Raw genomic sequence first — 55,592 nt, forward strand, 5'->3', positions numbered from 1 at the left:
CAACCGGGTGGCCGCCTACTTCGTCGCTTCGAGCGCCTGGCGCTGGAACGCGGCCAGGTCCTCGCAGCCCCCGACGGCGAGGTCGAGCAGCGCGTTCAGTTCCTTGCGGTCGAAGGGCTCGGCCTCGGCCGTGCCCTGGACCTCGACGAAGCGGCCGTCGCCGGTGCAGACGACGTTCATGTCGGTGTCGGCCTTGACGTCCTCCTCGTAGCGCAGGTCGAGGAGCGGTACGCCGCCGACGATGCCGACGGAGACGGCGGAGACCGTGTCGGTGAGGGGCTTGCGGCCGGCCTTGACGATCTTCTTGCCTTGCGCCCAGGCGACGGCGTCGGCCAGCGCCACGTACGCGCCGGTGATCGCGGCGGTGCGGGTGCCGCCGTCGGCCTGGAGGACGTCGCAGTCCAGGACGATGGTGTTCTCGCCGAGGGCCTTGTAGTCGATGACCGCGCGCAGCGATCGGCCGATCAGGCGGGAGATCTCGTGCGTGCGGCCACCGATCTTGCCGCGTACGGATTCGCGGTCGCCGCGGGTGTTGGTGGAGCGCGGCAGCATCGAGTACTCGGCGGTGACCCAGCCTTCGCCGCTGCCCTTGCGCCAGCGCGGGACGCCTTCGGTGAAGGAGGCGGTGCAGAAGACTTTGGTGTCACCGAAGGAGATGAGGACGGATCCCTCGGCGTGCTTGCTCCAGCCGCGGTCGATCGTGATCGGGCGGAGCTGTTCGGGGGTGCGGCCGTCGATGCGGGGCTGGGGCTGTGAGGACATGCGGGTGAGCCTATCCGTACCTGGGTGAGGCCCGTCCGCACATGGGTGAGGGGCCCTTCCCCGTTCGCGGGAAGGGCCCCTCACCGGTGAGCTCAGCGACTCACATCATGTCTTCGATGTCCGCGGCGATCGGGTCGGCGTCCGTGCCGATGACGACCTGGATCGCGGTGCCCATCTTGACGACCCCGTGCGCGCCCGCGGCCTTCAGCGCGGCGTCGTCGACCTTGCTCGGGTCGTGAACCTCGGTGCGGAGGCGGGTGATGCAGCCCTCGACCTCTTCGATGTTCTCGATGCCGCCGAGCCCGGCGACGATCTTCTCAGCCTTGCTGGCCATGGTGTTCTCCCTGTTCCTAAAGGACGCGGCCTCGCCACACCGTAGGTCGCTTTGTCACGTTAACGCACGGTTGGAGCATCTTCGCGGGCGGTTACGGCACTCGTACCCAATGATGACGATCAAGGTGCCATCCCTCATGCCATCCCTCGTGTCATGTCTGACGGGACGGCACCGCACCTGTTCCGCAACTGGTCTACACCAGTTTTCAACGACCGCCAAACCTGGCTTGTTCCGGAGGGGACGCCGATGAGTTCCGAAGCAGCAGCGGTGCCGCAGAAGAAGTGGTGGAACGGTCTTTTCCAGGGCCTCCAGAAGATGGGCCGCAGCCTCCAGCTGCCCATCGCCGTCCTGCCCGCGGCGGGCATCCTCAACCGCCTCGGCCAGCCGGACGTCTTCGGCGCCGACGGCCTCGGCTGGGACAACGTCGCCAAGGTCTTCGCGGCGGCGGGCGGCTCGCTCCTGGACTCCACCCTCGGCCTGCCCCTGCTGTTCTGCATCGGTGTCGCGATCGGCATGGCCAAGAAGTCGGACGGCTCCACGGCCCTCGCGGCGGTCGCGGGTTTCCTCGTCTACTACGCGGTGCTTCGCGCCTTCCCCGACGACTGCCCCGCGGACACCACCTTCGGCGCGGCGGGCATGTGGAGCGGCGTCTGCATCGCGCAGGACGGCACGCCCGCACAGGCGGCGTACCAGAACCCAGGGGTCTTCGGCGGCATCGTGATGGGCCTGCTCGCCGCGTGGTTCTGGCAGCGCTACCACCGCGTGAAGCTGGTCGACTGGCTCGGCTTCTTCAACGGCCGCCGTCTGGTGCCGATCATCATGGCCTTCGTCGGCCTGGTCTTCGCGGGTCTGTGCGTCTGGATCTGGCCGCCCATCGGTGACGCGCTCACCCACTTCTCCAAGTGGCTCGTGGACCTCGGGTGGCTCGGCTCCGGCATCTTCGGTGTGGCCAACCGCGCGCTGCTCACGATCGGCCTGCACCAGTTCCTGAACACGTTCGTCTGGTTCCAGTTCGGCGACTTCACCAAGCCGGACGGCACGATCGTCCACGGTGACATCAACCGCTTCCTGGCGGGCGACCCGACGGCGGGCCAGTTCACGTCGGGCTTCTTCCCGATCATGATGTTCGCGCTCCCGGCGGCGGCCCTGGCGATCACGCACGCGGCCCGTCCGGAGCGGCGCAAGGTGGTCGGCGGCATGATGCTCTCGGTCGGTCTGACGTCGTTCGTCACGGGCATCACCGAACCGATCGAGTACTCGTTCCTGTTCATCGCGCCCCTGCTGTACGCGATCCACGCGGTCCTCACGGGTGTGTCCATGGCGGTGACGTGGGGCCTGGGGGTCAAGGACGGCTTCAGCTTCTCGGCGGGTCTGATCGACTACGTCATCAACTGGAGCCTGGCGACCAAACCCTGGCTGATCATTCCGATCGGTCTTGTCTTCGCGGCGGTGTACTACGCCCTGTTCAGCTTTGTGATCCGCAAGTTCAACCTTCCGACGCCGGGGCGAGAACCGGAAGAGGAAGCGGAAGCGCAGGATGCGGAGCAGACGAAGGCATAGCCCTTGGCAGGGGGCGGATCGGCGCCTGGCGCGCGGCCTCCCGCGGAGCACATACGGAAGACCCTCGGCCCTACCGGGCCGGGGGTCTTTCTGCGTTCATTTCGCGTTATGGCCGACCCCACAAAACTCGTGGGTTCCTTACGTCACCTTCACCGTGCTACAACAGGTCTACACCACTAATTGGTGTAGACCACGCGGCTCTCGCCGCGGTCCCTGGAGACGCCGCCGTCCCCCTCTGCCTTGTCCTTGGCGGCGCCTTGCCCACTGGAGGAAGTTGTGTCCACGGCCAGTGCCGCCCCCGCGGCCGACAAGAAGAAGGGCGCAGGCGCGATGGCTGTCATGCAGCGCATCGGCCGCAGCCTCATGCTGCCGGTCGCCGTGCTGCCCGCAGGCGCCCTGCTCATCCGCCTCGGCCAGCCCGACATGCTCGGCCGCGATTCCTTCCCCGCGTTCATCACCAAGATCGCCACGTTCATGGCGGCCGGCGGCAGCGCGATCATCGACAACATGGCGCTGCTGTTCGCCGTGGGCATCGCGATCGGCTTCGCCAAGAAGTCGGACGGCTCGACGGCCCTCGCGGCCGTCACCGGCTACCTGGTCTTCCAGAAGGTGCTCGGCACCTTCACGGACAAGAACCTGCCGAAGATCGCCACCGCCGTCGACGGCAAGGTCGTCATGGTGGAAGCGCCGGTGGACGCCAAGGTCCTGGGCGGTGTGGTCATGGGCATAGTCGTGGCCCTGCTGTACCAGAAGTTCTACCGGACGAAGCTGCCCGACTGGGCGGGCTTCTTCGGTGGCCGCCGCCTGGTCCCGATCCTCTCCGCCTTCGCGGGTCTGTTCATCGGCATCATCTTCGGCTACATCTGGCCGGTCCTCGGCACGGGTCTGCACAACTTCGGTGAGTGGCTGGTCGGTTCGGGCGCGGTCGGCGCGGGCATCTTCGGTGTCGTCAACCGTGCGCTGATCCCCGTCGGCATGCACCACCTGCTGAACTCGTTCCCGTGGTTCCAGGCCGGTTCGTACGAGGGCAAGAGCGGCGACATCGCCCGCTTCCTCCAGGGTGACCCCTCCGCCGGACAGTTCATGACCGGCTTCTTCCCGATCATGATGTTCGCCCTCCCCGCGGCCTGCCTCGCGATCGTGCACTGTGCACGCCCCGAGCGCCGCAAGGTCGTCGGCGGCATGATGTTCTCGCTCGCGCTCACCGCGTTCGTCACCGGTGTGACCGAGCCGATCGAGTTCACCTTCATGTTCATCGCCCCGGTGCTCTACGCGATCCACGCGGTCCTCACCGGTGTCTCCATGGCGCTCACCTGGGCGCTCGGCATGAAGGACGGCTTCGGCTTCTCGGCCGGTGCGATCGACTTCTTCCTCAACCTGGGCATCGCGACCAAGCCCTGGATGCTCGTGCTCGTCGGCCTCTGCTTCGCGGCGGTCTACTACGCGATCTTCCGCTTCGCGATCACCAAGTGGAACCTCCCGACGCCGGGCCGCGAGTCCGACGAGGAGCTCGCCGAGCTCCAGAAGGCCGAGGGGAAGTAGCCCCCGGCCCCACCTCAGGACATAAGCCCCTCGCCATCGGTACCAACGGCGAGGGGCTTTGTCATGCTCTGCGGCTTACGGTCGAAGACATGACCAGCACCCCTCAAGCCCCCCAGGCCCCTCAGACCCCTCAGACCCCCCGCATCCTCGACCTGGACCGCGCCGGCCTCTCCGCCCTCCGAGGCCGCGCCCTGACCGCGTCGGTCGCCGCCGCCGAGGGGCGCACCATGGTCGGCGAGGTGTTCGCCGACCGGGCGGCGCTCGTGCCGATGCCCGGCATGCCGGGTGTGCACAATGCCGAGCTCGTCGCGGCCTTCGGCGCCGACATCGTCGTACTGAACCTGATCGAGCGGGCCTGGGACGGCGAGCGGCTCGACCTGCCGGGGCTCGGCACCTTCGCGTCCATCGGCGAGCTCGCCGACTTCATCGGCAGGCCCATCGGCATCAACCTGGAGCCCGGCGACGTCCCCGAGATCCGCCGCGCCAAGCCCGAGTACGCCAGGCGGCTCATCGACATGGGTGCGGCGATGCTCTGCCTGACGGCGAATCCCGGGACGGGCGGTTCGTACGAGGGACTCGCGCGGGTCACGGAGGAGCTACGGCAGGGCCTCGGTGACGACGTCGCGCTGTGGAGCGGCAAGATGCACCACGCCGGGCACCCGGAGCGGGTCACGGCCGCCCGGCTGACCTCGCTGGTGGACGCGGGCGCCGACGGGGTGGTCATGCCGCTGCCGGGGACGCTGCCCGGCGTCACCAAGGAGCTGGCGGCCGAGGCCGTGGCCGCGGTGCAGGACGCGGGGGCGGTCGTGATGGGGGCGATCGGCACCAGCCAGGAGGGCAGCCACGTCAACGTCGTGCCGCAGCTGGCCCTGAACGCGAAGGAAGTGGGCGTCGACGCGCACCACTTCGGGGACTCCTACCTGCCGGGCATGTGCGATCCGGAGGTCATGTACGCGTACTCGGTCGCGATCCGCGGCCGCCGCCACACCTGGAACAGGATGGCGCTCGGCGGCCGCGGAACCAGGCGCTAGAGCCAGCTGACAGACCGGGCTAGACCGAGTAGCTCCGGCCGGGTGTTGCCAGTTCGGCCGGTCCTTCGTACGCCGTCCGGGCGTCCGCCAGGTTCACCTGGGGGTCCGTCCACGGCGGGATGTGGGTGAGCAGGAGCCGCGCGGCGCTCGCGCGCTGGGCGGACTCGCCCGCCTCACGGCCGTTGAGGTGCAGGTCGGGGATGTTCTCCTTGCCGTCCGTGAAGGCAGCTTCGCAGAGGAACAGGTCGGTGTCGGCGGCCAGTTCGTCGAGCGCGCCGCACACGCCGGTGTCTCCCGAGTACGTGAGGGACCTGCCTCCGTGCTCGACGCGGATGGCGTACGCCTCGACGGGGTGGCGCATCTTCTCCGTGCGGACCGCGAAGGGGCCGATGTCGAACGAGGCCGGCTTGACGGTGTGGAAGTCGAATACCTCGCTCATCGAGGAGGCCGACGGGGTGTCGGCGTACGCGGTGGTCAGACGCTGCTCGGTGCCCTCTGGCCCGTAGACCGGGATGGGGGCGCAGCGGCCGCCTTCGTGCCGGTAGTAGCGCGCCACGAAGTAGGCGCACATGTCGATGCAGTGGTCGGCGTGCAGATGGCTGAGGAAGATCGCGTCGACGTCGTACAGACCGATGTGGCGCTGCAACTCGCCCAGGGCACCATTGCCCATGTCGAGAAGCAGCCGGAAGCCGTCGGCCTCGACGAGGTAGCTCGAGCAGGCCGAGTCCGCGGACGGAAACGACCCCGAGCAGCCGACGACGGTGAGCTTCATGGAGCGGAAACCTCCGGGGGCGAAACGGGGGTTGTGCGGGGGCCTTGCGGGGGCTCGCGAGGGCCTGCGGGAGGCCCTTCGAAGAGTTCTGCGATCCGTCGAGCGTAAGGCGCAAAAGGTCCGGTCGCTCCTCCGTCGTGGGCCGTTGTGGGAGAACTCACCTGCGGTGTCACCGGTTCGGGGGGCGCGCGGGGCGGGGTGCGCGCCGGTACCGTCTGCCGTATGGATACGTCGTGGTGGCTCGCGCTGGCCGCTGTTCTGGTGCTCGCGATGGTCGCCGCGGTGGTGGACGGCCGGGGCCGCAGCGACCGTGGACCCCGTGGCGGGACGACCCGCCCGCCGAGCCGCCCGCGCGGGCCGCGGCGCAGGCGGTCCGGGCCCCGACCGGCGGAGATCTGGTGGGCGAAGGTGCCCTACGAGGACGGGCCCGGCGAGAAGGACCGGCCCTGTCTCGTGCTTTCGGTGCGGGGCGGGAGCGCGGTCGTCGCGAAGATCACCAGCAAGTACCACGACGAGCGGGCCGGGGTGATCCCGCTGCCGCCGGGGTCGGTGGGTGACGCGCGGGGTCGGCCCAGCTTCCTGGAGACGGACGAGCTGCGGGACGTGCCGGTGGGGGAGTTCCGCAGGCGGGCGGGGATCGTGGATCCGGCGCTGTGGGATCAGGTGCGGTACTTGGCGGGGTAGACGTCAGAACGCCGGACGGGCTGGAGAGATCCAGCCCGTCCGGCGTTTGAGGACGAACACGGCGAAGCCGGTGACGAGCCCGCTCCGCGGGGGCGCCTAAGCCCACAGCTGGCCCTGCAGCGTCTCGATCGCCGCCTCGGTCGTCTCGGCGGTGTAGACGCCCGTCGAGAGGTACTTCCAGCCCCCGTCGGCCACCACGAACACGATGTCGGCGGACTCCCCCGCCGCCACCGCCTTCTTGCCCACGCCGATCGCCGCGTGCAGCGCGGCCCCGGTGGAGACCCCCGCGAAGATCCCCTCCTGTTGGAGGAGCTCGCGGGTGCGCGTGACCGCGTCGGCCGAGCCGACCGAGAAGCGGGTGGTCAGGACGGAGGCGTCGTACAGCTCGGGGACGAAGCCCTCGTCCAGGTTGCGCAGGCCGTACACGAGGTCGTCGTAGCGGGGCTCCGCGGCGACGACCTTGATGTCCGGCTTCTGCTCGCGCAGGAAGCGGCCCACGCCCATGAGCGTGCCCGTGGTGCCGAGCCCCGCCACGAAGTGGGTGACGGAGGGCAGGTCCGCGAGGATCTCCGGGCCGGTCGTCGCGTAGTGCGCGCCCGCGTTGTCCGGGTTGCCGTACTGGTAGAGCATCACCCAGTCCGGGTGCTCGGCCGCCAGCTCCTTGGCGACGCGTACCGCCGTGTTGGAGCCGCCGGCCGCCGGGGACGGGATGATCTCCGCGCCCCACATGGCGAGGAGCTCACGCCGCTCCTGCGAGGTGTTCTCCGGCATGACGCACACGATGCGGTAGCCCTTGAGCTTGGCCGCCATGGCCAGCGAGATGCCCGTGTTGCCGGACGTCGGCTCCAGGATCGTGCAGCCGGGCGTCAACCGCCCGTCCTTCTCCGCCTGTTCGACCATGTGCAGCGCCGGGCGGTCCTTGATGGAGCCGGTCGGGTTCCGGTCCTCCAGCTTCGCCCAGATGCGGACGTCGTCGGAGGGGGAGAGGCGCGGCAGGCGGACGAGGGGCGTGTTGCCCACGGCCGCCAGCGGGGAGTCGTAGCGAGGCATCCGCGATCAGACCATGCCGCCGGCCACGGCCGGGAGGATCGTGACGCTGTCGCCGTCCGTGAGCTTGGTGGTGATGCCGTCCAGGAAGCGGACGTCCTCGTCGTTCAGGTACACGTTCACGAAGCGGCGCAGTTTGTCGCCGTTCGCCGGGTCGATGAGCCGCTCGGCGATGCCCGCGTGCCGCGAGTCGAGGTCGGTGAAGAGCTCGGCGAGGGTGTCACCGCTGCCCTCGACGGCCTTGGCGCCGTCGGTGTAGGTGCGGAGGATGGTCGGGATGCGGACCTCGATGGCCATGGCGGGGAGCTCCTGTCGGGAGAAGTCACGTGGGTGGGCGCGCGGCGGCCCGGTGGTGCGGGTACGTAAGTTCGGGTGCGTGAGGCTCTGCTGCGCAGGGCGCTACGCGGGGTGGCGCCGCGGCTCACGGCCGTACGGCGGCGGCGGTCAGCGCGAACAGATCGCGCTGGAAAGCCTGCACAAATCGACGTGCAGACGCGCAACGAGCAGCATGCCCGGCATCTTGTCGCTCACGTCGTGGGGAACCATGCGGTCATCGTATCGATTCCCGGTCCGGGTTCTGGAATGTGATCTCGCATGGTGGACGGATTGCGTCCATCACCTGGATGGCGGGAGATACGTGACCGTCGGCGCCCCGGTCACGGGGTGCACCGAGACCTCCGCCGTGACCCCGTACACCTCGGCGAGGAGCTCGCTGGTCAGGACCTCCTTCGGCGGTCCCGACGCGACGAGGCGGCCCGCGTCGAGCACGTACAGACGATCGCAGTAGTACGCGGCCAGATTCAGGTCGTGCAGGGCCAGGAGATTCGTCGTGCCGAGGTCGCGGACCAGGGAGAGGATCTCCAGCTGGTAGCGGATGTCCAGGTGGTTGGTCGGTTCGTCCAGGACCAGGACCCCGGGCTCCTGCACCAGCGCCCTCGCCACCAGGGCGCGCTGGCGCTCGCCGCCGGAGAGCCCGGCGAAGGCGCGGTGGGCGAGATCGGCGGCCCCGACCCGCTCCAGGGCCTCGCCGACCAGGGCGGCGTCCCGCGCGGTGTCCGCCTCCCAGAAGCGCTTGTGCGGGGAGCGGCCCATGGCGACGATCTGCCGGACGGTGAGCTCGAAGCCGGTGTGCCCGTCCTGCGGGACGGTGGCGATGCGGCGGGCGCGGTCCTTGGCCGAGCGGGCCGCGAGGTCGTCGCCGTCCAGGAGCACGCGCCCGCCGGTGGGCGTGAGGGTGCCGTAGACGCAGCGCAGGAGGGTGGTCTTGCCGCTGCCGTTGGGGCCGACCAGGCCGACGGTCTCGCCTCGGGCGGCGTGCAGGGTGACGTCGTCGACGAGGGGCTTCCCACCTGTGCGGTAGGTGAGGGACTCGGCGGTCAGGGTCGCCGCGGGGTTGCTCACGCGGTCGCCTCCGTACGGTTCCTTCGCAGCATCCAGAGGAAGAACGGGCCGCCCGTCAGCGCCGTCAGGACGCCGACCGGGATGTCCTGCGGGGCCGCGACCGTGCGCGCGGCGAGGTCGGCCGCCACCAGGAACACCGCGCCCATCAGGGCCACCACCGGCAGGAGCGCCCGGTGGGCGGCGCCGACCAGCATCCGGGCCGCGTGCGGCACCATCAGGCCGACGAAGCCGATGGCTCCGCTGTAGGCGACGAGTACGCCGGTCAGGAGCGAGGCGAGGACGAAGACGGCGGCGCGGAAGCGGGCCGTGTCCAGGCCGAGGACGGTGGCGCCCTCCTCGCCGACCAGGAGCAGGTCCAGGGGGCGGGCCAGGGCGACGAGCAGCGCCGTGCCCACGATCAGGGCGGCGCCGGGCAGGGCGAGCATGTCCCAGCGGGCGCTGCCGAGTCCGCCGAGCGTCCAGTACAGGACTTCCTTCAGGTGGTCCGTGCTGTCGGCCATGATCAGGATCAGGCTGGTCAGGGCGGAGAGGATGTACGAGACGGCCACTCCGGCCAGGATCAGGCGCCCGGTGGCGAAGCCCCCGCCTCCCGACCTCGCCAGGGTGTAGACGACGAGCAGGGAGAGCAGGGCGCCCACGAAGGCGGCGGCCGGGATGGTGACGGTGGTGGCCAGGCCCGTGCCGATGCCGAAGGCGCTGCCGAGGACGATGACGGCGACGGCTCCGGCGGAGGCGCCGGAGGAGACACCGAGCAGGAACGGGTCGGCCAGGGGGTTCCTGACCAGGGCCTGGAGGACGGTGCCGATGACGGCGAGGCCCGCGCCTACGGCCGCGCCGAGCAGGACCCGGGGTAGGCGGACGTCCAGCACGATCGTGCGGAACGGGGAGGGCTCCGCGCGGCCGGTGAGGATCTCCAGGACGTCGGCCGGGGGTATCCGAACCGAGCCCAGGACCAGGCCTGCGACGACCGCCGCCGCGAGGGCTGTCAGCAGCCCGGCGACGACGGTGCCGTACCGCAGCCTTACCCTCGCCGCGGACCGGTTGCCGTCGATCACCGGCTCCGCCGAATTCGTCCTCAAACGCCGGACGGCCTGAGGATTCACAGCTGGTCCGCCAGCTTTTCCACCGCCCCCGGTGCCCTCACCCCCACCACCGTGTCCGACAGCGGAAGGACCGCGAAGCGCTTGTGCTTGATGGCGGGGACGTCCGCGAGGACCGGGTCGTCCAGGAGGCGCTTCTTCTTCTGGGCGACCGTCGTGCCGCCGTAGTCGAGGATCACGATCATCTCGGGCTTGCGGTCGACCACCGACTCCCAGGACGCGTCGCCGAAGGACTTGTCCAGGTCGGCGAAGACGTTGCGCCCGCCCGCCCGTTCGATGATGTCGTTGCCGATGCCACGGCCGCCCGCAGTGAACGCGGTCTTGTCCCCGCTGTCGTAGACGAAGACCGGGACCCGCTTCTTGGACTTCAGCTTCTTCGCCGTGGCGGACAGCCGGCGCTCGGCGTCGCCCACCCACTCGTCCGCCCGCTGCCGCACCCCGAACGTGCTGCCGACCTCGCGGACCTCCTTGTAGACGTCGTCCATCGACACGGGCCGCTTCGCGCAGCCCTCGACGTTGAGGCGGCTCTCGACGCCGGACTTGGCCAGGGCCTTGCGGCTGCGGCCATCGCCCGCCTGGAACGCGCTCGCGTAGCCGCCGTAGACGAAGTCGGGGTTCGCGGCCAGGAGCTTCTCGTACGAGGGGTACTCCTTGGCGATGACCGGGGTGTCCGCGTACGCCTTCGCGTACTTCGGCAGCACCTTGTCGTCCAGGTACGCCGTGCCCGCGAGGCGGTCCTTCAGGCCCAGCTCCAGCATCACTTCCGTCGCGTGCTGGTTCATCGTCACGGCGCGCTCGGGGGGTGCTTCGTACGTCGTCTTCACGCCGCAGTTCGTGACCGTGTAGGGGAAGCCGGGGGCCTTCGCGGCGGGCTTTTCCGAAGCGGGGTCCGCGGCGGACGAGCAGGCGGCGAGCGGGACGAGCAGGGCCGCGGCGGCGAGCAGGCGTATGGGGCGGGGCATGGCTGGGCTGCCTCCTCCAGGGGATTCCGCGTCCCCTGCGTCGTGGGAGAAGAAGGCGGCAGGTCAGTTCCTGACTGCCCCGCCCGCGAAGGGTGGGGTCACAGTGGCGGGACCGTGCCGGATTCGCACCGGCTTCCTGGGCCCTGCCGCCTCAAAGGTGAAGCTCAGTATGCCTGGACGATCTCGACCTTCTCCTCGGTGACCTCCGCGTCCACGATCCGGAAGGAGCGGAACTGGAACTCGCCCGCGTCGTCGGCGTCGGCCGTGGAGACCAGGACGTAGTGGGCGCCGGGCTCGTTGGCGTACGAGATGTCCGTGCGCGAGGGGTAGGCCTCGGTCGCCGTGTGCGAGTGGTAGACGATCACCGGCTCCTCGTCGCGGTCGTCCATCTCGCGGTAGAGCTTGAGGAGGTCGGTCGAGTCGAACTCGTAGAACGTGGGCGAGCGGGCCGCGTTCAGCATCGGGATGAAGCGCTCGGGGCGGCCGGTGCCCTCCGGGCCCGCGACCACACCGCAGGCCTCGTCGGGGTGGTCCTGGCGCGCGTGCGCGACGATCTGGTCGTGGAGGGCCTGGGTGAGGGTCAGCATGGCAGCCAGGATAAGCAGAAGGGCCGGTCCGTACCGAAGAGTGGTACGGACCGGCCCACATGCTGGGATCAGGCGTTACGGCGCTACTTCTGCACCGTGTCCTGCGGCTCGGCCTCGCCGCCGCCCGTGGACTGCGCGTTGCCGCGCTTCTGCATGACCAGGTAGCCGACGCCGAGGATCAGGGCCCACACCGGAGCCGCGTAGAGCGAGATCCGGGCGTCCTTGTCGATACCCATCATCACGATGACCATGGCGATGAAGGCGAGGGCGAACCAGCTCGTGTACGGCGCTCCCGGCGCCCGGAAGGTGGACTGCGGCAGCTCGCCGCGGTCGGCCTTGCGGCGGTACTTGATCTGGCAGACCAGGATCATGATCCAGGCCCACATGCCGGAGATGGTAGCGAAGGAGACGACGTAGTTGAACGCCTCGCCCGGCCACTGGTAGTTGATCCAGACGCCGACCAGCATCAGCGCGGCGGAGAAGGTGGTGCCGACCAGGGGCAGGCCGTTCTTCGTGAGCTTGGTGAAGAACTTCGGGCCCTGCCCGTTGAGCGCCAGGTCGCGCAGCATGCGGCCGGTGGAGTACATACCGGAGTTGCAGGAGGAGAGCGCGGCCGTCAGGACGACGAAGTTGACGATCGCGGCGCCGACGCCGAGGCCCATCTTGTCGAAGGCGGCGACGAACGGCGAGACGCCCGGCACGAACTCCGTCCACGGCACGACCGAGAGGATCATGATGAGCGCGCCGACGTAGAAGACGGCGATGCGCCACGGCACGGTGTTGATGGCCTTGGGCAGGACGGTCTTCGGGTCCTTGGACTCCCCCGCGGTGACGCCGACGAGCTCGACGGCGAGGAAGGCGAACATCACGATCTGGAGCGTCATCAGCGTCGAGCCGATGCCGTTGGGGAAGAAGCCGCCCTGGTCCCACAGGTGGGAGACGGAAGCGGTGTCACCGGCGTCGGAGAAGCCGATGGTGAGGATTCCGGCGCAGATCAGGATCATGCCGATGATCGCGGTGACCTTGACCATCGAGAACCAGAACTCGAGCTCGCCGAAGAGCTTCACGGAGATCAGGTTGGCGCCGTACAGGATGACCGTGAAGATCAGCGCGTAGGCCCATTGTGGAATGGAGTCGTGCGTCCAGTACTGCATGTACTGGGCCGCCGCCGTGACTTCCGTGATGCCGGTGACGACCCAGAAGAGCCAGTACGTCCAGCCGGTCACGTACCCGAAGAACGGGCCGATGAATTCACGTGCGTACTCCGAGAAGGAGCCCGACACGGCGCGGTACATGAGCAGCTCGCCCAGGGCACGCATGATGAAGAAGATGACGAGGCCGGCGATGGCGTAAGCCAGGATGAGGCTCGGACCGGCCTTGTGGATGGCCTTGCCCGCGCCGAGGAACAGGCCGGTGCCGATGGCACCGCCGATCGCGATCATCTGGATCTGCCGGGCACCGAGCCCGCGCTGATAACCCTCGCCTGACGAACCGGACGAACCGCCCGCTCCGCCGGCCTCATTGCCGTCGTGATGCTCTTCGACCTGCACTGAGGTCATGGTGACGCCTTTCTCCACGCTAGATCCGTGCCCGCAAGTCTGCGTATGGCAACGGATCAGGTCCTGATCCCCCCGGATATGGATGGAGTGCTACCGGCGGTCTGCCGGCCCGAGCGCCACCGGTGACATGGGTGGCGTCACCGAGTGGTCGTGAAGATTTATCACGGCGGCAATAGTGGCTGATGGGGCCGCATGTGGCCCATGCCACGAGAAGAACCGGACAAAATTCCCTCGCCGCATCAAAGGCGGGCATTGAAGTGACACGATCGTTATCCGGATTTGAGCGTCCGATGAGCGAACGGGAGGTAACCGCTGCTACATACAACGATTTTGTCGCCGCCCGGTGTGACCTCTAACCCATGAGGGTGCCGACCAGCGTCTCCTGGAGACCGCCCAGCCAGAGGTAGGCCATCACCATCGGCTTGCGGGGATCGGCGTCCGGCAGCTGGTAGAGCAGGTCGGTGTCGTCCTCGTCCGTCACTTCGAGGCGCGCGCCGATCGCCAGGCGGAGGTCGTTGAGCGAGCCGAGCCAGTGCCGCGACTCGTCGGTGGACAGCTTCAGTACGGCGCCGCCCTCGCCCTTGGACGTCATGGCGTCGAGGCTGCGGATCACCACCAGGGCGTCGTCCCGCTTCTTGGCCCGCAGGTCGTTCTCGGTGAAGCGCCTGAACTCCGAGGAGTACGCGCGCAGTTCGTCGGGATCGGCGGCGCCCTCCTCGCTGCCGGGTCCGCCGTACGCGTCAGGCAGCAGCCGCTGGAGGACCGGGTCGGTGGGCGGTTCGCTGGGGCCCTCGGCGAACAGCTCCGCGAGGGGGTCGTCCGAGGCGTCCTCGGCCGGTCCGGGGCCGATCAGCTCCAGGAGCTGCACGGTGAGGGAGCGGATGATCGAGATCTCGACCTCGTCGAGCGCGACGGCGGCGCCGCCCCCGGGGATGGCTTCGAATTGTCCTGGCATCAGATGCGTCGCTACTTCCGGTCCTGCTGGAGGGTGGCCCAGAGCCCATACCCGTGCATGGCCTGTACGTCGCGCTCCATCTCCTCGCGGGAGCCGGTGGAGACGACCGCGCGGCCCTTGTGATGCACGTCCATCATCAGCTTCGTGGCCTTCTCCTTCGAGTACCCGAAGTAGGACTGGAACACATAGGCCACGTAACTCATCAAATTGACCGGGTCGTTGTGGACGAGCGTGATCCATGGGACATCCGGCTCCGGAACGGCGAAGGTCTCTTCGGCCGATTCGGGGCGGGTGATCTCTGCGGGAGCCGTACTCACTTGTCCCATGCTGCCACCCGCAGGGGGCCCTCGCACAAATGGGCCCAGGAAATCGTCAGAGTGACGAGATGCGGGGTAGCATCCTTCGTATGAACACAGCGGACCTTGGGCTGCCGGTGGATGTTCCGTCGACAGCGCTCTTCACGGATCACTACGAGCTCACGATGCTGCAGGCCGCGCTGAAGGCCGGCACCGCCGATCGGCGCTCCGTCTTCGAGGTCTTCACGCGCAGACTGCCCGAGGGGCGCCGCTACGGAGTGGTGGCCGGAACCGGCCGGGTCCTGGACGCCGTCGAGAACTTCCGCTTCGACGCCGACGTCATCGGATTCCTGCGCGAGCGCCGCGTCGTCGACGAGACGACCCTCGAATGGCTCTCCTCGTACCGCTTCAGCGGTGACATCTGGGGCTATCCGGAGGGCGAGGTCTACTTCCCGGGCTCGCCGATCCTGCGCGTCGAGGGCTCCTTCGCGGAGTGCGTGCTCCTGGAGACGGTGATCCTCTCCATCCTCAACCACGACTCGGCGATCGCGGCCGCGGCCTCCCGGATGGCGTCGGCCGCCGGTGAGCGCCCGCTGATCGAGATGGGCGCACGGCGTACGCACGAGCTCGCGGCCGTCGCCGCCTCGCGCGCCGCGTACGTCGGCGGCTTCACCACCACCTCCGACCTGGCGGCGGGCTTCCGCTACGACATCCCCACGGTCGGCACGTCCGCCCACGCCTTCACCCTCCTGCACGACAACGAACGCGACGCCTTCCAGGCCCAGGTGGACTCCCTGGGCCCCGGCACCACGCTGCTCGTCGACACGTACGACGTGACCGAGGCCGTCCGCACCGCCGTCGAGGTCGCGGGGCCCGAGCTGGGCGCCGTGCGCATCGACTCCGGGGACCTGCTCCTGGTCGCGCACCGGGTGCGCCAGCAGCTCGACGAGCTGGGCGCCACGAAGACGAAGATCGTCGTGACCTCGGACCTGGACGAGTACGCCATCGCCTCCCTCGCGGCGGCGCCCGTGGACGCGTACGGCGTGGGCACGCAGCTCGTCATCGGGTCCGGGCACCCGACCTGCTCGATGGTCTACAAGCTGGTGGCTCGCGCCCACTCGGCGGACGCGAAGGCTCCGCTTGAGCCGGTGGCCAAGAAGTCGCTCGGCGCCAAGTCGTCCGTGGGCGGTCGCAAGTGGGCCGCGCGGCGGCCCGACGAGTACGGGGTGGCCGAGGCCGAGGTGATCGGCACGGGCGCCGTGCCGGTGGAGCTCGCCGACCACCAGCTCCTCGTCGAGCTGGTCAAGGGCGGCGAGGTCGTGGCGCGCGAGCCGCTCGACACCGTGCGCGAGCGGCACGCGGCGGCGCGGGAGCGGCTTCCGCTGTCGGCGACGCAGCTGTCCAAGGGCGAGGCGGTCATTCCGACGGAATACATCTGAATTGTGCGCCGGAGTGCGGAGCGGGGCGTTCGAACGCCCTCTCCCGCATCGCCGTGGAAGTCTCTACGCTCGGTTCATCCGGCCGAGTTCCCTCTCTCTTCCTCACTGCCTACGAGCCTTGCCGAGCCGAAGGACACCCGATGCGCCGCGCTCTGATCGTCGTCGATGTGCAGAACGACTTCTGCGAGGGCGGCAGCCTCGCGGTCGCGGGGGGATCGGACGTGGCCGCCGCGATCACCGAGCTGATCGGCCAGGCGCCCGCGGGCTACCGGCACGTGGTGGCCACCCGTGATCACCACATCGACCCGGGCGACCACTTCTCGGACCACCCGGACTACGTGCGTTCATGGCCCCCGCACTGCGTGGCGGGCACGGAGGGCACCGGGTTCCACCCGAACTTCGCGCCGGTCGTCGCCTCCGGGGCCATCGACACGGTGTTCGACAAGGGTGCCTATTCGGCCGCCTACAGCGGCTTCGAGGGGACCGACGAGAACGGCGTGTCCCTGGCGGACTGGCTGCGGGCCCGGAAGATCACCGACGTGGACGTGGTGGGCATCGCCACGGACCACTGCGTACGCGCCACCGCGCTCGACGCGGTACGGGAGGGCTTCGGCACGGCAGTCCTGCTCGACCTGACCGCAGGCGTCTCCGAGGAGACCACGGAGCGGGCCCTGGAGGACCTCAGAACGGCCGGAGTGGAACTGACGGGCAAGCCGGTGGTCTGAGCCCGGCAGGGGCGCGGGAGCGCCCCCTCACACACCCGAGGCGCTGGTCTCCGGCCGTCCGGGCCGTTGCCGCTTCAGGGCCCGGATGGGATGCCAGAGCTCAGCGGCGGCGTCCGGCGCCGTGCGCCATATCAACCCGTCCGGATGGTGCAGCACCGCCGTGATCTCGTCCGGCGTCGGCGGCTCCGCGTTGCCCCGCAGGTACACCGCGCGCATGCCCAGATTCCGCAGCCGCGTCAGCGCCCTCGCGCGGTTCACCGCGTGGACGATCATCCGGACGTTGCCGCCGCCCATGACAGGGCTCGGCAGGGTCAGGGCCACCACCACACTGCCGTTCGGCAGCTTGCTGAAACCTCCTGCGGACATGGCTGGTCACACCCCCGTGAGACGTCGCACGGGGCCCGAAACCGGAACAGCCGGACCCCGTGTCAATAAGAAATCCACAGGACGCACCTAAACACGATCGGCCGCCGCCCGCTAGAGGGCGACGGCCGATCATGGCTTGACCTGCGAAAACGCTAATTACTTCTTGGAGGGACCCACCTGGACCGTGATCGAGGAGCCATCCTTCGGCTGCTTGATGATCTTGATCTGGGTGTTGGTGTCAGTGACCTTGACACTTCCCGTGCCGTTCTCCTTGAACCAGTAGGTGCCCTTGTGGTCGTCGAAGACCGGAACACCCTTCTGGGACTTGATCTTCAGCGCGACGTCCGCGTTGTGGAGCGTGAACTTGTCCGTCGCGAACTTGCTGAAGGGCGCGTCGAACGGCTGGATCTTGTTGCGCAGCAGCGTGCCGTCCGCCCACTTGAGCGGCTTGGCGTGCGCGTCCACCGGAAGGATCAGACCCTCGCCGGGGTGCGCGCTGGTGTTGTTGTCCTTCTGCGAGGTGTCCCACTGCCAGACCATGAGGCCGGTCTGGTAGGGGTAGTGCTCGACCCAGTCCGGACGAGACTTCGAGAAGCCGAAGTTGTACGGGCCGTTCTTCAGGGTCTTGTCGTACGACACGTACTGCCGGTTCTCGGCGAGGTAGTACTGGTCGTACTTCTTGGTGAAGGACTCGCCGATGCGCGAAAAGCCCTTCGCCGTCCAGCCGTTGTCGTCGCCCTCGGCGCCGTCCTCGAAGACCTTGGCGCCGTCCGCGGTGATCGCGAGGGCGTCGGCCGCGAAGCCCTTGCCGCCCGCGCCGCCGTCCGTGGAGTACCGGAAACGGACGTCGATCTTCTTGCCGGCGTACGCGTCGAGCGGGAACGCGAGCTTCTTGTACGCACCCGAAGCACCGGTCAACGCGGGCTTGTCACCGGCGTCGCGCGGGATGGGCTTGCCGTCCGCGGTGCCGTCCACCGGCGTCCAGTTGGCGCCGCCGTCCGTCGATACCTCGGTGTAGAGGTAGTCGTAGTTGGCCTCGATGTCCCACCAACCGTCCAGGGAGAGCGCGGCCTTGGACTTGCCGGTCAGGTCGACCGAGCGCGTCAGGGTGTTCTTGAGGTCGTCGCCCTGGTCGCTCCACCACTGCTTGGAGCCCTCGGTCGGCTTGGTCACCGTGGTGGTGACGGCCTTCTTCGGGAGGTCGACGACGAGCGCCTGACGGTGGCGGGTGTTGTACTCGGAGACGCCCAGCTTGTGCTCGGACATCGTCGCGGCCTTGGCCTTGGCGTAGTCGAGCCAGCCCAGCTGGAACTTGTCCCAGGCCGTCATGTCGCCGGGCAGGTCACCGATGGCGTTCTTGCCGGTGCCGAGCCAGGACCCTGCCGACATCAGCGACCAGAAGCCGACCGAGTTCTCGCCCTTGCCCGAGGTGTCGTACAGGTCGGGCAGACCGAGGTCGTGGCCGTACTCGTGGGCGAAGACGCCGAGGCCGCCGTTCTCCGGCTGCATCGTGTAGTCGCCGACCCAGATGCCCGAGTCGCCGATCTGCGTGCCGCCCGCCTTGTTCTGGCCGGGACCGGTGTTGCCCGCGTCGTTGCCGTACGCGTACCAGCGGTGCGCCCACAGGGCGTTCTCGCCCTCGGCGCCGCCGCCGGCCGACTCGTCCTCGCCCGCGTGCACGAGCTGGAAGTGGTCGATGTAGCCGTCCGGCTCGTTGAAGTTGCCGTCGCCGTCGAAGTCGTAGCGGTCCCAGAGGTCGTACTTGGCGAGGTCCGCCTTGATCTGGGCGTCCGTGCGGCCCTGGGCCTTCTGGTCCTTGGTCCAGGCGGTGACGCCGTCCTTGACCGCGTCCCAGACGTTCGGGCAGTTGGTGTCGCCGCAGTAGTTGGAGCCGTACCGCGCTTCGTTGTAGTCGACCTTGACCCAGTCGGAGACCTCTCCGTCGACCGAGTAACGGCCGGACGAGGTCTTCTCGTAGTAGGTCTTCAGGGACTCCTTCTTCTTGCCCTTGGAGTCCTTGCCCTCACCGAAGTAGAGGTCCTGGAAGTGCTTCTGGTTGTAGTCCTTCTGCCAGGCCGTGCTGTTGTCCTTCGCACGGTCCGGCTTGGCTATCGTGTTGTGCGCGGGGCCCGCCTTGCCGCCGTACTTCTTGACCGGCGCCTCGGGGCCCTCGGGACCGTCGGGGTCGTACATGGTGGTGTCGTCCACCTTGTCCCCGAACTCCACCAGGATCGTGAAGATCTTGTCGGTCTTCTCCCGGCCCAGCTCGACGTACTTCTTGTCGTCGAGCTTCACGACCTGGGAGCCGCCGCGCTTCTGCACCTTGGCGTCGCCCGCGACGACCTGCTGAAGCGCCGCCTTGCGCTGCTGCGCCTGCTGCTTGCTGAAGGGCCCGTCGAGGTCGTGGTCGACCTGCGCCTTGGTCCTTCCCGGGTCCTGCCGGTCGATGGCGGGAGCTCCGGTCGCCCCGCCGTCCTCGGCGGATGCCGTGGCTGCCGAGAACGTGGCGGCTGCCGCGGCCATCGCCACGGCAGCCGCGGTGGCTCTGAACGTCCGTCTTCTGACTGTCACTTGATGCTGTCCTCCCCCGCGTCCGCGCGAAGGCGGGCCGAAGTCCCGGTCGGAGGAGGTCCGCGCGCGATACGCGTCACAAGTGACGACATTGGACCGGAGATACGGAAGAAAAGACAGACCTTGACTTGAACAGGCCAAGTACACTATGCAGACCCACGGATCCGCTATCCGGACGCGTGCGCCCGCTGCCGGCATGGTCAACGGGCGCGTCCCACCGTCCACTTGATGGACGTCATGAACCCGTGCGCCCCCTGTGCTGCCGCACCGTGGGTTAGGTCACGCTTACCGCCCGTTCCCGTCGGGCATGCAGCGGATTAGAGTCAATCGACGGTGCGCTCCAGCGCGAGGCGGCATTTCTCAAGTCGCCGTAGCCGGGCACCCTTTGATTCGTATACAGCTTCACATTGGGCACGACCACCCCCGCATCCGCTGTCCCGAGGACGGATTACGCCATGCCTCGTCCCATGCCGCTGCCTCGTCCCACCCCCGCCCAGATCACGTACGGCACGCTGACCGTCGTCTGTTCGACGCTCGCCATGCTGCTGCTCTCCCAGACGAGCTCGGGTATCGGTGTCGCGGTGATAGCCGCCGCCGCGCTCGGCCTCGGGTTACTCGTGGCGATGACGGTTCCGCAGCCACAACCCGCGGCCTCACCGGCCGCACGGGTCACTCCGGCCGCCCGGACCGCGGACGAGCGCGTTCCGGCCCAGCGTGCCGCCGGTCCTGTCCTGGCCGACTCCGTACGCGAGCCGGCGGGCCCGTAACGATCACGGGCCCGCCGGTTACGCCACTGCCGTTGCCGCCGCCGCGGCGGTCTCCCGTCGTCAGCCGGTGCTGACCACGACGGTCTTGGCCGCCTTGTCGTGCAGGCCCTGCTTGTAGGGCTTGTCGAAGAAGCTCCAGCCGCCACAGATCGCTGTCCAGATGCAGGCGCAGCAGAAGGCGAACGGAAGCCAGAGGACGGCCGCGCGGACGAGCGCGGTCTGCAGGGTGGGGGTCGCCCCGTCGTTGAGGTTCGCGACCCGAAGACCCAGCCACTTCTTGCCCAGGGTCTGGCCCGTCCTGGAGATCATGAAGGTGTCGTACGCGATGTAGAGCACGGCGGCGAGCAGGGACTGCCCGAAGCTCTTGCCGTACTGCACCTCGTCGGGGTCGACGTCGAACTCGTTCGTGCCGAAGGCCCAGGAGAGCAGCCAGACGACCACGCCGACGAGGATCATGTCGATGATGCGGGCGAGCACGCGCTTGCCGCTCTCCGCCAGGGGCGGCATCCCGGCAAGCGGGTCACCGGCACCGCCGTAGGGATCTCCGCCTCCACCAGCGCCGCCGCCGTAGGGGTCACCGCCGTACGGCGGGGGCTGCTGCTTCCTGAAGGGGTCGTTGTCGTCGGGGGGCGGCGGGTATTGCGGCGGTTCGGTACTCATGCTGCGAGTCGACCGCGAGTGCGCCGGGGGCGCATCCGGCGAGCGGCTGTCCGGGTTAAGGGCTGAAAATTCAGCCCCTCCGGCGATTGAGGAGCGGGGTCTGGGGCGGAGCCCCAGGTGGGCCCCCGCGCCGAGCGGGTTTTCGGGAAGGGGCGGGGTCGGGGAAAGGGATCTAGCCCGCCACAAACGTTCCGGCAGCCTTGTCGTGCCAGCACTGGCGCCACGGCCGGTCGAACACGCACCACAGGACGCCGACGACCCCGATCACCAGGACCCCGGGAACGACGTAGACCAGCCACCGCTTCAACGCCACCCCGAACGTCGGCGTCTCGTGCTCCTCCATGTCCCGCACCTGGAGCCCGAGGACCTTCTTGCCCAGCGTCCGCCCCCACTTGGCCGTGGGCAGCACCTCGTAAAGGACGCCGAAGAGCAGCAGGACGCCCAGGACCATCCCCAGGTACCCCGCCGTGGTGCCGTCCAGCAGCCACACGGTGACCTTCTCGCCGGACATCTTCGCCGCGTCGATCTTGCTGTCGATGTGGTCGGCGGCCTTCGTGCCCAGCGGGAGCGCGGCGGCCCCCGTCACGGCCACCAGGAGGACGGTGTCGATGAGCCGCGCGGCGAACCGCTTGCCGAGTCCGGCGGGCCGCCCCGCCGCCTGGTTCTGCGCCATCGCGAGGAAGGGGTCACTGGCCACCGGCTTCCACGGCACGACGGGCTGCTGCTGGCCGTCCCCCTCGGCGAGCTGGTGCACCTGCTGCGCCCACGAGGGCGAGCCGCCACCGGGCCCCGAGGTCACGGGCGACGCCGCACCACCCGGCGCACCGCCCTGATGCGGGACGGTCGGCTGTACGGGGGCGGGCGCGGGCGCCGGTGCGGGCGCCGGGGCGGGGGTGGACGCAGGGGCGGGCGCGGCGGCCTGGGGAGGCACGGCGGCCTGCGCGGGCGCCGGGCTCTGCGCCGCCGTACCGGCCGACTTCGGGCGCAGCGCCCGGATCGCCATGGTGCCTTCGGTGGCGGGCGTGGCCGCGGTGGGCCGCACCGGGCCCGCGGGCCTGCGGAACGTCACCGTGCCCTCGGTCGTCGGGGGCTGCTGGTCCTTCGACGGCGGCTTGACCGCTCGGATCTGCACCGTGCCGGGCCCGTTGGTCTCCCCAGGAGCAGAGGGAGAAGCAGCGGGAGAGGGAGAGGGAGAAGCAGCGGCGGCAGGCGCCTCCGCGGGGGCCGGTCCGCCCGCCACTCGCGGGTCCCTCGGGTCCCGCGGATCCCCGCCCCACGAGACCCGGTGGTCCTGCTCGCCGCCGAGCCCCGCCTGCCGGGCCGAGTCCGCCTGCCACGCGGAGGCGGGTTCGGGCCTGGCCCCGTGCTGCGAGGGGATGTCGGCGGCACCCGCACCCGCACCGGCTGCCGACTCGGGCGCCGGCATGGGCTCCTCGTCGAAGAAGTGCGGCCCGGTCTCCTCGGCGGCCGCGGGTGCGGGCGCCGCCGCCCCCGGAGGCGCGGGGAGCGATTCGCCGTCGGTCGGGGCGGGACGACTGGTCCCGGGCACCCAGGCCGCACCGTTCCAGTACCGGACATATCCGGGAATGGACGGATCGGGGTAGTAGCCTTCGCGGGGCCTGTCGTCGCCTGGGGCCGGAGTTGGGGCGCTCATGTCCGTCGTCCCGTATCTGCTCGGGGGTCTTTTAGATGTTCCACATCTATCAGACCTCCGCGTCCCCCTGGGCGTCTCCTGCCCTACAGACCACTTTCCGGGCACAGTTCAACCAGGGCAACGAGCCTCTTCAACTTCGTACGGAAAAAGTTTCCGGAACCCGCGTAACGCTCGGCGCCCATCGCGCTCTCTCCTTGCACGGGCCCGCTCCAGGGCCCCGCACGAGGAAGGAACGCACCGACATGCACACCGTGGTGGAACGCGAGCTTGAGCTCAAACTCGTCCTCTCGCCGGAACGCGCGATCCCCGTCCCGGCCCGCCTCACCTACCGCACCGACGATCCCTACGCCGTCCACATCGCCTTCCACATCGGCTCCGAGCACCCCGTGAACTGGACGTTCGCCCGCGAACTGCTGGTCGAGGGGGTGTTCAGGCCCTGCGGGCACGGCGATGTCCGGGTCTGGCCGACCAAGGTCGACGGTCGCAGCGTCGTCCTGATGGCGCTGAGTTCACCCGACGGTGACGCCCTCCTTGAGGCGCCGTCGCCCGCCGTGTCCGCCTGGCTCGAGCGCACGCTGCGGGTGGTCCCTCCGGGCTCTGAGGCTGAGCGGCTCGGCATCGACGACGGCCTCGCCGAGCTGCTCACGCCGACCACGGGCCGTGTCGACGACCTCTGGCTGCGTGACCCGTGGCCCTCGGACGAGTCCAAGGACGGTGAGTGAGCTCCGACGCCACGGGGGCGAGAGCGGAGACACACGCACCGAAGGCTCAGAACAGTTTGCCGGGATTCAGGAGGGAGAGCGGGTCGAAGGCCGCCTTGATGGCGCGCTGCATCTCCACGCCCACCGGGCCGATCTCGCGCGCCAGCCACTCCTTCTTCAGGACGCCCACGCCGTGCTCGCCGGTGATCGTGCCGCCGAGTTCGAGACCGAGGGCCATGATCTCGTCGAAGGACTCGCGGGCGCGGCGGCCCTCGTCGAGGTCGGCGGCGTCGAAGCAGACGGTGGGGTGGGTGTTGCCGTCGCCCGCGTGCGCGCAGACCCCGATCGTGAGGCCGTACTTCTCGGCGATACGGTCGACGCCTTCGAGCATGTCGGAGAGCTTCGAGCGCGGCACGCACACGTCGTCGATCATCGTGGTGCCCTTGACGGCTTCGAGCGCGGTGAGCGACAACCGCCGTGCCTGGAGCAGCAGTTCGGACTCGGCCGCGTCCTCGGCCGGGACGACCTGGGTGGCGCCCGCGGCCTCGCAGAGCGCGCCGACGGCCGCGAGGTCCGCGGCGGGGTCCGGGGTGTCGAAGGCGGCGAGGAGCAGCGCTTCGGTGGTCTCCGGGAGGCCCATGTGGGCCAGCGCGTTGACGGCCCTGATGGTCGTGCGGTCCATCAGTTCCAGGAGTGAGGGGACGTGCCCCCCTTCCATGATCTTGCATACGGCGTCGCAGGCGGCCTTGGCCGAGCCGAACTCGGCGGCCAGGACCAGCTGCTGGGGCGGCTGGGGCTTCAGGGCGAGGGTCGCGCGGACGACGATGCCGAGGCTGCCCTCGGAGCCGACGAACAGGCGCGTGAGGTCGTAGCCGGCGACGCCCTTGGCCGTGCGGCGTCCGGTGCTCATGAGCCGTCCGTCGGCGAGGACGACGTCGAGCCCGAGGACGTACTCCGCCGTCACGCCGTACTTCACGCAGCACAGGCCGCCCGATGCCGTGCCGATGTTCCCGCCGATGGTGCAGGTCTCCCAACTGGACGGGTCCGGCGGGTAGTAGAGACCCTGTTCGTTCACGGCTCGGGAGAGCGTGGCGTTGACGACGCCGGGTTCGACGACCGCGATCCGGTCGACGGGGTTGATCTCCAGGATGCGGTCCATCTTGACCAGGGACAGCACGATGCAGCCCTCGCTGGCGTTCGCGCCGCCCGAGAGGCCCGTGCGGGCGCCCTGGGGGACCACCGGGATCCGTAGCTCGGTCGCCGTGCGCATGACGTGCTGGACCTGTTCGACGGTGCGTGGCAGGACGACGACGGCCGGGGTGCCCGCGTCGCAGAAGCTCGCCATGTCGTTCGCGTACGAGGCCGTGATGTCGGGGTCCGTGAGGAGGGCGTCGGCGGGGAGGCCGTCGTGGCCCTCGTGGCCTTCGCGGAGGAGTTCGATGAGTGTGCGGCTCATGATCACAGCCTCGCACCCGGGGCCATCGGTGTGAACCCGTGTGCGACGCCGGTCCGCGTGCCGGGATGTGCTCTTCATATTGACGCACAGTGAGCGTCATGGAGATCGAGACCGGGTCCGAGTCCGCGCCCCAGAAGGAACAGCGCCCGCCGTCCGCGCCCGCCGTCTGGAGCGAGTCGCCGCGGGGCTCGCGCCGCTCCCCCGCCGTGCGGCGGGTGCTGGTCGCCTCGGTCGCCGGTTGTGTGGTGCTGGGTGGCGTACTGGTGCTGCGGCCGGGCGCGGGCGGGAAGGCGGCGCCGCCCGCGCTCGGGCCCGCGGGGCGGGCCATGGCGGCGGCGGGCGCCGGAGCTCCGGCGGCGCTGCCCGATCTCACCGTGCTGATCGGGCAGCGGGAGGCGCATCTGCGCAAGCATCCCGGGGACGACGAGTCGTGGGCCGTGCTCGGGGCCGCCTACGTCGAGCGTGGCCTGCGGACGGCGGACTCCGCGTACTACCCCAGGGCGGAGGAGGCGCTGCGTACGTCCCTGAAGACGCGCCCGCAGGGGAACGCGCAGGCGCTGACGGGCATGGCGGTGCTCGCCAACGCGCGGCACGATTTCCGTGGGGCGAAGAAGTGGGCCGCGAGCGCGGTCGCCCTCGCGCCCAAGCGGTGGTCGTCGTATCCGGCGCTGATCGACGCGTACAGCGGTCTGGGCGACGCCAAGGGTGTGGAGAAGTCCCTGGAGACGCTCCGGGAGCTGAACGCGGGCGCTTCCGCCGTGATGGCGCAGTCGGGTCAGGTCTACCGCGACCGCGGCTGGCGCGAGGACTCCGCGTCGAAGCTGATGGACGCGGCGGCGCTGGCGGAGGGTTCCGCGGAGAAGGCGGTGTGTCTGTACCGGGTGGGTGAGCTGGCGTGGGAGCGGGGTGAGCCGGCGGAGGCCCTGCGCTACTACGAGGCGGCGCTGGTCTCGGACTCCGACCACCACCCTTCCCTGGCCGGGAAGGGCCGTGCGCTCGCGGCTCTGGGCCGTACGTCGGAGGCCCTGCGCGCCTACCAGAACGCGCTGGTGAGGCAGCCCGCTCCGGAGTACGCGCTGGCGCTGGGCGAGTTGTACGAGTCCCTGAAGCTGGCCCCTGCCGCACGGGCGCAGTACGACGTGCTGCGGGCCCGGGTGAAGCAGGAGGGGGTCAACGGCGTCAACGACGAGCGGATCCTCGGCCTCTTCGAGGCGGACCACGGGGACGCGGAGGCGGCGGTGGACCGCCTGCGCAAGGAGTTCAAGCGCCACGGGAGTCCGGAGACGGCGGATGCGCTGGGCTGGGCGCTGCACCGGTCCGGTGACGACGAGGAGGCCCTGAAATTCGCGACGCGGGCGACGGAGAAGGGCCCCCGGAGCGCGGCCTTCGTCTACCACCGGGGCGAGATCGAGCGGGAGCTCGAACAGTACGGAGCAGCACGCCGCCACATCGGCGAGGCACTGCGCGTCAACCCCTACTTCTCCCCGCTGCTGGCCCCCGCGGCCCGCAAGGCGATGGATTCCCTGGGCGACCCCCCGGAGGGCGGCCCGGAGCAGATGTACGCCCCGGCCCCGCCTCCCCAGGCGGGGCCCCCGGGCATCCCCGTAACAACCTCCGCCCCCGGGCCGAAGCCGGCCGCCGGTAGCTGACCCGCCCCCAGCGGCCCGTCGCGCCCTACAGGTTGCCGCGCTTCTCCTGCTCCCGCTCGATCGCCTCGAACAGGGCCTTGAAGTTGCCCTTGCCGAAGCCCATCGAGCCGTGCCGCTCGATCATCTCGAAGAAGACCGTCGGGCGGTCCTGGACCGGCTTGGTGAAGATCTGCAGCAGGTAGCCGTCCTCGTCGCGGTCGACCAGGATCTTCAGCTCGCGCAGGGTGTCGACGGGGACGCGCGTCTCGCCCGCCCACTCGCCCAGCGTGTCGTAGTACGAGTCCGGGGTGTCCAGGAACTGCACGCCCGCAGCGCGCATCGTGCGTACGGACTCCACGATGTCGTTCGTGGCGAGCGCGATGTGCTGGACGCCCGCGCCGCCGTAGAACTCCAGGTACTCGTCGATCTGCGACTTCTTCTTGGCGATGGCCGGCTCGTTGATGGGGAACTTCACCTTGAGGGTGCCGTCCGCGACCACCTTCGACATCAGCGCGCTGTACTCGGTCGCGATGTCGTCGCCCACGAACTCCTTCATGTTCGTGAAGCCCATGACCTTGTTGTAGAAGGCGACCCACTCGTTCATCTTGCCGAGCTCGACGTTGCCCACGCAGTGGTCGATCGCCTGGAAGGTGCGCTTGGCGGGCGGCTCGACGATCGGGGACGCGGCCTTGAAGCCCGGCAGGTAGGGGCCGTCGTAGCCGGTGCGGTCGACGAGGGTGTGGCGGGTCTTGCCGTACGTCGCGATGGCGGCGAGGACGACCGTGCCGTTCTCGTCCTTGACCTCGTAGGGCTCGGTGATGCCGCGGGCCCCGTGCTCGACGGCGTACGCGTACGCGGCGCGCGCGTCCGGCACCTCGATGGCGAGGTCGACGACGCCGTCACCGTGCTCGGCGACGTGGCCCTCGATGAAGTGGCCCCAGTCCGTCGACGCCTTGATGACGGAGGTGAGGACGAAGCGGGCGGCGCCGTTCGTCAGGACGTACGAAGCGGTCTCGCGGCTGCCCGTCTCCGGTCCCGCGTACGCCACGAGTTTCATGCCGAAGGCCGTGGAGTAGTAGTGGGCCGCCTGCTTGGCGTTGCCCACGGCGAAGACGACCGCGTCCATTCCCTTGACCGGGAAGGGATCGGCCTCGCGAGCGGTGTGGGGAGTGGTGGGGGTGGGCTGGGTGTTCGCGGTAGTCGCCATGTCCGCAGGCTCCCGCCGTATCGCAAGGTGCGCAATAGTTTGCGTATTCAGTGGGCAATCTGCACAGCAGAAGACCGGGCGAGGCAGGCTATCTGTACATGATGACCACCTCAGGAGCGGAGAAGAGCGCACCATGACGATCGATCATCTGGACGGCAGGCTCATCGTGCTGCTCGCCCGCGAGCCCCGCATCGGCGTCCTGGAGGCGTCCCGCCGCCTCGGTGTGGCGCGCGGCACCGTGCAGGCCCGGATGGACCGCCTTCAGTCGAACGGAGTCATCCGCGGCTTCGGCCCGGAGGTCGACCCGGCCGCCCTCGGCTACCCCGTCACCGCCTTCGCCACGCTGGAGATCAAACAGGGCCAGGGAGCCGACGTACGGGCGCATTTGGCGACCGTCGCCGAGGTGCTCGAACTGCACACCATCACCGGCCACGGCGACATGCTCTGCCGTCTCGTCGCCCGTTCGAACGCCGATCTCCAGCGGGTGATCGACCGGGTCGTGGGTTTTGATGGCATCGTCCGGGCCTCCACGGCGATCGTCATGGAGAACCCTGTTCCGCTGCGGATCATCCCGCTGGTCGAACAGGCGTCAGAAGACACCTGATGCGGGTAGGTAGGAAGGCGAACAGGCCTACGACGTACGCAGCACGCGGGCGCCGGGAGACTCCCGGCGCCGTCTGAACCGCGCCTGGGCGAGGTGAGCAGTTCAGTGAACTTCTGGGACTACCTCGGCAACCGCCACCAGCAGTTGCTGACGGACGCGTACCAGCACGCCAGTGCGGTCTTCCAGTGCATGGTCGTGGCGACCGTCATCGGAGTACTGATCGGCGTCGTCACGTACCGCAGCGAATGGGCGGGCAATCTGGCCACGACCGCGACCTCCACCATCCTGACCATTCCCTCGCTCGCCATGATCGGTCTGCTGATCCCCGTCGTCGGCCTCGGTGTCGCGCCGACGGTCATCGCGCTGACCCTCTACGGCCTGCTCCCCATCGTGCGCAACGCCATCGTCGGCCTGCGCGGCGTGGACCCCTCGCTGGTCGACGCGGCGAAGGGCATCGGGATGTCCCGCGCCGCCCGGCTCCTCAAGGTGGAGCTGCCGATCGCCTGGCCGCCGATCCTGACCGGCATCCGCGTCTCCACGCAGATGCTGATGGGCATCGCGGCCATCGCGGCGTACGCGTCGGGCCCCGGCCTCGGCAACGAGATCTTCCGCGGCATCGGCTCGCTCGGCAGCAAGAACGCGCTCAACCAGGTGCTCGCGGGCACGCTCGGGATCATCATCCTGGCGCTGCTCTTCGACGCCGCGTACGTACTGATCGGCCGCCTGACCATTTCGAGGGGTATCCGTGTCTGAGACCACCGCGACTTCCACCGACGGGGCGACGGCCGAGGGCGCGGCGGCCCCGAACGCCACCACGGGCGCGACGATCGAGCTGGAGAACCTCACCAAGCGGTACGCGGGCAGCGGCGACCCCGCGGTGGACAGCGTCAACATGGAGATCAAGGCGGGCGAGATCGTCATCCTCGTCGGCCCTTCGGGCTGCGGTAAGTCGACCACCCTGAAGATGATCAACCGGCTCATCGAGCCGACCAGCGGCCGTATCCGCATCGGCGGCGAGGACGTCACCGACATGGACCCGGTGAAGCTGCGCCGGAAGATCGGTTACGCGATCCAGTCGTCCGGGCTCTTCCCGCACATGACGGTCGCGCAGAACATCGCCCTCGTGCCGAAGATGATCGGCTGGGGGAAGGCGAAGACCAAGAACCGGGTCGAGGAGATGCTCGACCTCGTCGGGCTCGACCCGGCCGAGTTCCACGGCCGCTATCCGCGCCAGCTCTCCGGCGGCCAGCAGCAACGCGTCGGCGTGGCACGGGCGTTGGCGGCCGACCCGCCCGTCCTGCTGATGGACGAGCCGTTCGGCGCGGTCGACCCGATCACCCGCGACCACCTCCAGGACGAGCTGATCCGGCTCCAGCACGAGCTGCACAAGACGATCGTCTTCGTCACGCACGACTTCGACGAGGCCATCAAGCTGGGCGACCGCATCGCGGTCCTGCGGGAGCGCTCGCACATCGCGCAGTTCGACACCCCCGAGGCCATCCTCACCAACCCCGCCGACGACTTCGTCTCCGGTTTCGTGGGCGCGGGCGCGGCCCTGAAGCGGCTCAACCTCACCCGCGTACGCGATGTGGAGATCGCCGACTTCGCGACGGTCACGGTCGACGACCCGCTCCAGGACATCTTCGACAAGCTGCGCTCCAGCGGTACGAACGAACTGCTGCTCCTGGACAAGCGCGGCCGGCCCTACAAGTGGCTGCGGCGCGGTGACCTGATGCGCGCCAAGGGTTCGCTGGCCCGCGCGGGCACCCTCGTGCACGACACGGTCACCCGCGACGCCACCCTGCGCGACGCGCTCGAAGCGGTCCTCACGGACAACGCGGGGCGGGTCGCGGTCACCGGGCGGCGCGGTGAGTTCACCGGGGTGGTGGACATGGAGACCCTGATGAACTCCGTCCACGAGATGCTGGAGGCCGACCGGCTCGACGCGGTGGAGCACCAGCACGAACTGCAGGAAAAGCGCGCCCTGGTGACCCACCACGAGCAGGAGGGCGACGGAGGGGCGGCGAAGGCGTGAGCGGCAGCCCCGGGAGCACCCCCCGGATCCCCGAACGCAAGCCGTCGCCCGGCGACGGGCCCGGCCCCCGGCCCGACGGCGAGCACGAGGTCAAGGGCCATCACTTCCGTGACACGGGCCAGGCCGAGCAGGAGCCCCCGCCCCCGGCGGCGGCCACGCGCCCGGCGCGGCGGATCGGCTGGCAGAAGCTCACCGTCCTGCCCGCGTTCCTGGCGCTGATCCTGCTGCTCACCTGGTGGTGGTTCGAGCAGGCCGACCTGGACTCGATCTCGCAGAACGCGCTGGCGGACGGCAATGTGTGGCTCCGGCTCCGCGAGCACATCCAGCTGACGGTGATCTCCACGTTCTTCGTGCTGATCATCGCGATCCCGCTGGGCATCCTGCTGACCCGCAAGAAGCTCCGCAAGGGCGCGCCCCCGGCGATGGCGCTGGCCAACATCGGCCAGGCGACACCGGCGATCGGCCTGCTCGCCCTCCTGGTGATCTGGATCGGCATCGGCGAGAAGGCCGCCCTGATCGGCATCATCATCTATGCCGTCCTGCCGGTCCTCTCGAACACGATCGCGGGCCTGAACGCCAACGACCCGACCCTCCTGGAGGCGGCGCGCGGCATCGGCATGTCGACGTGGGGGGTGCTCGGCAAGGTCGAACTGCCGCTGGCCGTACCGCTGATCCTCGCGGGTGTGCGGACCGCGCTCGTCCTGAACGTCGGCACGGCGACGCTGGCCACGTTCGGCGGTGGCGGCGGGCTCGGCGACCTCATCACCACCGGGATCACCAATCAGCGGATGCCGGTGCTCATGCTCGGTTCGATCCTGACGATCGCGCTCGCGCTGCTGGTGGACTGGCTGGCCTCGCTGGCCGAACTGCTCCTGCGTCCGCGCGGCTTGGAGGCCGGTTCATGAGGCTGAGGACGAGGATGCGGACGAGGACTCGGACGAGGATGACGTGGCGTACGGCGGCCGTCGGCGCCGTGGGCGGGGCCCTGCTCGTGAGCTGCGGCCTCACCAGCGGCAGCCCGATGGTGGACGACGTCGAGCCGGGCACGATCGGCAAGGGCCTGCCCCTGAAGGGCGTCGACCTCACGGTCACGTCGAAGGAGTTCACCGAGCAGCTGATCCTCGGCGCGATCATGGGCATCGCCTTCGAGGCGGCCGGGGCGGACGTCCTGGACCGGACGGGCATCCAGGGCTCGATCGGCGCCCGCGAGGCGGTCAAGGGCGGCGACGCGGACGCCATGTACGAGTACACGGGCACCGCCTGGATCACGTACCTGGGCAACTCCGAGCCGATCGACGACCCGCAGAAGCAGTGGGCCGCGGTGCGGGACGCGGACAAGAAGAACGGCGTCACCTGGCTGCCGCCGGCCGAGCTCAACAACACGTACGCGCTGGCCATCAACCAGAAGAACGAGGCCAAGTACAAGCCGAAGACCCTCTCGGACGTGGCGGCCCTGTCGAAGAAGGACCCGGGCGCGGTCACGCTCTGCGTGGAGAGCGAGTTCTCCTCGCGCGACGACGGACTGCCGGGCATGCAGAAGGAGTACGGGATGAAGATCCCCAACTCCAACATCACCAAGATGGACACCGGGATCATCTACACCCAGGTCTCCAAGGGGTCGTGCGTGTTCGGCGAGGTCTTCACCACGGACGGCCGCATCAAGGCGATGAAGCTGTCGGTGATGGAGGACGACAAGCACTTCTTCCCCAATTACAACGCGGCCCCCGAGATCAACAGCAAGGCGCTGAAGGACCACCCGAAGATGGCGGAGGTCCTGGACCCCATCACCAAGAAGCTGAACAACACGGTGGCGCAGGAACTGAACTCCAAGGTGGACGTGGAGGGTCAGGATCCGCATGAGGTGGCGCTGGACTGGCTGGTGCAGGAGGGGTTCGTCAAGGAGGGGTAGCTCTCTCCCCCCCCCGGGCCCCCAAAGTTACAAAGACTCCGTTGCAAAGAAGGGGTTGCAACGGAGTCTTTGCATGTCTACGCTCACAGACATGACGGACGGCACGACAGATCCCGAGAGCCGCAACATCCACACCCTCACCCCGCGCTCCCTGCGGGGCCTGGCCCATCCCCTGCGCATCCAGCTGCTCACCTCCCTGCGGAAGGAGGGCCCGGCCACCGCCTCCCAACTGGCGGACCGCCTTGGCGAGTCCAGCGGCGCCACGAGTTACCACCTGCGCCAGCTCGCCGCGCACGGCTTCGTCGAGGACGCGCCGGAGCGGGGCAAGGGACGCGAGCGCTGGTGGCGGTCGACGCACCAGGGCACGCGCCTCGACGAGTCGCTCATGGCCGACCCGGACCCGGCGCTGCGCGGCGCGATCGCCGTCTATCTCCATGAGGTGGCGACCGTCCACGCCTCGGAAGTCTCCACCTGGATCGGCACGCAGCACGACTGGTCCAAGGAGTGGACGGAGAGCTCCGACCTCAGCGACTACACCCTGCGCCTGACGCCCGCGCTCACCGCCGAACTGGGCGGCAAGATCAACGAACTCATCGAGAGCTACCGCCCGTTGGCGGTCGACCAGGACACCCCGGGCTCCGCCAGGGTTCGCCTGCACACCCACGTCTTCCCGACGCACTCCACCGAGTGAGAGGTCTCAGCCATGCACGCCGACATACACCTGCTGCTCCACCACACCCGCGCCGCCGAACTCCACCGCGCGGCCCCCTCACGAAGGCGCCGCCCCCAGCTGCGTACTCAACTGGGCTGGGCCCTGGTCGAGTTCGGCCTCCGCATGGTCAGCAGCTCGGAACCTTCCCGCCCCGCTCAAGGGAACGCAACGCGTCGACCGTGCCCTTCAGTGTCGTGACCGGGATCAGCCGCAGCCCCTTCGGCAGCTCCGCCTGAGCGTCCGAGCACTCCGCCTTCGGGACCAGGAAGACGCTCGCGCCGTCCCGCTTCGCGGCCTGTGTCTTCATCGAGACGCCGCCGACCGGGCCGACCTTGCCCTCGTCGGAGATCGTGCCGGTGCCCGCGATGTTCCGGCCGCCCGTCAGGTCACCACCGCTGCCGTTGCCGTCGAGGAGGTCGATGATGCCCAGGGAGAGGAAGAGGCCCGCGCTGGGGCCGCCGATCTTGCCGAGGTCGACCTTGACCTTCACCTTGTCCGTGCCGTCCACGCCGTTCGCCTCCAGGTAGGAGAGCGCTGAGCGCGTGGCCGTGTCCTGCGACTTCTTCATGTCGCCGAGGTTGTGCTTCTCGACTTCCTTCACGTTGTCGCCCGTGGGGTACACCGAGTCCTTGGGCATCACGGCACGGTCCGTACGGAACCAGCCGTCCACCACGTCGCCCAGGCTCACGTCCATGTCGGGCCCCGTGGCCACGATCGTCGTCATCCGCAGCTGCCCGCTCGTCTCGCGGGTCGGCGCACCGGTGATCGTGATGACCCGCTTGCCCTTGCTCTCGCCGAGTACGTTCGCCGTCGACCCCGGCTGGGCCACGGCGAACGGCAGCGGCGCGAGCACCGCGACGGCGAGCAGGGCGACCACGGGGGCAGCACAGACGGCGAGGGCCTTGGGGCGCGTGAGGCGAGAGAGGGAGAACACGGGATCAATCTAACGTGCGGGGGAACGGACCAGCCCGTCCGGCGATTGAGGACGAACTCGGCGAAGCCGGTGACTGGCGGCGCCCTGGAGAGGCGGTTCGCCCAGCGCGGCCTCAGCGCAACGCATCGGCGACTTCTCTGGCCGCGTCCACCACCCGCGGCCCCACCCGTTCCGGCACCGAGTCCGACAGCATGACGACCCCGACGCTGCCCTCTATCCCCGTCACACCCACCAGCGGCGCCGCGGCCCCGCTCGCCCCCGCCTCCAGCTCGCCGTGCGTCAGCGCGTAGCCGGGGTCGGTGGCGAGGCCCTGCCGGGCGGCGAGGATGGCGCGGCCCGCGGCGCCCCGGTCCAGGGGGTGCCGGAAGCCGGTGCGGTAGGCCACGTGGTAATCCGTCCACGTCGGCTCCACGACGGCCACGGCGAGGGCCTCGGTGCCGTCGACCAGCGTCAGGTGTGCCGTGGCCCCTATGTCCTCGGCCAGGGAGCGCAGCGCCGGCAGCGCGGCCTCACGCACCAGCGGATGCACCTGGCGGCCCAGGCGGAGCACCCCGAGGCCGACCCTGGCCCGGCCGCCCAGGTCACGGCGGACCAGGGCATGCTGCTCAAGGGTGGCGAGGAGGCGGTACACGACGGTGCGGTTCACACCGAGCTTGTTCGACAGCTCGGTGACGGTGAGCCCGTGATCGGTGTCGGCCAACAACTTGAGGACACGCAGTCCTCGGTCGAGCGTCTGGGAAGTCTCCGCGGTCACGACGCCCACTCCTTAGGTGAGAGTCGACGGCCCGTTGACGCGGCGGTTGCGTCGCCGGTCCCGTGGGCGACGCGCGTCAGAGGCCGCCGGTCGGAACTCCGGCTGCGCTCCGCGGCGGCGCTGCCACGGGGCGTGTACGTTGCGGGGACATTAGCGAGGCCGTCCCGCTCAGCGGAAGACTCCGTCCAGAATCCGGGCACGAGAGCGGTTGTTAGGGGCGCAATGCCCCATACGCGGGGCACGCAGGTCGGACGCGTGCACGACTCCCGCACACGGAGCGCACCAATGGAACCCACCCCTCCCCCGGCCGGGGCAGGGGTGCGTCGGGGTGGGGCAGGGGTGCGTCGGGGTGGGCGCCCCTACTTCATGCGGGTGGCCCACTCCCCGACCTTCGCGATCCGCTGCCGCAGCTGCCCACCGGTGGCCTCCGCGCTGGGCGGGCCGCCGCAGGTGCGCCGCAGCTCGGTGTGGATCACGCCGTGCGGCTTCCCGCTCTGGTGGGAGTACGCGCCGACCATCGTGTTGAGCTGCTTGCGCAGTTCGAGCATCTCCTTGTGGGAGACCACGGGTCGCCGCTCGGCGGGCAGTTCGAGAAGGTCGGCCTCCTCGTCGGGCCGCTTCTTGCTGTGCGCGATCTGCCGGGCCTGGCGCTTCTGGAGCAGCATCTGCACCTGATCGGGTTCGAGGAGCCCCGGGATGCCGAGATAGTCCTGCTCCTCCTCGCTGCCGGGGTGCGCCTGCATCCCGAATTCGGCGCCGTCGAAAAGAACCCGGTCGAAGACGGCGTCGGACTCCAGCGCCTCGAAGGAGAACTGCTCCTGCTCGCCGGTGTCCTCGTCCTCCTCCTTGTTCGCCTCGTCCATCTCCTTCTCGGACTCGGCGTAGGGGTCCTCCTCCCCCTCCTTCTTCGGCTTGTCGAGCACGTGGTCGCGCTCGACCTCCATCTCGTTGGCGTGGCCGAGGAGGTCGGGGACCGTGGGCAGGAAGACGGACGCGGTCTCGCCGCGCCGCCGGGACCGTACGAAACGGCCCACGGCCTGCGCGAAGAAGAGCGGCGTGGAGATCGTGGTCGCGTACACGCCCACCGCGAGGCGCGGCACGTCGACGCCCTCGGACACCATGCGGACCGCGACCATCCACCGGTCGTTGCTCGCGGTGAAGTCGTCGATCCGCTTCGAGGCACCCGTGTCGTCGGAGAGGACGACGGTGGCCTTCTCCCCGGTGAGCTCGCGGATCAGCTTGGCGTACGAGCGGGCGGAGTCCTGGTCCGAGGCGATCACGAGCCCGCCCGCGTCCGGGATGGCCTTCCTGACCTCGGTGAGGCGCTTGTCCGCGGCCTTGAGGACGTTCGGCATCCACTCGCCGCGCGCGTCCAGGGCGGTGCGCCAGGCCTGCGAGATGGCGTCCTTGGTCATCGGCTCGCCGAGCCGCGCGGCGATCTCGTCACCGGCCTTCGTGCGCCAGCGCATGTTGCCGGAGTAGGAGAGGAAGATGACGGGCCGGACGACGCCGTCACCGAGCGCGCTCCCGTATCCGTACGTGTAATCGGCGGCGGACCGCCGGATGCCGTCGTTCCCCTCCTCGTACGCGACGAAGGGGATCGGATTGGTGTCGGACCTGAACGGCGTACCGGTGAGCGCGAGCCGCCGGGTCGCGGGCTCGAAGGCTTCCAGGCAGGCCTCGCCCCAGGACTTCGAGTCACCGGCGTGGTGGATCTCGTCGAGGATGACGAGGGTCTTGCGCTGCTCGACCCGATTCCGGTGCAGCATGGGCCGCACGCCGACACCGGCGTACGTGATGGCGACGCCCTGGTACTCCTTGCTGAGCGGTCCCGCGCTGTACTCCGGGTCCAGCTTGATCCCTATCTTCGCCGCGGCCTCCGCCCACTGCTTCTTCAGGTGCTCGGTCGGCGCGACCACCGTCACCTGCTGCACGACATGGTGGTGCAGCAGCCAGGAGGCGAGCGTCAGCGCGAACGTCGTCTTGCCTGCGCCGGGTGTCGCGACGGCGAGGAAGTCACGCGGCTGCTCCTGGAGGTACCGCTCCATCGCCCCCTGCTGCCAGGCGCGCAGCTTGTTGGCGGTGCCCCAGGGGGCGCGGCCGGGGAAGGCGGGAGAGAGGTGGTGGGAGGAGGCGGAGTTGGCGGCGGTGGTAGTCACGGTCTCCGGTTTTTGGCAGCTCGGGTACGTACGACAACCGGGCCACCCTACCGGTGTTGTGTTGACGCGCGGCTGATGACGATGCGGGGGCAGGGGCGGGTGCGACGGGTGTCACACGACTCGCTCAGGGCGTGCGTTCCTTCAGCCGCGTCGCCACCCACGCCCCGACCAGGGCGACCGCCGCCATCGGCAGGAACACGGCGACGAAGGCCACCGGATGGGACCCACTAGCCTCGCCCGCACCGTGCGTGGCGCCCACCATGCCGCCGCCCAGCGCGGCGAACGCGGCGCCGCCGGCCGCCAGGAGCAGGGCGTTGGAGAGGCCGTCGGAGATCTGGAGGGCGGCGGAGTTCGCGCCCGCGTCCTTCGGGGGCGAGAGCCGCAGCAGCAGCACGCTGGTGGACCCGATGACCGTGCCCATCCCGAGGCAGCCGAAGGCCCAGGCCACCGCGACGATCCACACCGGGACGGCGTCGATCAGGACCGTGGGCGCGGTGGCGATGGCGGCGGCGACCAGGATCATCCCGACGACCATGAGCCGGGCCCGGTGCGGCTCCATGGCCGGGCGCGACTGTACGAACGATCCGAACGCCCAGGTCGCCCCGCCCACGGCCAGCGAGAGCCCCGCCAGGGTCGGCGAGAGCCCGCGCTGGGTGACCAGCATCAGCGGCACGAAGGACTCGGCGGCGATGAAGGATCCGGCGGCGATGCCCCGGAGCAGCACGACGGAGGGCAGCCCGCGGGCGGCCCGGTACGTGCCGCGCGGCAGCAGCCCGAGGACGGCGGGCACGAGCACGGCGGCGCCGACGGCCGCCGGGAGCAGCGAGAGCCAGCGCAGGTCCTGACCCGCGTACTGAAGGAGCCCGGCCCCCAGCGAGATCCCCAGCGCGAGCCGGATGCGGCGTCGGTCGAAGGGCCGGCGGGCGCGTCGGAGACGGGCCCGGCGGCCCTGCGCCGGATCTGCGGCAGGGCGAGCGCGAGCGGCGCCGCGACGAGCACCGGGATCCCGACGAAGACCCACCGCCACCCCAGGTGCTCGGTGACCGTCCCCGCGACCAGCGGCCCCACCACGGACGGCACGACCCAGCTGGCCGCGAACGCGGCAAGGATGGACGGCCGCAGGTGCTCCGGGTAGGCGCGGCTGACGACGACGTACAGCGCGACGATGACGAGCCCGCCGCCGAGCCCCTGCACCGCGCGGCCCAGGATGAACATCCACATCGACCCGGCGGTCCCGGAGAGCAGCAGCCCCGCCGCAAAGCCGCCGATCCCGGTGGCGAGCGGTCCAAGGGGCCCGCGCCGGTCGGCCCACTGCCCCGAGAGCACCATGCCGAAGAGGCTGGTGGTGAAGTACGCGGAGAAGGCGAAGGCGTAGAGGGAGACCCCGTCCAGCTCCCGGGCGGCCACCGGCATCGCGGTGCCGACGGCGGTCGCCTCGAAGGCGATGAGCAGCACCACGGAGACGATGCCGAGACTGAGCGCGCGGTAGGGGGCACGCAGGATCCCGCCCTCCAGCTCGGAGGGCGGGACTATCGGGGCGGCGGCGACCTCGGCGTCGCGCGGTTCCAGGGCGCTCATTCGGCAAGCGTAAGGGGCATGGCTACCGGTGACCCCTGTCCGAGGTCGGTGGCCTTCTGGTCCCTTGGTCGTACGTCTCCGGCTGGCCCCGGGTCAGCGCTGGGCTGCGGCGTACGCGACGAAGCCGATCCATGCGGCGGGGGCGAAGGCCAGCTGGGGGCCTTGGGGGATCTTGGAGTCGCGGAGGTGGATGGTGGCGGGGGTGGTGGCTACCTCTACGCAGTCGTTGCCATCGCCGCTGCTGCTGTAGCTGCTCTTGTGCCACTCCAGGGCGACCTCGACGCACGAGTCTCCCTCGTTGCCACTGCTGTAACTGCTCTTGAACCACTCCAGTCCCGAGGCGTCCCCGGCAGAGGCCTTGCCGATCATGTTTCTCCCAGCACTCGCTCGATGAAGGCCTGCGACGCCCGTGGCGTGAGAGCTTCGGCCCGGATGATGCCAAACCGCAGCTCAAGGATGCGGAGCTGCTTGGGATCAGAGACCGGGCGGCCGTTGAATGCGCCTTCGGAGCGTCCAACCGCCGTTCCATCCCCGAACTTCAGCACCTCGATATCGCCGTCCAGACCAGGATGAGCCTCACAGTCGATTGGCATCACCTGCAGCGTGACATGCGGCAACTGCCCGACCTCCGATAGGTGTTCGAGCTGCCGACGCCACACCATTGTGCCTCCGATGGGCCGTCGCAGCGCAGCCTCTTCCTGCACGAAGCTGAGGGTGGGAACAGGCTCCCGGTCGAAGATGGACCGCCGGGCCATCCGCGCGGCCACGTACCGTTCGACCTCGTCCTGCGAGTACGCGGGCTGTCTCGCCCTGAACACGACCCGCGCATGCTCCTCGTTTTGCAGAAGGCCGTGCACGCCATGACTGGCATACACCGCGACCTCAACCGCCCGCTCCTCCAACTTCGCCAGCTCCCGCACCTTCTTCGGGTACCGGGCCTCCCGCATCTCCTTCTTCATCGCGGAGACGAGCCCGCCCGCGCCAAGGACCTCGTCCACCTTGTCCAGATACTCGGGACGAGGAATCCGCGCCCCGCGTTCGATCTTCCGGATCAGGTCCTCCCCGTACCCGATGGCCTCTCCGAACTCGGCCACCCGAAGGCCCGCCGCCTCCCTCCGCAGCTTGAGCTGGTGGCCGACCACCTCGACCACCGCGCTGATCTCGTCCTCGGGGTCGACGTCCCAACCAGGCTCGTCCGCCCCGCCGTTACGTTCATCGCCGCCACGTACCACGTCCATCGCGCCACCTCCGACGTACCGTCCAAGCCCAACGCGCACTCGTACCCGTACGTCACCCGGGACAGCCGGGACAAGCCAGGACAAGCGCGGGACAAACGCGGTACGCACCGCCCGCGCCGCTGTTCACGGTACGCACGCACGGCCACGCTGAGTGACGTGAATCAAGAAACCATCCGGACCTCGATCCCCGTACGCCAGTTCACGGTCCTGCTGTCCGCCACCCGCAGGGGCGCCCGCCTGGCACGGCTCCTCGCGGGTGAGCAACTCCGCTCCTGGGAACTGCCGTTCGAGGCGGCGGAACAGATCGTCGCCGAGCTGGCGAGCAACGCCGCGCTGCACGGTCACGTGCCCGGCAGAAGCTTCCGCCTGGCGCTGAGGATCACCGAGGCGGCCACGCTCCGTATCGAAGTGACGGACGCGAGGGCGGACAGCACCCCACCGGCGTGCGGCCAACTTCCGCCCACCTACGCCGAGTCCGGCCGAGGCCTGCTCCTGGTAGCCGCCTTGTCCGACCGCTGGGGCACGAAACTGGGCCCGGATCCCTGTAAAACAGTCTGGGCGGAAATCGACGCATCCACCCCCGTGTGACCTCATCAGGGGTTCCACGCCTCGGCGGCGGCGCAGGACCCGAGACCGGCACGCCTGGCCGCCGCGAGGCCCGACGACCAACAGCCAAAGACGCAGCAACGGCGGGGGCGACGGAGGGTTGCGGCCGTCACCCGAGGTCGATGAGTCGATTGCAAGAAAAACCCACCTGCACGGGGAGTGGGCTGGGGGTTCGCCGCGAGAGGGTGGGATTTTTCTGCATTTGCCCATGACTGGCCACTCGCGCCCATCTCCGCCCCCCCCGTTACTGCTGTCTTTTGGCCGCGCGTTGTCGGTTTGGTCGGGAAGGGGATTGCTGAATCTGGGCCCGTACGTAGGTCAGCCGACGAAAGCCAGCCCCCACCGGAGCCGCGCGGGCTCGCGCGGGATGGAGGCTCGCTCAGCCACCCACCCAGAGCAACCACGCTAATTAATAGGTGAAGACACCGGCTCGCCTGGAAGGCCCGCGGGTGCACGCCATGAAGGGAAAGGGCACCTCGGCAGCCCCCGCAACCGACGTATATACGTGCTAGGATTTTGTATATACGTGAGGGAGTGGGAGTGGTCATGACGAAGATGCTCATCGACATCGATGACGAAGCGCTCGCCGAGGCCCAGAAGATCCTGGGCACGGCGACCAAGAAGGACACCGTGAACCAGGCACTCGCCGACATAAGGCAGCGCTCCGTGCGCGCCCAGGCCCGTCGTGAACTGGCCCAGCTCGTCGCCTCCGGCGCGATCGACCTCGACGCCCTCAACGAAAAGCACGGCTACGACTCCTACGAGGACCTGCACAAGCCCACCGACAAGGACCAGACGACCGCCGCATGACCGTGAACTTCCTGGCCGACAGCTCGGCCCTCACGCTCCTGCTGCCCGACCTGGACGACCGCCACGGCATGAACCAGACGATCGACGCCGGACTGGTCGGTATCTGCGACGTGACCGAGCTGGAGTTCCTCTACACCGCCCGCTCAGCAGCCGACCGAGCCATCATTCTGCGCTCCCTGAACCTCGCCTACGCGTGGGTCCCCGTCCCCGACAGCGTCTACTCACGCGCACGTGAGGTCCAGCACGCGCTGACCAATCGCGGCGAGCACCGCGCACCGGGGGTCGTAGATCTGCTCATCGCCGCGACCGCCGAACTGACCGAGCGCACGCTGCTCCACCGTGACCGCGACTTCGAGACCATCGCGCGCTGCACGGGGCAGCCCACGCTCTTCCTCGGACCCCCGCTTCCCTCGGACCCAGGCCCCTGAATCATGAACGCGGTATGGCAGTCCCGTTGCGGCACCCGTAGATCCCTTGAGTGAACCCGCCGGTCACGGCTAGGTTCGAGGAGTCAGGTCGACGACTTGGCCGTGTGCCCGAGTGGCTTAGGGGCTGGACTGCAAATCCAGTAACGCGGGTTCGATTCCCGCCACGGCCTCAAATGAGCAGCAGATCAAGGGGTGGTCCCGTCCGGGGCCACCCCTTCGTCATGGTCCACCGAGAACCAATTGCCCCAACTGCACAGTCCCGTAACAGGGTTCACCCCCGCCACCACTCCCCCACATACTCCGAGGGCAGCACTTCAGCACCTCGACTCCAGGGGGAGAATTGCGTATCCACGCAAAAACCGCGAAGAGAGCGAAGAGAGCGTGCGCGGCCACCATCGCCACGGCAGCAGCCGTGGCCCTCGCGGCGGGCATGACCAGCCCTGCGTCGGCGAAGGGGGACCGCGCCGCCACGGCGACGGCCGGTGAGGTGTTCACGCCGTCGGCGACGGCCAAGCACCGCCTCACACTCATCACCGGCGACCGCGTAACCGTCGACTCCACCGGCCGCATCGCCGCGTTCGAACCGGCGAAAGGGCGCGAGCGCATACCCGTACAGACGCACCGCACGCCCTCGGGCCACACGCTGGTGGTCCCGGCCGACGCGCGGCGCCTGATAGCCGACGGAAAGATCGATCAACGTCTGTTCGACGCGACCGAGTTGAACAAGAAGGCGAATCGCGCCGCCCAGCGCAAGGGCATCAAGCTGATCGTCGGCTACCAGGGCGGCGGCGCGGAAGCCGGCGCCAGGCAGGACGTCCGCACCGCCGGTGACACCACCGTCCGCCGCAGCCTGAAGACCCTGAACGCCGACGCCATCACCACCCCGAAGCGGGACGCCACCGCCCTGTGGGACGCCGTGGCCCGGAAACAGGCCACCGCCTCCGGCATCAGCCGCGTCTGGCTGGACGGCACCCGCAAGGTGAACCTCGACAAGAGCGTGCCGCAGATCGGCACAGGCAAGGCGTGGGAGGCCGGGTTCGACGGCAAGGGCGTCAAGATCGCCGTCCTGGACACCGGCGTCGACGCCACCCACCCCGACCTGAAGGGCCAGATCGCGGCCGAGAAGAACTTCTCGACCGCCACCGACGCCAAGGACCACTTCGGCCACGGCACGCACGTCGCCTCGACCAGCGCCGGCACCGGAGCCAAATCCGGCGGCAAGCTCAAGGGCGTGGCGCCCGGCGCCGAGCTCCTCAACGGCAAGGTCCTCGACGACGAGGGCTCGGGAGAGGACTCCGGGATCATCGCGGGCATGGACTGGGCGGCGGCCCAGGGCGCCGACATCGTCAACCTCAGCCTCGGCGGGGGCGACGAGCCCGGCGTCGACCCGCTGGAAGCCGCCGTGAACAAGCTCTCCAAGGACAAGGGGATCCTCTTCGCCGTGTCGGCGGGCAACGACGGCGAACCCGGCACGATCGGCTCCCCCGGCAGCGCGGACGCGGCCCTCACCGTCGGCGCGGTCGACGGCGCCGACAAGCTCGCCGACTTCTCCAGCCAGGGCCCGCGCGTCGGTGACAGCGCCATCAAGCCCGACGTGACGGCGCCCGGCGTCGACATCACGGCCGCCGCCGCGCCCGGCAGCGTCATCGAGAAGGAGGTCGGCCAGAATCCCGAGGGCTATCTGACGATCTCCGGTACGTCGATGGCTGCCCCGCACGTGGCGGGCGCCGCCGCCCTGCTGAAGCAGCAGCACCCGGACTGGAAGTCGGCAGAACTCAAGGGCGCGCTGACGTCGTCCACGAAGGACGGCAACAGCGGCTACACGCCCTACCAGCAGGGTTCGGGACGTATCGCCGTCGACAAGGCCATCGGGCAGACGGTGATCGCGGAGCCCGTCTCCCTCAACTACGGCCTCCAGAAGTGGCCGCACACCGACGACAAGCCGGTCACCAAGAAGGTCACCTACCGCAACCTCGGCGACAAGGACGTCACCCTCGACCTCGCGGTGGCGGCCACCAACCCGAAGGGCGCCCCGGCACCCTCCGGCCTCTTCACGCTCGGCGCGAAGACGGTGACCGTCCCCGCCGGAGGCACGGCGGCGGTCGACCTGACCGCCGACACCAAGTCGGGCGGGACAGTCAACGGCACGTACACGGCGTACGTCGTGGCGACCGGCGGCGGCCAGTCCGTGCGCACGGCGGCCGTGGTCGAGCGCGAGGTCGAGCGGTACGACGTCACCCTGAAGACGATCGGCCGCGACGGTCGGCCCGCGGCGCACTACGAGCCGATGCTGTCGGCGATCACCGGGGACGACAAGGGCCTCAATCTCTTCCCGTACGACGCGTCCGGCACCACCAAGGTGCGGGTGGCCAAGGGCAGTTACCTCATGGACTGGTCGGTCTACGTCGACCCGGACGACAGCGACAAGGGCACCGACTGGCTCGTCCGGCCGACGCTGACCGTCGACAAGAAGATGACGGTGACGCTCGACGCCCGCAAGGCGAAGCCGGTGGACATCAAGGTGGCCGTGCCCGGTACGAAGCTGATCGCCGCGGACCCCCGCTACCTCTACGAGGGCTACGAGTCGGGGCCGATGACCGACTCCTTCAAAAGCCTGCGCACAGCGCACCTGGGTCCGGAGGTCCCCGACGGCCTGAGCCAGCAGTGGCTCGGGACCTGGACGAAGGGCGCGGACACGCAGTACGACATGCTGCTCGGCGGCAAGGTCAAGAAGCTCGCGACCGGCTACACCAAGCACCTCAAGCCCGCCGACTTCGCCACGGTGAAGGTCGGCATGGGGGCGTCGGCCACGGGCCGCAAGGGTTCCCTGTCCCCCGCCGGATATCTCCCGGAGGCGGGCGGCATCTCGCGGATCATGCCGGAGCAGAAGCTGCCGCGCACCAGGACGCTGCACCTGTCGGCGCTCGGCGCGACGAAGTGGGGCATCGGCTTCGAGCAGTACGGCGACAACGACGAGGAGGGCAATCCGCTCCTGGACGGCGCCTGGGGGATCTTCACGCCGCAGACCTTCAAGGCGGGGCGTACGTACGGGAAGACGTTCAACACCGGCGTCTTCGGCCCGGCTCTCGGCGGCTCCGGCACGGGCATCTTCCGCAAGGGCGACGAGCTGGGAGGCCGCATCCCCGTCATGGCGGACGGCAAGGGTCATACGGGCTGGTCCCGCTACTCGTCGGCGAAGTCCACGCTGTACCGCGACGGCACGAAGATCGCCGATAACACGGATCCGCTGACCGGGGACGAGACCTTCAAGGTGCCTGCGGACGAGGCCGAGTACAGGCTGACGACATCCGTGAAGCGCAGCGGAAAGCTGGCGCGGGCGACGTCACGGGTGGACGCGAGCTGGACGTTCCGCTCGGCGCGGGCCGAGAACGCGCAACTCCCCGCCTCCACTGTCCGCTTCAGCCCGAAGGTGGGCCTGGACAGCACGGCTCCGGCGGGCCGGACCCAGTCCGTACCGGTGAAGGTGCAGGGCGCGGCGGCGGGTGCGGGGAACCTCAAGTCCCTTGCCGTGTACGTGTCTTACGACTACGGGCAGAGCTGGAAGAAGGTCACCGTCAGCGGCGGAAAGATCAAGGTCAAGACCCCGCCCGCGGGCAAGGCCGTCTCGTTCCACGCGAAGATCACGGACAAGGACGGCAACAAGTCCACGCTGTCCGTCTACGACGCGTACTTCGGGAAGTAGCACCGCCTGGCCGGGCGGCTCGCCGGGACGCTCCGTTCCGGTGGGCCGCCAGGTCGAGGCCGTCCGGACCGCTAGATCCGCGCCTCGTCGAGCCCCGCGAGAATCGCGTCCACCGTCTCGTCGACCGTCAGGTCACTGCTGTCCAGCCAGAGCCCGATCCGTGGGGTCGTGGACCGGAACCCCGCGTCCAGATCCTCCACCGTCCACGCGCCGTAGCCGGTCTTGCCGCGCCCCGCCTCCCGCGCCGCGACCGCGTCCGGCCTCGGGGCGAGCACGACCACGTGCACCGGGCGCGTGCGCAGCCGCTCCACGTACGTCTTCAACTCCGCGCCCAGGATGACGTCCTGGACCACCGCGACGAAGCCCGCAGCCGCGTAGGCGTCGGCCGTGGACGCCGACAGGCCGTACCGCAGGTGGAGTTGGGCCGCGGCTTCGTCGGACGCGCCGGGCTCGTACTCCTGGCCGCCCGACACGATCATCCGGCGGAAGACGTCACCCCGCACGTGCGCCGCGCGCGGCAGGCGCTCGGCGAGGGCCTGGGCCACCGTGGACTTGCCCGCGGCCATGATGCCGGTGATGACGACGACACCCTGGGGCCCGCTCACGTGGCGACTGCCGCCTGCGGGCGGATCGGCAGCCTGTTCACCGGGCGCCCCGTCGCCGCCCGCACCGCCGACGCCACCGCCGCCGGCGTCGTCACGACCGGCACCGCGCTCGCCGCCTTCGCGCCGAAGGGGGCCACCACGTCCCGCTCCTCCACCAGTTTCACGATGCGGATGTCGGGAGTGTCCAGGGCGGTCGGGAGCGCGTAACCCGTGAGGTCGGGGTGGCGGACCAGGCCGCGCGGCGTGCGGAGGTTCTCCGTGAGGGCCGCGCCGACGCCCTGCGTGACACCGGCCTCGATACGTACCTTCAGCTGGGTCGGGTTCAGGATGCGGCCCACGTCCTGGGCGACCGCGAGCTCCACGACCCGGATCGAGCCGATCTCGATGTCGACGTCGACCACCGCGCGGATCGCGCAGAAGGCCATCCCGACGAACGCGTCACCCTGGCCCGCCTCGTCGAGGGGCTCGGTGGGGTGCGGGCGGCACTGGGCCGTGGCCCACAGTTCCTTGCCGTCCATCGCCTCCGTGACCGTCGTGCTCAGCACGCCGTCGTACGAGGTGATCTTGCCGTCGGTGATCTGGAGCAGCTCCGTGGACATCCCGAACTTGTGGGCCAGAGGCTGCAACAACTGCGTGCGGACCATCTTCGCCGCGCGCTCCACCGCACCGCCCGACACCCACGTGTGGCGGCCGTGGCAGCTCGGTCCGGCCGGGGGCTGGTCCGTGTCGACGGGGGCCACGCGGACGTCGTCGATGCCGAGGGTCTCCTGGACGATCTGGCGGGCGAGCGTCGAGAAGCCCTGGCCCGTCTCGACCGCCGCGCAGATCACCGTGGCGATACCGTCGTGGACCTTCACCGTGGCCGTGGAGACCTCGTCCGTGCCTTCGGCGCCCAGGAGTTGGACCATGCCAAGGCCGTAGCCGACGCCCCTGCGCACCGCGGCAGGTTCGCCCGCGCCCTCGGGGCCACCGGGCAGCAGCCACTCGTCCTCGGGGGTGTCCTTGGGCAGCTCGGGGAGCGGGAAGTCCCGTACAGCGGCGAGGAGTTCGGCCACCGGGGCCGGGCAGGTCACCGTCTGGCCCGTGGGGAGGATGTCACCCGTGGCCATCGCGTTGCGCAGCCGCAGTTCCGCCGGGTCGATGCCCAACTTCTTTGCGATCTTGTCCATTTGGGCTTCGTAGGCCGCGCACACCTGCATGGCGCCCTCGCCCCGGACGTGCCCGGACGGCGGGTTGTTCGTGCGCACCGCCCAGCCCTCGATGAAGGCGTTCGGGACGACGTAGGGACCGCAGGCGAAGGAGACGGCGGCGGCGAGCGCGTCCGACGAGGTGTCCGCGTACGCGCCCGCGTCGAGCAGGACCTGCGCCTCCACCTTCACCAACCTGCCCTCGGCGTCCGCGTGATGGCGGTAGCGCAGGAGGGTGGGGTGGCGGTGGGCGTGACCGAGGAAGGACTCCTCGCGGGTCGCCGTCAGCTTCACCGGGCAGCCGGTCGTCAGGGCGAGCAGTCCGAGCGGGAGGTGGAAGCTGGCGTCCTCGCGGTCGGCGGTCGCACCGGGGACGCCGGTCACGACGACCTTCACGATCTCCGGGTCGATGCCGAAGCAGGACGCGGCCATGTCCCGGTCGGTGTGCGGGTCGGTGGAGGCGATGTACAGCTCCACGCCCCCGTCCGGACGGGGTACGGCCAGACCCGCTTCCGCGCCGATCGGCGCCGGGTCCTGGCGGCCGATGCGGTACAGGCCCTCGACGACGAGCTCGCCCGCCGCCTCCGGGTCGCCGTGCCGCAGCGGGATGTGCCGGATCAAGTTGCCGTCGGGGTGCAGGGGTTCGGCCGCGAACGCCTTCTCCGGGTCGGTGACCGGCTCCATGACCTCGTACTCGACGAAGATGGCCGCGGCGGCCATCCGTGCCGTGTCGGGGTGGTCGGCGGCCACGGCGGCGATGGGCTCGCCGTGGTGGCGTACGACATCGGAGGCGAAGACCGGGCGGTCCGCGGTCTTGCGGCCGTGCAGTGCCTCGCCGGGCACGTCCTCGTGCGTGACGACGGACCGCACGCCCGGCATCTCGCGCGCCTGGGACGTGTCGATGGAGAGGATGCGCGCGTGCGCGTGCGGCGAGCGCAGGACGGCCGCCCAGAGCAGCCCCTCCGCCCACAGGTCGGACGCGTAGGGGAACGTGCCCTCCGTCTTGGCGCGGGACTCGGCGGACGGCAGGGACGCGCCGATGCCGTGCGGCAGCGGCTCGGGGCCCGGCTGCGTCTCCACTGCGGTCGCGGTGTTCGCCGTGCCCGCGGCTTCGTTGCTCACGCCTGGCCTCCGTCCTGTCCGTAAGGTCCTTCGTACGATCCGTCCCGCGCCGTCGGGTTGACCCCTCCGGCGCCGGGTCCGGCCTGATGCGGAATGCGCGGCTCGCCCGGCCGCTCGCCCGGCCGCTCGCCCTGGGCCGACGGCTCGGCGGCGGCAGCGGACGCCTCGCGCTCGGCGACCACTTCCTGCACGGCGTCGAGCACACCGCGGTAGCCGGAGCAGCGGCAGAGGTTGCCGCACAGGGCGCGGCGGGTCTCCAGGTCGGACGGGGCGGGGTTGCCTTCGAGGAGGTCGTGCAGGGTCATCGCCATGCCCGGTACGCAGAAGCCGCACTGGACGGCACCGCAGGCGGCGAGCGCCCGCTGCACGTCGGAGGGTCTGCCGTCGGTGGCGAGGCCCTCGACGGTGCGCACCTCGCTTCCGGCGGCGGTGGCGGCGGGGACCAGGCAGGAGGCGACGAGTCGGCCGTCCACCTGGACGTTGCAGGCACCGCACTCGCCCTGCGAGCAGCCGTCCTTGGCGCCGGCGAGGCCGAGGCGCTCGCGCAGGACGTAGAGGAGGGACTCGCCGATCCACGCGTCGGTGACGGGGCGGTCGGCGCCGTTGACGCGCAGGACGTAGGAGCAGAGGGGGTGCTCGTCGGAGAGGGCGGTGGCGGTGGCGGCTTCGGGGTCGGGGTCGGACTCGCCGTCGGCTTCGGGGTCGGCCTCGACCTCTGTCGCTGCTTCTGCCTCGCCTTCGGCGTCCGGCTCGGTCTCGACGTCCGCTTCGGCCTCGGGCTCGGCTTCCGCCGCGACCTCCGGCTCGGGCTCCGGCTCTGCGGGTGCCTCGGGAGCCACCGGTGCCTCGGGCACCACATGCATCTCAGGAGCCACCGGCGGCTCGGGGACGAACGCCTCCGGGGGTACGACGGGCTCGTGGTGCGGCGGCTCGACGTGCTGGTGCGGGTGGGGCTCGACGTGCGCCTGCGGGTGGGGCTCGGCGTGCTGGTGCGGGTGCGGCGCGACGTGCGTCGGCTCGGCGTACGGCTGTTGCGCGGGCTCCGCCCACGGCGCGCCCGCACCGGCCCCACCGGTCGCCCAGGGAGCCGCGGCGCCGCCCGGCAGCGTCGCGGGCGGCGTACCGCCCCACTGCGCGGCCAGCGACGACGCAGTGAACTCGCCCGATTCATCCGGAAGATCACCATTGGCGACCGGAATCGACCACTGTCCGGTGACATCGGCCGGAGCGGGAGCGGCGGGCGCGTGGCCCTCCGCCTCGTGGAAGCTCCACTGCCCGGTGGCCCGGGGGTCGTACGCGTGCTCCTGAGCGTCGGGGACGACAGGCTCGGGCGCACCGCCCGCGGTCGGCCACTGCACGTTCTGCGCACCGGTGCCCATGCCGGTCACCTCGGGCGGCATGGCCCAGACACCCGTGGCCGCCGGGTCCGTCGCGTCGGCCGACGTCGGGGTGACCGTTATCTGCGGCGGCACGTATCCGTGGCCCGGCGCGGCGAGCGGCGAGTGGTCGAAGGAGTCCAGGGCGCCTTCCGGCAGCTGCACGAAGGCCGTGGCGTCCGAGTCGTACTCGCCCTGCGGATGCGGCTGCCAGCCGCCGTTGTTGTTCTGGTCGTCACTCACGACAGCGCCCTCCCCAGTGCTCGTCGGGCCAGCGCGGCGACGGTGCGCCGCAGGTGCAGTACGGCGGGCGGGAGCGGCTGCGGGGAGCCGTCCTCGGCCGGAGGCTGGTCGGGGATGCACGCGGCGGCCACGTACTCACCGAAGGCGGTGAGGGCCTCCGGGACGATCGTCCGCTCGCCGTCCCAGTCGATCAGCGAGGCGACCCACTGCTCGGCCTCCAGGGGCCGCAGCGGCATCGGCGCGACGGCGCCGACCGCGCAGCGCACACCGCGCCGTGCCGGGTCCAGGACGAGCGCGACGGACGCGGTGGCGCGGCCGGGGCCCGTGCGTCCCGTCGCCTTCAGGAAGACCTGGGGGGCGTGCAGGAGGGGCAGTCGTACGAAGCCGATGAGTTCGCCGGGGCGGAGCATGTCCATCCCGGCGAGCAGGTGCGATACGGGGACCTCGCGGCGTGCGCCGCCGGGGCCCGCGATGATGAGGACGGCTTCCAGGGCGGCCAGGACGGGCAGGGTGTCGCCGGTCGGTCCCGCGGTGGCGATGTTGCCGCCCAGGGTGCCCGCGTTGCGGATCTGCGGGGGGCCCGCGGCGCGCGCGGCGGCGGCGAGCGCCGGGATCAGGGCGGCGAAGTCGGGCCGCCCGACGCGTGCGTGGGTGAGGCCCGCGCCGAGCAGCGCGTGACCGTCCTGGTACTGCCAGCCGCGGATCTCGCTGATGCGCCCGAGGCCGACGAGCGCGGCGGGGCGCAGGAGGCCCGCGTTGACGGAGGCCATGAGGTCGGTGCCGCCGGCCACGGGCACGGCGGCGGGCATCGCGGCGAGCGCCTCGACGGCCTCGTCCAACGTTCCAGGCAGCTTCGCCGTGTGCGCGCTCTGCGCCGCCTGCGGTGCGTGCGTGGTCAAAACCGGCTGCCCCTTCCCGATGCCCGGCGGCTTTCTCGCCGTTCTCACCGTTACGCCTGTTCCGCCGTACGGTACGTGCTCACAGCCCGGACGTGGCAACTCTGGCACATCTTCCCCGGCCCCCGGCGCGGGGGTCCGCTAGGAGCCATTCGTCCCCAGACCTGGGGGATGTGCCGTTTTCACACGCCCTCGGCGGTCAGCGGGAATTGCCACTCTTCGGTGACCCTTGTACGACTTTCGCCGGGTCGCCCGCGCTCGCGGCGCGAGCGGCCCGGCACACGGACCGCGGGGTGCGCCTCACACGTTCGGGGGCGCCCCTTCGATCGGGCGTCCGAGTACGCCAGGACGCTTCTGCCACGGCAACGGGCCGCCGGGCGGGCGGTAGTCGACGCCGAGTGCGTCAAGTCGCGCGTAGTGCGGGGTCATTCGGCGCTCGAAGTCCGCGTAGTCGCGCTCGGCGGGTGCCGGGAGCGGGCTCCAGGCGACCTCCGCGAAGGCGGCGAGGCGCGGGAACACCTGGTAGTCCACGCGTGCGTGGTACTCCATCACCTCGGTCCATACGTTCGCCTGGGTGCCGAGCACGTGCCGGGCCTCGTCGGCGGTGAGCTGGGGCGGCAGCGGCTCGAACCGGTAGACGTCCTCAAGGGTGCGTACGAAACCGATGGGCGCGGGCTCGTCGGGGCCGCCGTCCTGGCGGTGGTCCAAGTACACCTGCTGCTCGGGACACATGACGACGTCGTGACCGGCCTTGGCCGCGGCGATGCCGCCGCCGTATCCGCGCCAGGACGACACGGTGGCACCTTCGGCGAGGCCGCCTTCGAGGATCTCGTCCCATCCGATGAGCCGGCGCCCACGCGCGGTGAGCCAGCTGTCGAAGTGCCGGATGAACCAGCTCTGCAGCCCGTTCTCGTCGCCGACCCCCAGCTCCTTGATGCGGGCCTGTGCGGCGGGCGACTCCCTCCACTGGTCCTTGGGGCACTCGTCACCCCCGACGTGGATGAAGGTGGAGGGGAAGAGCTCGAGCACTTCCTCGAACACTCCCTCGTAGAAGCGGAGGGTGTTCTCGGTCGGTGCGAGGACGTTCGGATTGACGCCCCAGGTGTCCCACACGCCGAGCGAGGCGGTGTCCACGACGTCGGTGTTGCCGAGCTCCGGATAGGCGTGGATGGCGGCCTGCGAGTGCCCGGGGATGTCGATCTCGGGTACGACGGCGATGTGCCGCTCATGGGCGTACGCGACGATCTCGCGGATGTCGTCCTGCGTGTAGTAACCGCCGTGCGGGGTGTCGCTCCACAGCTCGGAGGCGCGGTGCCCCCACTTCGAACGCGGGCGCCACGACCCGGCCTCCGTCAGCTTCGGGTAGCGCTTGATCTCGATGCGCCAGCCCTGGTCGTCGGTGAGATGGAAGTGGAAGACGTTCAGCTTGTGCGCGGCAAGGAGGTCCAGGTACCTCAGCACCCCGTCCTTGGGCATGAAGTGCCGGGCAACGTCGAGCATCATGCCGCGCCACCCGAAGCGCGGGGCGTCCTCGATGAGGCACCCCGGGACGGTGTGCGGACCCCCCACCCGCACCGGCGCCCGCCGGAAGGCGTCGGCCCCGACGAGCTGGCGCAGGGTCTGCGCACCCCAGAAGAGGCCGGGGGCCGAGCCGCCGACGATCTCGATGCCGCCCGCCCCGACGGTGAGCCGGTACGCCTCGGCCGCGAGGGAGTCGTCGATCGCCAGCGAGATGCCGCTGCCCTCACCCGGGGCCAGGGGCAGTCCGAGCGCGGCGCCGAGGGTGGAGCGCAGCCAGCGCTCGGTGGACTCGGTGCCGGGGGCCGCGCGGAGCACGGTCTCCTGGTCGAGGAAGAAGCCTTCGGTGTGCGGTCCCTCGGCGCGGGCGGGCGCCGGGATCAGTTGCTCAAAGGTCATGCGGCGAATCTGCCACGCGACGGCACAACGCAAAAGGGGCGTTGCGGCACACGCAACGCCCCTTCACGAGAAGGCTCCGGACAGCTCCGGCGCGGGCTACTTCTTGCCGCCGCCCTTGCCGTCCTTACCGCCCTTGTCCTTGTCGCCACCGGCGCTCATGGACTCGTAGATCTCCTTGCACATGGGGCAGACGGGATACTTCTTCGGGTCACGCCCCGGCACCCACACCTTGCCGCAGAGCGCGACGACGGGCGTACCGTCGAGCGCGCTCGCCATGATCTTGTCCTTCTGGACATAGTGCGCGTAGCGCTCGTGGTCGCCGTCACCGTGCGACACCTGTGGCGTCGGCTCTACGAGGGTCCCCGTACCTGCCCCGCGCTCGGGCTCGGGCTCAAGAGTGCTCATGGCATCCAAGGGTACCTACGCCCACCGCCAACCGTCAGCGCCGCTCACCGTGCCTTCGTGCCCCGCATTTGTGTGGGTCCTGCGATCACCCCCTGAAACGAATCAGCCACCTCTATTGATTGGTGGCTACACAGACATGCTGATCGTTGGGCAGATGCATACGCCGGGCCACGCCTGGGGCGCGAGACCGCCCGGCACCTCGGGGACAGCGTCACCCTCCATCCGCAGTGGGATGGGCCGGACCGCATACGAATACGACGCATCGGAAACCAGATATGGACTACCGAGCTGACCGACCTTCTGCGGAAGTCTCGAACGGGGGGATTTTCGGAAATATCTGAGGTTTCTCTGATACCGGCGTGATCTGGTGGCAGAGCGAGACGTTCGAGATGCTCCCCCTGGTCGTGAGCACCGTCACCGGCGCTACACTCCCCGGCCTCTGGCCTCGGAGGGGCCAGCCGGACCTCGCCTGCGCCGCCGACCGGCCTTCACTTCCCCGTATCCCGGTCCGGGATGATCAGAGCCTCGCCGTCGGCGTCGAAGAGGCGGATGCTGCTCACGATGTTCCCGAACATCGTCGAGAACGAGTCCCATCCCACCGAGGTGGGCGTACTCAGCTCCATCATCAAGGTGGTGCCGTTCGGCAGCGGGACATAGACACGGATATACGGCGTCGAGATGGTGAGGCCCTGCGGGTCCTCGGTCAACTCGCCGGTCACTTTGTCGTCGCGCGTCCCGATGCAAGACACTGCCGGACCACACGGGAGCTGGATGTCGGTGACCTCACCCGCATCTTCCCGGCGCAGGCTGGATGCGATCGCCGCGAGCGGGTCCTCATCCTCACCTTCGGGGCTGTCAGCCAGCGCTGCGTAGACGGTGGCGGTGCACGGGGTCCCGTCAACTGCACCCACACAGACAGCCGCGAACTCGGCACCCGCCTCCAACAGGTCGTCCATGCCAAGTGCGCAGATCACCGCGAACTTCAGCCAGTCCTCGACCTCGGTACCGGGCAGCGCCTTCTGGGCGAGCTCCTCAATGAGCCGAACCGCCTCGTCTTCGTCCTCCTCGTCAATGGGGATGTCGTGGAAGATTTCCGGCATCACCCAACGGACGTGGATGTCGTCGGCCTGGACGCCGTTGGCACCGGGCGCTGCCTGTGTCGGAATGAATTCCAGTCGGGACGGCACAGTGGGGGCGGTCACTTGGGGGCGCTGCCTTCCGGAAGGGACGGAGCGGGTAGCTCCGGTGCGCCGGGGAAGAACTTCCGCGACGAGGCGTACATGCCGTAATGGGGATACAGAAGGGGCACATCGGCACCGCCGTTGCGCGCGATGACGACAATCTTTCGGTAGAGACGCACTCGGCACCGCATGTTGCGGTTGGAAACGTCGAGCAAACTGCGTCGCCTCAACAGGTACATCGCAAGCAGCAATCCACAGACGATCAAGGCGTCCGCGACGATGAACCCGATCTGGAACGGCCGCGGCTTCGTGGAGGCGACCAAGTCCCAGAACGGCCATGCGCCGGCACCGAAGACGAACAGGGGCAGCGCGAAGAGACAGCCGAGGATTCCCGCTTTCGACGTGTCCTGGCTTCGATGGAACAGCAGTCGGAGCACGGCGGTGTCATCGAAGAAATCGAAGTCCACCTCCCTGCCGTGTCTCTCCGCCGCCTCGCGGGCCGCCGGGACAGTGGCGATGACACTGCCGGGAATCAGATCGTGAACCACCCCACCGTCATCGACGAACTGACCGTTCTCCATGGCGTGGAAGTCGCTTGTCAGCACATGCTCTCCTTACCCAGCGGGCGCCAGGGCACCGTGGAACGGCGCGGATGTCGGGCTCGGCCGTGGCGATGGCGAAGGCGCACTCGGGGTCGAGGGCGCACTTGGTGGCGTACTCGGGTGCGGGCGGGCCCCGGGGCCCGTACCGGGCGTGATGTGGTTCGGCTTTTCGTCCTCTCCCGGCAGGACCTGCTGCAACTTCATGAAGGATTCCACACCCAGTTTGGACAGGGCGGCTCCCTTGATGAAGCGGGTCACGTTCTCCGGCGCCCAACCTCCGGCTGGGATCTTCGAACCCCATTTACCCAACAGCTTGGACGCGACGCCGGCCCCACGGTTGATGTTCTTCACTGCAATGCCGTTGGTGAACATGCCCCACATGGTGCGCTGCGCGGTAGCAAGGCGGGCGCCCTTGGCACCCGCGGTGAGACCCTTCAGCGCGCCGAGGCCGGGAATGATGCCCAGCACGTCAATGGTGATCGCCACCGCATCGAGTTTTCCGCCCCGGGCGAAGACGTCGTACAACCGCCCGGACAGGGCAGTTGCACTCATCGCGGCGGCAACGCCGATGAGGATGGCGGCGGCGCCACCCGTCAGAACGACCGCCGCGACCAATGCCGCCACCGCCAGAACCGTCGCGATGGCCGTGAACCAATCCGCGTGATCCGCTATCCAGTCCATGAACCCACCAGGGTCCCGGACCCCGTCGTGATGGATCACATTCTTGATCTTCTTGGCCGCCGCGCTCGCCGCATCATCGCGGATCTCCACCGCGTTCATAATCTTCTGCCGATGTCTGGCCATGACCGATGTGGCGTCATC

The 55,592-nt window shown here is 69.7% G+C and carries 52 protein-coding genes, 1 tRNA gene, 1 pseudogene and 1 riboswitch (1 of these 55 running past the window's edge); of the genes and pseudogenes, 20 read left to right on the forward strand and 34 right to left on the reverse strand.

Annotation, left to right across the window (positions count from 1 at the left end):
* Positions 1 to 15: 15 nt before the first annotated feature.
* Entirely contained in the window at positions 16 to 762 is a 747-nt protein-coding gene (gene rph / locus ACFUPX_RS30925) for a ribonuclease PH (protein ID WP_383330005.1), read from the reverse strand.
* Between the two features lie 100 nt (positions 763 to 862).
* Positions 863 to 1,096, reverse strand: coding sequence for a PTS glucose/sucrose transporter subunit IIB (locus ACFUPX_RS30930; protein ID WP_344523958.1), 234 nt, complete (start codon positions 1,094 to 1,096; stop codon positions 863 to 865).
* 246 nt (positions 1,097 to 1,342) lie between these two features.
* On the opposite strand from ACFUPX_RS30930, the gene ACFUPX_RS30935 reads away from it, so the two are divergent.
* From ACFUPX_RS30935 to ACFUPX_RS30945, 3 genes are all read left to right on the forward strand, one after another.
* Positions 1,343 to 2,656 carry a PTS transporter subunit EIIC gene (locus tag ACFUPX_RS30935; protein ID WP_383330008.1) on the forward strand — a complete coding sequence of 438 codons (1,314 nt, stop codon included), beginning with the start codon at positions 1,343 to 1,345 and terminating at the stop codon, positions 2,654 to 2,656.
* Positions 2,657 to 2,932: 276 nt separating this feature from the next.
* Positions 2,933 to 4,198 (forward strand): PTS transporter subunit EIIC, encoded by a 1,266-nt coding sequence (locus tag ACFUPX_RS30940; protein WP_383330011.1) that lies wholly within the window; start codon positions 2,933 to 2,935, stop codon positions 4,196 to 4,198.
* An 89-nt stretch (positions 4,199 to 4,287) separates the two neighbouring features.
* Positions 4,288 to 5,229 (forward strand): hypothetical protein, encoded by a 942-nt coding sequence (locus ACFUPX_RS30945; protein WP_383330014.1) that lies wholly within the window; start codon positions 4,288 to 4,290, stop codon positions 5,227 to 5,229.
* A gap of 19 nt (positions 5,230 to 5,248) precedes the next feature.
* Here ACFUPX_RS30945 and ACFUPX_RS30950 read toward each other — a convergent pair whose 3' ends face one another.
* Complete coding sequence (locus ACFUPX_RS30950) at positions 5,249 to 6,001, reverse strand: MBL fold metallo-hydrolase (RefSeq protein WP_383330017.1); 753 nt, start codon at positions 5,999 to 6,001, stop codon at positions 5,249 to 5,251.
* Positions 6,002 to 6,223: 222 nt separating this feature from the next.
* Between ACFUPX_RS30950 and ACFUPX_RS30955 the strand changes: the two genes are divergently transcribed.
* Entirely contained in the window at positions 6,224 to 6,685 is a 462-nt protein-coding gene (locus tag ACFUPX_RS30955; RefSeq protein WP_383330020.1) for a type II toxin-antitoxin system PemK/MazF family toxin, read from the forward strand.
* Between the two features lie 96 nt (positions 6,686 to 6,781).
* Here the strand turns inward: ACFUPX_RS30955 and ACFUPX_RS30960 are convergent, their stop codons facing one another.
* The 10 genes from ACFUPX_RS30960 to clpS form a co-directional block, all read right to left on the reverse strand.
* Positions 6,782 to 7,735 (reverse strand): PLP-dependent cysteine synthase family protein, encoded by a 954-nt coding sequence (locus tag ACFUPX_RS30960; protein WP_383330023.1) that lies wholly within the window; start codon positions 7,733 to 7,735, stop codon positions 6,782 to 6,784.
* A gap of 6 nt (positions 7,736 to 7,741) precedes the next feature.
* Positions 7,742 to 8,029: a MoaD/ThiS family protein gene (locus ACFUPX_RS30965; RefSeq protein WP_383330026.1), complete on the reverse strand. Its 288-nt coding sequence runs from the start codon at positions 8,027 to 8,029 to the stop codon at positions 7,742 to 7,744.
* Positions 8,030 to 8,176: 147 nt separating this feature from the next.
* A complete protein-coding gene (locus ACFUPX_RS30970) occupies positions 8,177 to 8,278 on the reverse strand; it encodes a putative leader peptide (RefSeq protein WP_336605789.1) in 102 nt (33 codons plus the stop codon).
* A 69-nt stretch (positions 8,279 to 8,347) separates the two neighbouring features.
* Positions 8,348 to 9,133 carry an ABC transporter ATP-binding protein gene (locus tag ACFUPX_RS30975; protein ID WP_383330030.1) on the reverse strand — a complete coding sequence of 262 codons (786 nt, stop codon included), beginning with the start codon at positions 9,131 to 9,133 and terminating at the stop codon, positions 8,348 to 8,350.
* Positions 9,130 to 10,185 carry a FecCD family ABC transporter permease gene (locus ACFUPX_RS30980; RefSeq protein WP_383330138.1) on the reverse strand — a complete coding sequence of 352 codons (1,056 nt, stop codon included), beginning with the start codon at positions 10,183 to 10,185 and terminating at the stop codon, positions 9,130 to 9,132. Before ACFUPX_RS30980 ends, ACFUPX_RS30975 begins: the two co-directional genes overlap by 4 nt.
* Positions 10,186 to 10,232: 47 nt before the next feature.
* The gene (locus tag ACFUPX_RS30985; RefSeq protein WP_383330032.1) at positions 10,233 to 11,195 is read right to left on the reverse strand and encodes an ABC transporter substrate-binding protein; all 963 of its coding nucleotides are present in this window, start codon (positions 11,193 to 11,195) and stop codon (positions 10,233 to 10,235) included.
* A 43-nt stretch (positions 11,196 to 11,238) separates the two neighbouring features.
* A riboswitch (cobalamin riboswitch) is annotated at positions 11,239 to 11,364 on the reverse strand.
* Complete coding sequence (locus tag ACFUPX_RS30990) at positions 11,360 to 11,782, reverse strand: Mov34/MPN/PAD-1 family protein (RefSeq protein ID WP_383330035.1); 423 nt, start codon at positions 11,780 to 11,782, stop codon at positions 11,360 to 11,362. (Overlaps the previous riboswitch by 5 nt.)
* Before the next feature lie 83 nt (positions 11,783 to 11,865).
* Complete coding sequence (locus ACFUPX_RS30995; RefSeq protein WP_383330038.1) at positions 11,866 to 13,341, reverse strand: amino acid permease; 1,476 nt, start codon at positions 13,339 to 13,341, stop codon at positions 11,866 to 11,868.
* A gap of 352 nt (positions 13,342 to 13,693) precedes the next feature.
* On the reverse strand, positions 13,694 to 14,296 hold the full coding sequence (locus tag ACFUPX_RS31000) for a DUF2017 domain-containing protein (RefSeq protein ID WP_383330041.1): 603 nt from the start codon (positions 14,294 to 14,296) through the stop codon (positions 13,694 to 13,696).
* An 11-nt stretch (positions 14,297 to 14,307) separates the two neighbouring features.
* Positions 14,308 to 14,622, reverse strand: coding sequence for an ATP-dependent Clp protease adapter ClpS (clpS, locus tag ACFUPX_RS31005; protein WP_361836503.1), 315 nt, complete (start codon positions 14,620 to 14,622; stop codon positions 14,308 to 14,310).
* Positions 14,623 to 14,702: 80 nt separating this feature from the next.
* Between clpS and ACFUPX_RS31010 the strand changes: the two genes are divergently transcribed.
* Together ACFUPX_RS31010 and ACFUPX_RS31015 are read left to right on the forward strand one after the other, a co-directional pair.
* Complete coding sequence (locus tag ACFUPX_RS31010) at positions 14,703 to 16,031, forward strand: nicotinate phosphoribosyltransferase (protein WP_383330045.1); 1,329 nt, start codon at positions 14,703 to 14,705, stop codon at positions 16,029 to 16,031.
* Between the two features lie 140 nt (positions 16,032 to 16,171).
* Positions 16,172 to 16,756: a nicotinamidase gene (locus ACFUPX_RS31015; protein WP_383330048.1), complete on the forward strand. Its 585-nt coding sequence runs from the start codon at positions 16,172 to 16,174 to the stop codon at positions 16,754 to 16,756.
* 27 nt (positions 16,757 to 16,783) lie between these two features.
* Here the strand turns inward: ACFUPX_RS31015 and ACFUPX_RS31020 are convergent, their stop codons facing one another.
* Together ACFUPX_RS31020 and ACFUPX_RS31025 are read right to left on the reverse strand one after the other, a co-directional pair.
* A complete protein-coding gene (locus ACFUPX_RS31020) occupies positions 16,784 to 17,122 on the reverse strand; it encodes a hypothetical protein (RefSeq protein WP_383330049.1) in 339 nt (112 codons plus the stop codon).
* A 156-nt stretch (positions 17,123 to 17,278) separates the two neighbouring features.
* On the reverse strand, positions 17,279 to 19,693 hold the full coding sequence (locus ACFUPX_RS31025) for an immune inhibitor A domain-containing protein (protein WP_383330052.1): 2,415 nt from the start codon (positions 19,691 to 19,693) through the stop codon (positions 17,279 to 17,281).
* Positions 19,694 to 20,166: 473 nt separating this feature from the next.
* Here ACFUPX_RS31025 and ACFUPX_RS31030 point away from each other — a divergent pair, with 473 nt between their 5' ends.
* Positions 20,167 to 20,460, forward strand: a complete 294-nt coding sequence (locus ACFUPX_RS31030; RefSeq protein WP_383330141.1) for a hypothetical protein — start codon at positions 20,167 to 20,169, stop codon at positions 20,458 to 20,460.
* Between the two features lie 60 nt (positions 20,461 to 20,520).
* On the opposite strand, the gene ACFUPX_RS31035 is transcribed toward ACFUPX_RS31030, so the two are convergent.
* Both ACFUPX_RS31035 and ACFUPX_RS31040 read right to left on the reverse strand, forming a co-directional pair.
* Positions 20,521 to 21,120: an RDD family protein gene (locus tag ACFUPX_RS31035; RefSeq protein ID WP_383330055.1), complete on the reverse strand. Its 600-nt coding sequence runs from the start codon at positions 21,118 to 21,120 to the stop codon at positions 20,521 to 20,523.
* Positions 21,121 to 21,292: 172 nt separating this feature from the next.
* Complete coding sequence (locus tag ACFUPX_RS31040; protein ID WP_383330058.1) at positions 21,293 to 22,774, reverse strand: RDD family protein; 1,482 nt, start codon at positions 22,772 to 22,774, stop codon at positions 21,293 to 21,295.
* A 242-nt stretch (positions 22,775 to 23,016) separates the two neighbouring features.
* On the opposite strand from ACFUPX_RS31040, the gene ACFUPX_RS31045 reads away from it, so the two are divergent.
* Positions 23,017 to 23,496, forward strand: coding sequence for an SsgA family sporulation/cell division regulator (locus tag ACFUPX_RS31045; RefSeq protein ID WP_383330061.1), 480 nt, complete (start codon positions 23,017 to 23,019; stop codon positions 23,494 to 23,496).
* Positions 23,497 to 23,542: 46 nt separating this feature from the next.
* Here ACFUPX_RS31045 and ACFUPX_RS31050 read toward each other — a convergent pair whose 3' ends face one another.
* Entirely contained in the window at positions 23,543 to 24,931 is a 1,389-nt protein-coding gene (locus ACFUPX_RS31050) for an FAD-binding oxidoreductase (protein ID WP_383330064.1), read from the reverse strand.
* 98 nt (positions 24,932 to 25,029) lie between these two features.
* Here ACFUPX_RS31050 and ACFUPX_RS31055 point away from each other — a divergent pair, with 98 nt between their 5' ends.
* A complete protein-coding gene (locus tag ACFUPX_RS31055; protein ID WP_383330067.1) occupies positions 25,030 to 26,580 on the forward strand; it encodes a tetratricopeptide repeat protein in 1,551 nt (516 codons plus the stop codon).
* 25 nt (positions 26,581 to 26,605) lie between these two features.
* Here the strand turns inward: ACFUPX_RS31055 and hppD are convergent, their stop codons facing one another.
* A complete protein-coding gene (gene hppD, locus ACFUPX_RS31060; protein ID WP_383330070.1) occupies positions 26,606 to 27,766 on the reverse strand; it encodes a 4-hydroxyphenylpyruvate dioxygenase in 1,161 nt (386 codons plus the stop codon).
* 133 nt (positions 27,767 to 27,899) lie between these two features.
* Here hppD and ACFUPX_RS31065 point away from each other — a divergent pair, with 133 nt between their 5' ends.
* From ACFUPX_RS31065 to ACFUPX_RS31090, 6 genes are all read left to right on the forward strand, one after another.
* Positions 27,900 to 28,370 carry an Lrp/AsnC family transcriptional regulator gene (locus ACFUPX_RS31065; protein WP_160505290.1) on the forward strand — a complete coding sequence of 157 codons (471 nt, stop codon included), beginning with the start codon at positions 27,900 to 27,902 and terminating at the stop codon, positions 28,368 to 28,370.
* A gap of 105 nt (positions 28,371 to 28,475) precedes the next feature.
* Positions 28,476 to 29,123, forward strand: a complete 648-nt coding sequence (locus ACFUPX_RS31070; protein ID WP_383330145.1) for an ABC transporter permease — start codon at positions 28,476 to 28,478, stop codon at positions 29,121 to 29,123.
* Positions 29,124 to 29,196: 73 nt separating this feature from the next.
* Positions 29,197 to 30,405: a betaine/proline/choline family ABC transporter ATP-binding protein gene (locus ACFUPX_RS31075; protein ID WP_383330148.1), complete on the forward strand. Its 1,209-nt coding sequence runs from the start codon at positions 29,197 to 29,199 to the stop codon at positions 30,403 to 30,405.
* Positions 30,406 to 30,431: 26 nt separating this feature from the next.
* On the forward strand, positions 30,432 to 31,310 hold the full coding sequence (locus ACFUPX_RS31080; RefSeq protein WP_383330151.1) for an ABC transporter permease: 879 nt from the start codon (positions 30,432 to 30,434) through the stop codon (positions 31,308 to 31,310).
* Positions 31,311 to 31,348: 38 nt separating this feature from the next.
* Entirely contained in the window at positions 31,349 to 32,314 is a 966-nt protein-coding gene (locus ACFUPX_RS31085; RefSeq protein ID WP_383330074.1) for a glycine betaine ABC transporter substrate-binding protein, read from the forward strand.
* Positions 32,315 to 32,387: 73 nt separating this feature from the next.
* On the forward strand, positions 32,388 to 33,005 hold the full coding sequence (locus ACFUPX_RS31090) for an ArsR/SmtB family transcription factor (protein WP_383330077.1): 618 nt from the start codon (positions 32,388 to 32,390) through the stop codon (positions 33,003 to 33,005).
* 148 nt (positions 33,006 to 33,153) lie between these two features.
* Here the strand turns inward: ACFUPX_RS31090 and ACFUPX_RS31095 are convergent, their stop codons facing one another.
* From ACFUPX_RS31095 to ACFUPX_RS31120, 6 genes and pseudogenes are all read right to left on the reverse strand, one after another.
* Positions 33,154 to 33,960 (reverse strand): S16 family serine protease, encoded by an 807-nt coding sequence (locus ACFUPX_RS31095; protein WP_383330080.1) that lies wholly within the window; start codon positions 33,958 to 33,960, stop codon positions 33,154 to 33,156.
* A gap of 112 nt (positions 33,961 to 34,072) precedes the next feature.
* On the reverse strand, positions 34,073 to 34,714 hold the full coding sequence (locus tag ACFUPX_RS31100) for an IclR family transcriptional regulator (RefSeq protein WP_190080202.1): 642 nt from the start codon (positions 34,712 to 34,714) through the stop codon (positions 34,073 to 34,075).
* A gap of 359 nt (positions 34,715 to 35,073) precedes the next feature.
* Entirely contained in the window at positions 35,074 to 36,873 is a 1,800-nt protein-coding gene (locus ACFUPX_RS31105) for a DEAD/DEAH box helicase (protein ID WP_383330083.1), read from the reverse strand.
* Positions 36,874 to 36,997: 124 nt separating this feature from the next.
* Positions 36,998 to 38,451 (reverse strand): annotated as a pseudogene (locus ACFUPX_RS31110) (MFS transporter).
* Between the two features lie 93 nt (positions 38,452 to 38,544).
* Positions 38,545 to 38,820 carry a DUF397 domain-containing protein gene (locus ACFUPX_RS31115; protein WP_383330086.1) on the reverse strand — a complete coding sequence of 92 codons (276 nt, stop codon included), beginning with the start codon at positions 38,818 to 38,820 and terminating at the stop codon, positions 38,545 to 38,547.
* Positions 38,817 to 39,689, reverse strand: coding sequence for a helix-turn-helix transcriptional regulator (locus ACFUPX_RS31120; protein ID WP_383330089.1), 873 nt, complete (start codon positions 39,687 to 39,689; stop codon positions 38,817 to 38,819). Before ACFUPX_RS31120 ends, ACFUPX_RS31115 begins: the two co-directional genes overlap by 4 nt.
* Positions 39,690 to 39,845: 156 nt before the next feature.
* Between ACFUPX_RS31120 and ACFUPX_RS31125 the strand changes: the two genes are divergently transcribed.
* From ACFUPX_RS31125 to ACFUPX_RS31145, 5 genes are all read left to right on the forward strand, one after another.
* Complete coding sequence (locus ACFUPX_RS31125) at positions 39,846 to 40,277, forward strand: ATP-binding protein (protein ID WP_383330092.1); 432 nt, start codon at positions 39,846 to 39,848, stop codon at positions 40,275 to 40,277.
* Positions 40,278 to 40,841: 564 nt separating this feature from the next.
* Entirely contained in the window at positions 40,842 to 41,105 is a 264-nt protein-coding gene (locus ACFUPX_RS31130) for a type II toxin-antitoxin system VapB family antitoxin (RefSeq protein WP_383330095.1), read from the forward strand.
* Entirely contained in the window at positions 41,102 to 41,533 is a 432-nt protein-coding gene (locus ACFUPX_RS31135) for a PIN domain nuclease (RefSeq protein ID WP_383330098.1), read from the forward strand. Before ACFUPX_RS31130 ends, ACFUPX_RS31135 begins: the two co-directional genes overlap by 4 nt.
* A 98-nt stretch (positions 41,534 to 41,631) precedes the next feature.
* A tRNA-Cys gene (locus tag ACFUPX_RS31140) sits at positions 41,632 to 41,703 on the forward strand.
* 260 nt (positions 41,704 to 41,963) lie between these two features.
* Positions 41,964 to 45,236 (forward strand): S8 family serine peptidase, encoded by a 3,273-nt coding sequence (locus ACFUPX_RS31145; protein WP_383330154.1) that lies wholly within the window; start codon positions 41,964 to 41,966, stop codon positions 45,234 to 45,236.
* A gap of 71 nt (positions 45,237 to 45,307) precedes the next feature.
* Here the strand turns inward: ACFUPX_RS31145 and ACFUPX_RS31150 are convergent, their stop codons facing one another.
* The 9 genes from ACFUPX_RS31150 to ACFUPX_RS31190 form a co-directional block, all read right to left on the reverse strand.
* Entirely contained in the window at positions 45,308 to 45,841 is a 534-nt protein-coding gene (locus tag ACFUPX_RS31150) for an AAA family ATPase (RefSeq protein ID WP_383330100.1), read from the reverse strand.
* Positions 45,838 to 48,150 (reverse strand): xanthine dehydrogenase family protein molybdopterin-binding subunit, encoded by a 2,313-nt coding sequence (locus ACFUPX_RS31155; protein ID WP_383330103.1) that lies wholly within the window; start codon positions 48,148 to 48,150, stop codon positions 45,838 to 45,840. Before ACFUPX_RS31155 ends, ACFUPX_RS31150 begins: the two co-directional genes overlap by 4 nt.
* Positions 48,147 to 49,769 carry a (2Fe-2S)-binding protein gene (locus ACFUPX_RS31160; RefSeq protein ID WP_383330106.1) on the reverse strand — a complete coding sequence of 541 codons (1,623 nt, stop codon included), beginning with the start codon at positions 49,767 to 49,769 and terminating at the stop codon, positions 48,147 to 48,149. Before ACFUPX_RS31160 ends, ACFUPX_RS31155 begins: the two co-directional genes overlap by 4 nt.
* Complete coding sequence (locus ACFUPX_RS31165) at positions 49,766 to 50,668, reverse strand: FAD binding domain-containing protein (protein WP_383330109.1); 903 nt, start codon at positions 50,666 to 50,668, stop codon at positions 49,766 to 49,768. Before ACFUPX_RS31165 ends, ACFUPX_RS31160 begins: the two co-directional genes overlap by 4 nt.
* A 297-nt stretch (positions 50,669 to 50,965) precedes the next feature.
* Positions 50,966 to 52,582, reverse strand: a complete 1,617-nt coding sequence (locus ACFUPX_RS31170) for a beta-N-acetylhexosaminidase (protein ID WP_383330112.1) — start codon at positions 52,580 to 52,582, stop codon at positions 50,966 to 50,968.
* A 96-nt stretch (positions 52,583 to 52,678) separates the two neighbouring features.
* Entirely contained in the window at positions 52,679 to 52,987 is a 309-nt protein-coding gene (locus ACFUPX_RS31175; protein WP_249589642.1) for a DUF3039 domain-containing protein, read from the reverse strand.
* A 488-nt stretch (positions 52,988 to 53,475) separates the two neighbouring features.
* Positions 53,476 to 54,189 carry a hypothetical protein gene (locus ACFUPX_RS31180; RefSeq protein WP_383330115.1) on the reverse strand — a complete coding sequence of 238 codons (714 nt, stop codon included), beginning with the start codon at positions 54,187 to 54,189 and terminating at the stop codon, positions 53,476 to 53,478.
* Positions 54,186 to 54,773 carry a hypothetical protein gene (locus ACFUPX_RS31185; RefSeq protein WP_383330118.1) on the reverse strand — a complete coding sequence of 196 codons (588 nt, stop codon included), beginning with the start codon at positions 54,771 to 54,773 and terminating at the stop codon, positions 54,186 to 54,188. The genes ACFUPX_RS31180 and ACFUPX_RS31185 overlap by 4 nt, the downstream gene beginning before the upstream one ends.
* 9 nt (positions 54,774 to 54,782) lie before the next feature.
* Positions 54,783 to 55,592 carry the 3' portion of a putative T7SS-secreted protein gene (locus tag ACFUPX_RS31190; protein ID WP_383330121.1) on the reverse strand. 465 nt of this gene lie beyond the right edge of the window, so the window shows 810 of its 1,275 coding nt (coding positions 466–1,275); the start codon falls outside the window, past its right edge; its stop codon occupies positions 54,783 to 54,785.

This window comes from Streptomyces sp. NPDC057302 (assembly GCF_042667685.1).
GTDB lineage: Bacteria > Actinomycetota > Actinomycetes > Streptomycetales > Streptomycetaceae > Streptomyces.

Excerpts from the sequence above, each read along its gene's own strand:
- rph (WP_383330005.1), bottom strand. The coding sequence starts at position 762 with ATGTCCTCACAGCCCCAGCCCCGCATCGACGGCCGCACCCCCGAACAG.
- ACFUPX_RS30930 (WP_344523958.1), bottom strand. The coding sequence starts at position 1,096 with ATGGCCAGCAAGGCTGAGAAGATCGTCGCCGGGCTCGGCGGCATCGAG.
- ACFUPX_RS30935 (WP_383330008.1), top strand. The coding sequence starts at position 1,343 with ATGAGTTCCGAAGCAGCAGCGGTGCCGCAGAAGAAGTGGTGGAACGGT.
- ACFUPX_RS30945 (WP_383330014.1), top strand. The coding sequence starts at position 4,288 with ATGACCAGCACCCCTCAAGCCCCCCAGGCCCCTCAGACCCCTCAGACC.
- ACFUPX_RS30950 (WP_383330017.1), bottom strand. The coding sequence starts at position 6,001 with ATGAAGCTCACCGTCGTCGGCTGCTCGGGGTCGTTTCCGTCCGCGGAC.
- ACFUPX_RS30955 (WP_383330020.1), top strand. The coding sequence starts at position 6,224 with ATGGATACGTCGTGGTGGCTCGCGCTGGCCGCTGTTCTGGTGCTCGCG.
- ACFUPX_RS30960 (WP_383330023.1), bottom strand. The coding sequence starts at position 7,735 with ATGCCTCGCTACGACTCCCCGCTGGCGGCCGTGGGCAACACGCCCCTC.
- ACFUPX_RS30965 (WP_383330026.1), bottom strand. The coding sequence starts at position 8,029 with ATGGCCATCGAGGTCCGCATCCCGACCATCCTCCGCACCTACACCGAC.
- ACFUPX_RS30970 (WP_336605789.1), bottom strand. The coding sequence starts at position 8,278 with ATGGTTCCCCACGACGTGAGCGACAAGATGCCGGGCATGCTGCTCGTT.
- ACFUPX_RS30985 (WP_383330032.1), bottom strand. The coding sequence starts at position 11,195 with ATGCCCCGCCCCATACGCCTGCTCGCCGCCGCGGCCCTGCTCGTCCCG.
- ACFUPX_RS30990 (WP_383330035.1), bottom strand. The coding sequence starts at position 11,782 with ATGCTGACCCTCACCCAGGCCCTCCACGACCAGATCGTCGCGCACGCG.
- ACFUPX_RS30995 (WP_383330038.1), bottom strand. The coding sequence starts at position 13,341 with ATGACCTCAGTGCAGGTCGAAGAGCATCACGACGGCAATGAGGCCGGC.
- ACFUPX_RS31000 (WP_383330041.1), bottom strand. The coding sequence starts at position 14,296 with ATGCCAGGACAATTCGAAGCCATCCCCGGGGGCGGCGCCGCCGTCGCG.
- clpS (WP_361836503.1), bottom strand. The coding sequence starts at position 14,622 with ATGGGACAAGTGAGTACGGCTCCCGCAGAGATCACCCGCCCCGAATCG.
- ACFUPX_RS31010 (WP_383330045.1), top strand. The coding sequence starts at position 14,703 with ATGAACACAGCGGACCTTGGGCTGCCGGTGGATGTTCCGTCGACAGCG.
- ACFUPX_RS31015 (WP_383330048.1), top strand. The coding sequence starts at position 16,172 with ATGCGCCGCGCTCTGATCGTCGTCGATGTGCAGAACGACTTCTGCGAG.
- ACFUPX_RS31020 (WP_383330049.1), bottom strand. The coding sequence starts at position 17,122 with ATGTCCGCAGGAGGTTTCAGCAAGCTGCCGAACGGCAGTGTGGTGGTG.
- ACFUPX_RS31035 (WP_383330055.1), bottom strand. The coding sequence starts at position 21,120 with ATGAGTACCGAACCGCCGCAATACCCGCCGCCCCCCGACGACAACGAC.
- ACFUPX_RS31040 (WP_383330058.1), bottom strand. The coding sequence starts at position 22,774 with ATGAGCGCCCCAACTCCGGCCCCAGGCGACGACAGGCCCCGCGAAGGC.
- ACFUPX_RS31045 (WP_383330061.1), top strand. The coding sequence starts at position 23,017 with ATGCACACCGTGGTGGAACGCGAGCTTGAGCTCAAACTCGTCCTCTCG.
- ACFUPX_RS31050 (WP_383330064.1), bottom strand. The coding sequence starts at position 24,931 with ATGAGCCGCACACTCATCGAACTCCTCCGCGAAGGCCACGAGGGCCAC.
- ACFUPX_RS31055 (WP_383330067.1), top strand. The coding sequence starts at position 25,030 with ATGGAGATCGAGACCGGGTCCGAGTCCGCGCCCCAGAAGGAACAGCGC.
- hppD (WP_383330070.1), bottom strand. The coding sequence starts at position 27,766 with ATGGCGACTACCGCGAACACCCAGCCCACCCCCACCACTCCCCACACC.
- ACFUPX_RS31065 (WP_160505290.1), top strand. The coding sequence starts at position 27,900 with ATGACGATCGATCATCTGGACGGCAGGCTCATCGTGCTGCTCGCCCGC.
- ACFUPX_RS31085 (WP_383330074.1), top strand. The coding sequence starts at position 31,349 with ATGACGTGGCGTACGGCGGCCGTCGGCGCCGTGGGCGGGGCCCTGCTC.
- ACFUPX_RS31090 (WP_383330077.1), top strand. The coding sequence starts at position 32,388 with ATGTCTACGCTCACAGACATGACGGACGGCACGACAGATCCCGAGAGC.
- ACFUPX_RS31115 (WP_383330086.1), bottom strand. The coding sequence starts at position 38,820 with ATGATCGGCAAGGCCTCTGCCGGGGACGCCTCGGGACTGGAGTGGTTC.
- ACFUPX_RS31120 (WP_383330089.1), bottom strand. The coding sequence starts at position 39,689 with ATGGACGTGGTACGTGGCGGCGATGAACGTAACGGCGGGGCGGACGAG.
- ACFUPX_RS31130 (WP_383330095.1), top strand. The coding sequence starts at position 40,842 with ATGACGAAGATGCTCATCGACATCGATGACGAAGCGCTCGCCGAGGCC.
- ACFUPX_RS31135 (WP_383330098.1), top strand. The coding sequence starts at position 41,102 with ATGACCGTGAACTTCCTGGCCGACAGCTCGGCCCTCACGCTCCTGCTG.
- ACFUPX_RS31145 (WP_383330154.1), top strand. The coding sequence starts at position 41,964 with ATGACCAGCCCTGCGTCGGCGAAGGGGGACCGCGCCGCCACGGCGACG.
- ACFUPX_RS31170 (WP_383330112.1), bottom strand. The coding sequence starts at position 52,582 with ATGACCTTTGAGCAACTGATCCCGGCGCCCGCCCGCGCCGAGGGACCG.
- ACFUPX_RS31175 (WP_249589642.1), bottom strand. The coding sequence starts at position 52,987 with ATGAGCACTCTTGAGCCCGAGCCCGAGCGCGGGGCAGGTACGGGGACC.